At 63.1% G+C, this 56,004-nt stretch carries 53 protein-coding genes, 2 pseudogenes and 1 riboswitch (1 of these 56 only partly in view); of the genes and pseudogenes, 30 read left to right on the forward strand and 25 right to left on the reverse strand.

Annotation, left to right across the window (positions count from 1 at the left end):
- Nucleotides 1-45: 45 nt before the first annotated feature.
- The 5 genes from ACLEJU_RS06910 to benA form a co-directional block, all read right to left on the reverse strand.
- On the reverse strand, nt 46-1,368 hold the full coding sequence (locus ACLEJU_RS06910) for an MFS transporter (RefSeq protein ID WP_435424258.1): 1,323 nt from the start codon (nt 1,366-1,368) through the stop codon (nt 46-48).
- Nucleotides 1,369-1,434: 66 nt separating this feature from the next.
- Nucleotides 1,435-2,196, reverse strand: coding sequence for a 1,6-dihydroxycyclohexa-2,4-diene-1-carboxylate dehydrogenase (locus tag ACLEJU_RS06915; RefSeq protein ID WP_435424257.1), 762 nt, complete (start codon nt 2,194-2,196; stop codon nt 1,435-1,437).
- Between the two features lie 186 nt (nt 2,197-2,382).
- Nucleotides 2,383-3,396: a benzoate 1,2-dioxygenase electron transfer component BenC gene (gene benC, locus ACLEJU_RS06920; protein ID WP_435424256.1), complete on the reverse strand. Its 1,014-nt coding sequence runs from the start codon at nt 3,394-3,396 to the stop codon at nt 2,383-2,385.
- 70 nt (nt 3,397-3,466) lie between these two features.
- Complete coding sequence (benB, locus tag ACLEJU_RS06925) at nt 3,467-3,952, reverse strand: benzoate 1,2-dioxygenase small subunit (RefSeq protein ID WP_435424255.1); 486 nt, start codon at nt 3,950-3,952, stop codon at nt 3,467-3,469.
- Nucleotides 3,949-5,319, reverse strand: a complete 1,371-nt coding sequence (gene benA, locus ACLEJU_RS06930) for a benzoate 1,2-dioxygenase large subunit (RefSeq protein WP_435424254.1) — start codon at nt 5,317-5,319, stop codon at nt 3,949-3,951. The genes benB and benA overlap by 4 nt, the downstream gene beginning before the upstream one ends.
- A gap of 632 nt (nt 5,320-5,951) precedes the next feature.
- Between benA and ACLEJU_RS06935 the strand changes: the two genes are divergently transcribed.
- From ACLEJU_RS06935 to ACLEJU_RS06990, 12 genes are all read left to right on the forward strand, one after another.
- The gene (locus ACLEJU_RS06935; protein ID WP_435424253.1) at nt 5,952-7,013 is read left to right on the forward strand and encodes a 3-deoxy-7-phosphoheptulonate synthase; all 1,062 of its coding nucleotides are present in this window, start codon (nt 5,952-5,954) and stop codon (nt 7,011-7,013) included.
- A gap of 82 nt (nt 7,014-7,095) precedes the next feature.
- Nucleotides 7,096-7,377 carry a peptidylprolyl isomerase gene (locus tag ACLEJU_RS06940; RefSeq protein ID WP_054884552.1) on the forward strand — a complete coding sequence of 94 codons (282 nt, stop codon included), beginning with the start codon at nt 7,096-7,098 and terminating at the stop codon, nt 7,375-7,377.
- 13 nt (nt 7,378-7,390) lie between these two features.
- Nucleotides 7,391-9,316, forward strand: a complete 1,926-nt coding sequence (locus tag ACLEJU_RS06945) for an extracellular solute-binding protein (RefSeq protein WP_435424252.1) — start codon at nt 7,391-7,393, stop codon at nt 9,314-9,316.
- Nucleotides 9,313-10,371, forward strand: a complete 1,059-nt coding sequence (locus tag ACLEJU_RS06950; protein WP_400729105.1) for a microcin C ABC transporter permease YejB — start codon at nt 9,313-9,315, stop codon at nt 10,369-10,371. The genes ACLEJU_RS06945 and ACLEJU_RS06950 overlap by 4 nt, the downstream gene beginning before the upstream one ends.
- A complete protein-coding gene (locus ACLEJU_RS06955) occupies nt 10,371-11,387 on the forward strand; it encodes an ABC transporter permease (protein ID WP_110638020.1) in 1,017 nt (338 codons plus the stop codon). The genes ACLEJU_RS06950 and ACLEJU_RS06955 overlap by 1 nt, the downstream gene beginning before the upstream one ends.
- Nucleotides 11,388-11,404: 17 nt before the next feature.
- Nucleotides 11,405-12,787 carry a sigma-54 interaction domain-containing protein gene (locus ACLEJU_RS06960; RefSeq protein ID WP_435424251.1) on the forward strand — a complete coding sequence of 461 codons (1,383 nt, stop codon included), beginning with the start codon at nt 11,405-11,407 and terminating at the stop codon, nt 12,785-12,787.
- A 270-nt stretch (nt 12,788-13,057) separates the two neighbouring features.
- A complete protein-coding gene (locus tag ACLEJU_RS06965) occupies nt 13,058-14,449 on the forward strand; it encodes a GntP family permease (protein WP_435424250.1) in 1,392 nt (463 codons plus the stop codon).
- Nucleotides 14,450-14,460: 11 nt separating this feature from the next.
- Nucleotides 14,461-15,231, forward strand: coding sequence for a 3-hydroxybutyrate dehydrogenase (hbdH, locus tag ACLEJU_RS06970; protein WP_435424249.1), 771 nt, complete (start codon nt 14,461-14,463; stop codon nt 15,229-15,231).
- A gap of 55 nt (nt 15,232-15,286) precedes the next feature.
- Nucleotides 15,287-15,766, forward strand: coding sequence for a serine protease inhibitor ecotin (gene eco, locus ACLEJU_RS06975; protein ID WP_435424248.1), 480 nt, complete (start codon nt 15,287-15,289; stop codon nt 15,764-15,766).
- A 57-nt stretch (nt 15,767-15,823) separates the two neighbouring features.
- A complete protein-coding gene (locus tag ACLEJU_RS06980; protein WP_435424247.1) occupies nt 15,824-17,782 on the forward strand; it encodes an acetoacetate--CoA ligase in 1,959 nt (652 codons plus the stop codon).
- Between the two features lie 35 nt (nt 17,783-17,817).
- The gene (locus ACLEJU_RS06985) at nt 17,818-18,093 is read left to right on the forward strand and encodes a peptidylprolyl isomerase (protein WP_008095636.1); all 276 of its coding nucleotides are present in this window, start codon (nt 17,818-17,820) and stop codon (nt 18,091-18,093) included.
- 133 nt (nt 18,094-18,226) lie between these two features.
- On the forward strand, nt 18,227-20,584 hold the full coding sequence (locus ACLEJU_RS06990) for an autotransporter outer membrane beta-barrel domain-containing protein (RefSeq protein ID WP_435424246.1): 2,358 nt from the start codon (nt 18,227-18,229) through the stop codon (nt 20,582-20,584).
- On the opposite strand, the gene ACLEJU_RS06995 is transcribed toward ACLEJU_RS06990, so the two are convergent.
- On the reverse strand, nt 20,581-21,204 hold the full coding sequence (locus tag ACLEJU_RS06995; protein WP_435424245.1) for a LysE family translocator: 624 nt from the start codon (nt 21,202-21,204) through the stop codon (nt 20,581-20,583). The two genes, ACLEJU_RS06990 and ACLEJU_RS06995, sit on opposite strands and share 4 nt — an antisense overlap.
- Before the next feature lie 131 nt (nt 21,205-21,335).
- Here ACLEJU_RS06995 and ACLEJU_RS07000 point away from each other — a divergent pair, with 131 nt between their 5' ends.
- Both ACLEJU_RS07000 and ACLEJU_RS07005 read left to right on the forward strand, forming a co-directional pair.
- On the forward strand, nt 21,336-22,154 hold the full coding sequence (locus ACLEJU_RS07000; protein ID WP_435424244.1) for a helix-turn-helix domain-containing protein: 819 nt from the start codon (nt 21,336-21,338) through the stop codon (nt 22,152-22,154).
- A gap of 61 nt (nt 22,155-22,215) precedes the next feature.
- On the forward strand, nt 22,216-22,830 hold the full coding sequence (locus tag ACLEJU_RS07005; protein WP_435424243.1) for a LysE family translocator: 615 nt from the start codon (nt 22,216-22,218) through the stop codon (nt 22,828-22,830).
- Here ACLEJU_RS07005 and ACLEJU_RS07010 read toward each other — a convergent pair.
- Nucleotides 22,778-23,503, reverse strand: coding sequence for a metallophosphoesterase (locus ACLEJU_RS07010; RefSeq protein ID WP_435424242.1), 726 nt, complete (start codon nt 23,501-23,503; stop codon nt 22,778-22,780). The two genes, ACLEJU_RS07005 and ACLEJU_RS07010, sit on opposite strands and share 53 nt — an antisense overlap.
- Before the next feature lie 74 nt (nt 23,504-23,577).
- Between ACLEJU_RS07010 and ACLEJU_RS07015 the strand changes: the two genes are divergently transcribed.
- The 3 genes from ACLEJU_RS07015 (at nt 23,578) to ACLEJU_RS07025 (ending at nt 25,154) form a co-directional block, all read left to right on the forward strand.
- Nucleotides 23,578-24,093, forward strand: coding sequence for a DUF3016 domain-containing protein (locus ACLEJU_RS07015; RefSeq protein WP_435424241.1), 516 nt, complete (start codon nt 23,578-23,580; stop codon nt 24,091-24,093).
- A gap of 78 nt (nt 24,094-24,171) precedes the next feature.
- Nucleotides 24,172-24,915 (forward strand): carbon-nitrogen hydrolase family protein, encoded by a 744-nt coding sequence (locus ACLEJU_RS07020; protein ID WP_435424240.1) that lies wholly within the window; start codon nt 24,172-24,174, stop codon nt 24,913-24,915.
- A complete protein-coding gene (locus tag ACLEJU_RS07025; RefSeq protein WP_435424239.1) occupies nt 24,912-25,154 on the forward strand; it encodes a hypothetical protein in 243 nt (80 codons plus the stop codon). Before ACLEJU_RS07020 ends, ACLEJU_RS07025 begins: the two co-directional genes overlap by 4 nt.
- Before the next feature lie 35 nt (nt 25,155-25,189).
- Here the strand turns inward: ACLEJU_RS07025 and ACLEJU_RS07030 are convergent, their stop codons facing one another.
- From ACLEJU_RS07030 to ACLEJU_RS07065, 8 genes are all read right to left on the reverse strand, one after another.
- On the reverse strand, nt 25,190-25,690 hold the full coding sequence (locus ACLEJU_RS07030) for a methylated-DNA--[protein]-cysteine S-methyltransferase (protein WP_435424238.1): 501 nt from the start codon (nt 25,688-25,690) through the stop codon (nt 25,190-25,192).
- Between the two features lie 78 nt (nt 25,691-25,768).
- Nucleotides 25,769-27,415, reverse strand: coding sequence for a fatty acid--CoA ligase (locus tag ACLEJU_RS07035; RefSeq protein WP_435424237.1), 1,647 nt, complete (start codon nt 27,413-27,415; stop codon nt 25,769-25,771).
- Nucleotides 27,416-27,426: 11 nt separating this feature from the next.
- Complete coding sequence (locus ACLEJU_RS07040) at nt 27,427-29,196, reverse strand: acyl-CoA dehydrogenase C-terminal domain-containing protein (RefSeq protein WP_435424236.1); 1,770 nt, start codon at nt 29,194-29,196, stop codon at nt 27,427-27,429.
- Entirely contained in the window at nt 29,189-31,654 is a 2,466-nt protein-coding gene (locus ACLEJU_RS07045) for an efflux RND transporter permease subunit (protein ID WP_435424235.1), read from the reverse strand. Before ACLEJU_RS07045 ends, ACLEJU_RS07040 begins: the two co-directional genes overlap by 8 nt.
- Entirely contained in the window at nt 31,654-32,631 is a 978-nt protein-coding gene (locus tag ACLEJU_RS07050; protein ID WP_435424234.1) for a WD40/YVTN/BNR-like repeat-containing protein, read from the reverse strand. Before ACLEJU_RS07050 ends, ACLEJU_RS07045 begins: the two co-directional genes overlap by 1 nt.
- A 22-nt stretch (nt 32,632-32,653) precedes the next feature.
- Nucleotides 32,654-34,012: a DUF1329 domain-containing protein gene (locus tag ACLEJU_RS07055; protein ID WP_435424233.1), complete on the reverse strand. Its 1,359-nt coding sequence runs from the start codon at nt 34,010-34,012 to the stop codon at nt 32,654-32,656.
- A gap of 39 nt (nt 34,013-34,051) precedes the next feature.
- A complete protein-coding gene (locus ACLEJU_RS07060; protein ID WP_435424232.1) occupies nt 34,052-36,007 on the reverse strand; it encodes a DUF1302 domain-containing protein in 1,956 nt (651 codons plus the stop codon).
- An 86-nt stretch (nt 36,008-36,093) separates the two neighbouring features.
- Entirely contained in the window at nt 36,094-36,660 is a 567-nt protein-coding gene (locus tag ACLEJU_RS07065; protein WP_435424231.1) for an RBBP9/YdeN family alpha/beta hydrolase, read from the reverse strand.
- 179 nt (nt 36,661-36,839) lie between these two features.
- Between ACLEJU_RS07065 and ACLEJU_RS07070 the strand changes: the two genes are divergently transcribed.
- Nucleotides 36,840-37,850 carry an AraC family transcriptional regulator gene (locus ACLEJU_RS07070; protein WP_435424230.1) on the forward strand — a complete coding sequence of 337 codons (1,011 nt, stop codon included), beginning with the start codon at nt 36,840-36,842 and terminating at the stop codon, nt 37,848-37,850.
- A 7-nt stretch (nt 37,851-37,857) separates the two neighbouring features.
- Here the strand turns inward: ACLEJU_RS07070 and ACLEJU_RS07075 are convergent, their stop codons facing one another.
- The 6 genes from ACLEJU_RS07075 to ACLEJU_RS07100 form a co-directional block, all read right to left on the reverse strand.
- Complete coding sequence (locus tag ACLEJU_RS07075; RefSeq protein WP_435424229.1) at nt 37,858-38,175, reverse strand: Rieske (2Fe-2S) protein; 318 nt, start codon at nt 38,173-38,175, stop codon at nt 37,858-37,860.
- The gene (locus tag ACLEJU_RS07080; protein WP_435424228.1) at nt 38,172-38,825 is read right to left on the reverse strand and encodes a DsbA family protein; all 654 of its coding nucleotides are present in this window, start codon (nt 38,823-38,825) and stop codon (nt 38,172-38,174) included. The genes ACLEJU_RS07075 and ACLEJU_RS07080 overlap by 4 nt, the downstream gene beginning before the upstream one ends.
- On the reverse strand, nt 38,822-40,126 hold the full coding sequence (locus ACLEJU_RS07085) for an MFS transporter (RefSeq protein WP_435424227.1): 1,305 nt from the start codon (nt 40,124-40,126) through the stop codon (nt 38,822-38,824). The genes ACLEJU_RS07080 and ACLEJU_RS07085 overlap by 4 nt, the downstream gene beginning before the upstream one ends.
- A 165-nt stretch (nt 40,127-40,291) precedes the next feature.
- On the reverse strand, nt 40,292-41,344 hold the full coding sequence (locus tag ACLEJU_RS07090) for a 3-keto-5-aminohexanoate cleavage protein (protein ID WP_435421577.1): 1,053 nt from the start codon (nt 41,342-41,344) through the stop codon (nt 40,292-40,294).
- 58 nt (nt 41,345-41,402) lie between these two features.
- Complete coding sequence (locus ACLEJU_RS07095; RefSeq protein ID WP_435421576.1) at nt 41,403-42,251, reverse strand: TauD/TfdA dioxygenase family protein; 849 nt, start codon at nt 42,249-42,251, stop codon at nt 41,403-41,405.
- Between the two features lie 13 nt (nt 42,252-42,264).
- On the reverse strand, nt 42,265-43,245 hold the full coding sequence (locus ACLEJU_RS07100; protein WP_435421575.1) for a quinone oxidoreductase family protein: 981 nt from the start codon (nt 43,243-43,245) through the stop codon (nt 42,265-42,267).
- Nucleotides 43,246-43,464: 219 nt separating this feature from the next.
- Here ACLEJU_RS07100 and ACLEJU_RS07105 point away from each other — a divergent pair, with 219 nt between their 5' ends.
- A complete protein-coding gene (locus tag ACLEJU_RS07105) occupies nt 43,465-43,671 on the forward strand; it encodes a hypothetical protein (RefSeq protein ID WP_435421574.1) in 207 nt (68 codons plus the stop codon).
- Nucleotides 43,672-43,733: 62 nt separating this feature from the next.
- Here ACLEJU_RS07105 and ACLEJU_RS07110 read toward each other — a convergent pair whose 3' ends face one another.
- Nucleotides 43,734-44,159, reverse strand: coding sequence for a MerR family transcriptional regulator (locus tag ACLEJU_RS07110; RefSeq protein ID WP_435421573.1), 426 nt, complete (start codon nt 44,157-44,159; stop codon nt 43,734-43,736).
- Nucleotides 44,160-44,258: 99 nt separating this feature from the next.
- Between ACLEJU_RS07110 and ACLEJU_RS07115 the strand changes: the two are divergent.
- Both ACLEJU_RS07115 and osmE read left to right on the forward strand, forming a co-directional pair.
- Nucleotides 44,259-45,492, forward strand: a pseudogene (locus ACLEJU_RS07115) (NADH:flavin oxidoreductase/NADH oxidase family protein).
- A 39-nt stretch (nt 45,493-45,531) separates the two neighbouring features.
- Complete coding sequence (osmE, locus tag ACLEJU_RS07120; protein ID WP_435421572.1) at nt 45,532-45,897, forward strand: osmotically-inducible lipoprotein OsmE; 366 nt, start codon at nt 45,532-45,534, stop codon at nt 45,895-45,897.
- Between the two features lie 16 nt (nt 45,898-45,913).
- Here osmE and ACLEJU_RS07125 read toward each other — a convergent pair whose 3' ends face one another.
- Together ACLEJU_RS07125 and ACLEJU_RS07130 are read right to left on the reverse strand one after the other, a co-directional pair.
- Nucleotides 45,914-46,243 carry a hypothetical protein gene (locus tag ACLEJU_RS07125; protein WP_435421571.1) on the reverse strand — a complete coding sequence of 110 codons (330 nt, stop codon included), beginning with the start codon at nt 46,241-46,243 and terminating at the stop codon, nt 45,914-45,916.
- Between the two features lie 219 nt (nt 46,244-46,462).
- Nucleotides 46,463-46,831, reverse strand: coding sequence for a hypothetical protein (locus ACLEJU_RS07130; protein WP_435421570.1), 369 nt, complete (start codon nt 46,829-46,831; stop codon nt 46,463-46,465).
- Between the two features lie 248 nt (nt 46,832-47,079).
- Between ACLEJU_RS07130 and ACLEJU_RS07135 the strand changes: the two genes are divergently transcribed.
- Complete coding sequence (locus ACLEJU_RS07135; RefSeq protein WP_435421569.1) at nt 47,080-47,394, forward strand: hypothetical protein; 315 nt, start codon at nt 47,080-47,082, stop codon at nt 47,392-47,394.
- Between the two features lie 63 nt (nt 47,395-47,457).
- Here the strand turns inward: ACLEJU_RS07135 and ACLEJU_RS07140 are convergent, their stop codons facing one another.
- Nucleotides 47,458-47,619 (reverse strand): hypothetical protein, encoded by a 162-nt coding sequence (locus ACLEJU_RS07140; RefSeq protein ID WP_435421568.1) that lies wholly within the window; start codon nt 47,617-47,619, stop codon nt 47,458-47,460.
- A gap of 445 nt (nt 47,620-48,064) precedes the next feature.
- Nucleotides 48,065-48,288: riboswitch (cobalamin riboswitch) on the forward strand.
- A 112-nt stretch (nt 48,289-48,400) separates the two neighbouring features.
- Between ACLEJU_RS07140 and ACLEJU_RS07145 the strand changes: the two genes are divergently transcribed.
- From ACLEJU_RS07145 to ACLEJU_RS07180, 8 genes and pseudogenes are all read left to right on the forward strand, one after another.
- Nucleotides 48,401-48,586: a CbtB domain-containing protein gene (locus tag ACLEJU_RS07145; RefSeq protein WP_435421567.1), complete on the forward strand. Its 186-nt coding sequence runs from the start codon at nt 48,401-48,403 to the stop codon at nt 48,584-48,586.
- A gap of 7 nt (nt 48,587-48,593) precedes the next feature.
- Complete coding sequence (locus ACLEJU_RS07150; RefSeq protein WP_435421566.1) at nt 48,594-49,286, forward strand: CbtA family protein; 693 nt, start codon at nt 48,594-48,596, stop codon at nt 49,284-49,286.
- Between the two features lie 17 nt (nt 49,287-49,303).
- Nucleotides 49,304-49,696 carry a cobalamin biosynthesis protein gene (locus tag ACLEJU_RS07155; RefSeq protein ID WP_435421582.1) on the forward strand — a complete coding sequence of 131 codons (393 nt, stop codon included), beginning with the start codon at nt 49,304-49,306 and terminating at the stop codon, nt 49,694-49,696.
- A 30-nt stretch (nt 49,697-49,726) separates the two neighbouring features.
- Nucleotides 49,727-50,479, forward strand: a complete 753-nt coding sequence (cobM, locus tag ACLEJU_RS07160; protein WP_435421565.1) for a precorrin-4 C(11)-methyltransferase — start codon at nt 49,727-49,729, stop codon at nt 50,477-50,479.
- Between the two features lie 61 nt (nt 50,480-50,540).
- Nucleotides 50,541-50,783 (forward strand): DUF1272 domain-containing protein, encoded by a 243-nt coding sequence (locus ACLEJU_RS07165; protein WP_435421564.1) that lies wholly within the window; start codon nt 50,541-50,543, stop codon nt 50,781-50,783.
- Nucleotides 50,784-50,998: 215 nt separating this feature from the next.
- Complete coding sequence (locus ACLEJU_RS07170) at nt 50,999-51,613, forward strand: response regulator (RefSeq protein ID WP_435421563.1); 615 nt, start codon at nt 50,999-51,001, stop codon at nt 51,611-51,613.
- A 13-nt stretch (nt 51,614-51,626) separates the two neighbouring features.
- A pseudogene (locus ACLEJU_RS07175) lies at nt 51,627-53,606 on the forward strand (transporter substrate-binding domain-containing protein); the annotation flags it as partial.
- A gap of 390 nt (nt 53,607-53,996) precedes the next feature.
- On the forward strand, nt 53,997-56,004 hold the 5' portion of the coding sequence (locus tag ACLEJU_RS07180) for a hypothetical protein (RefSeq protein ID WP_435421562.1). It continues 281 nt past the right edge of the window; 2,008 of the gene's 2,289 nt are visible here — the first part of the coding sequence; its start codon is at nt 53,997-53,999; its stop codon lies off the right edge, out of view.

Below are 56,004 nucleotides of genomic sequence, written 5' to 3' on the forward strand. Positions count from 1 at the left end.
GGTCGGGCTTGTCATGCAAAAAGCTCCAGTTCAGTCAGTCAATGATCAGGCCGTCGCCAGATGGGCCTGCCGCCGGCCGCTGGCCAGGTGCACGGCCATGGCCAGCGCGGCGATCGCACCGGGGATGGCGAAGGCAATGAAATTGAGTTGCAGCGGCAGGTTGATGCCCATCAGCGCACCGCCGAGCAGCGGGCCGACGATGGCGCCGTTGCGGCCGATGCCCGACGCCCAGCCAAGGCCGGTGGAGCGCACCGACAGGCCGTAGAGCTGGGCAGCACCGGCATACAGCAGGATCTGCGTGCCGATGGTGGTGGCGCCGGCGACGAAGATCAGCAGGTACAGCACCGGCATCGGGCTGTTCACGCCAAGCAGGCTGATCGACAGCGCCGCCGCGATGAAAAAGGCCACCTTGACCTTGACCAGGTTGTACCGGTCGCCCAGCCAGCCGCCAAGAATCGCCCCGGCCATGCCGCCGAAGTTCAGGGCCAACAGGAACGACAGGCTCGACCCGAGGCTGTAGCCGGCGTTGGCCATCAGTTTCGGCAGCCACGAGCTCAGCGCGTAGACCATCAGCAGGCAACAGAAGAACGCCAGCCACAGGGCCAGGGTGCGGATGGCCAGGCCGTTGCGGAACAGTTCCAGCACCGAGCTGCCGCCACCTTTGCGGTCCGCCGCCTGCAGCGCGTCATCCGCCTGCACATCGCAATCCGGGTCCAGGCGCTTGAGCAGCTTGCGCGCTTCATCGGTACGCCCCTGCCGCACCAGAAAGCCGATGGACTCCGGCAGGTAATAGAGGATCGCCGGCAACAGCAGCAGCGGCACGGCAGCGGCAAAGAACATCGACTCCCAGCCAAAGCGCGGCAGCATGAAGATGCCGACACCTGCCGAGAGCATGCCGCCCAGCGAGTAGCCACTGAACATGATCGCCACCAGCGTGCTGCGCACGCGCTTGGGCGCGTATTCGTTCATCAGCGCCACGGCATTGGGCATCAGGCCGCCGCAGCCGAGGCCGGCGATGAAGCGATAGATGCCGAACTCGCTGGGGCTGCTGGCGAAGCCGTTGAGGATGGTCGCCCCGGAAAACAAGGCAAAACAGATGGCGATCCCTTTCTTGCGCCCGATGCGGTCGGCCAAGCTGCCGAACGCCAGGGCGCCGAACATCATGCCGAACAGCGCGTAGCTGCCCAGCGCACCGGCCTGCAACGGGGTCAGGCCCCACTCTTTCATGATCACCGGCAGTACCACGCCGTAGATGAACAGATCGTAGCCGTCGAAGATCAGCAGCAGGCCGCACAGGGCCATGACCATCCAGTGGAACGGTGTGAAGCGGGCGTTATCGATGATCGGGTGTACGTCAAGGGTTCGCATGGCATCTGTCTCTCTTGTTGTTGTTTTGGAGGAACGCTTTGCCTCGGGACTATGCATGGAGAGGATTCAGCCGAGATCACCGCCCCCCACCGGCAGGGTCACGCCAGTGATGTAGGAGGCCTCGTCGGAAGCCAGGAAGAGGATCGCGCCGACCTGCTCGTCGATGCTGCCGTAGCGGCGCATCAGGCTGCTGTCGAGGGTCTGGTCGACGATCTGCTGGTACCAGGCCTTGTCCTGCTCGCTCTGTTCGCTGTTGTTACGCGGCACCCGGCGCGGGGGCGCCTCGGTACCGCCGGGGGCGGTGGCGTTGACGCGGATGCCGCGGCCGGCGGTTTCGAAGGCCAGGCACGCGGTGAGCGCGTTGACGCCGCCCTTGGCCGCGCCGTATGGCACGCGGTTGACCCCACGGGTGGCGATCGACGAGACGTTGACGATGGCGCCGCTGCCGCGTTCGAGCATGTACGGCAGCGCCGCGTGGCAGCACCACAGAGTCGGGAACAGCGAGCGGCGTACTTCGGCCTCGATCTGGTCCACTTCATAGTGCTCGAAGGGCTTGGCCCAGATGGTGCCGCCGACGTTGTTGACCAGGATGTCGAGGCGGCCGAAGGTTTCCACCGCCGTGGCCATGACCCGGGCGCAATCGGCATGCAGTTCGAGGTCGGCGGTGAGGGTCAGCATGCCCTCCCCGGCCAGTTCGTGGACCAGCTCGGAACGGTCCACCGCCACCACCTGCGCACCTTCGGCCTTGAGCCGCCAGCACACGCCACGGCCAATGCCTTGGGCGGCGCCGGTGACCAGTGCGACTTTGCCTTGGAATCTTGCATTCATCTGCATCTCTCCAATTCAACGCAGCTCCTGTGGGAGCGGGCGTGCCCGCGAATGCACCCGACCAGACGCAGTTGTTGAACCTGCGAGCCTCTTCGCGGGCATGCCTGCTCCCACAAGGGCGGCGTTTTGCTTCGGAATAAAAGGAGGCCACCGTCACCCGCACGATGGCGGCGGCCCCAAGGAACCTCAGGCCGCGGCCGCCGCGAACTTCTCGTAGTAGAAGTTCGCCGGGTTGATGTCCTGATCGCGCAGGTACTGGCTGACTGCTTCGACCATCGGCGGCGGCCCGCACAGGTACACATCGACGTCACCATCATTGAGGTGCTGCGGCGCGATGTGCTGGGTCACATAGCCCTTCTGCGGGTACTGGCTGTCGGGGTTGGCCACGCAGGCGCTGAAGGTGAAGTTGGCGATGCGTGCGGTCAGCGCCTGCAGGCGGTCCAGCTCGACCAGGTCGTAATCGTTGGTCACCCCGTAAATCAGGTGAAGCGGGTGTTCGCTGCCCTGCTCGGCAATCTTTTCCAGCATCGCCGTGAACGGTGCCAGGCCCGTACCACCGGCCAGCAGCAACAGCGGGCGCTGGATCGGCCGTAGGTAGAAGCTGCCCAGCGGGCCGGCCAGGCTCATGTTGTCGCCGGCCTTGGCCAGGCTGGTAAGGAAGCTGCTCATCAGCCCGCCCGGTACGTTGCGGATGAGGAAGCTGACCTCGCCGTCTTTCTGCAGCGAGCTGAAGGAATAGGCGCGGCTCTGGTCGCTACCCGGCACCTTGAGATTCACGTACTGCCCCGGCAGGAACGCCAGGCGGCTCAGTGCCTCGCCCTTGATCGACAAGGCGATGGTGCTGGCCGAGAGTTGGCGGACATCGCTGATGGCGGCCTCGAAGCTGGCCTGTTCGGTCTTGCACAGCTGCGACGACGCCGGGATGCGCACCACGCAGTCGCTTTCGGCGCGCATCTGGCAGGTCAGTACGTAGCCTTCGGCGATCTCATCGATGCTCAGGGCGTCCTCGATGAAGTTGTCGCCCAAGTCGTAACGCCCGGATTCAGCCTTGCACTTGCAGGTACCGCAGGCGCCGTCGCGGCAGTCCAGCGGGATGTTGATGCCCTGGCGGTAGGCGGCGTCGGCCACGGTTTCATGGCCGCTGGCCTCGATGAAGCGGGTCACCCCGTCTTCGAAATTAAGCGCAATCTGGAAGCTCATGTTGCACCTCGCGGGCGAGCCTGCCCTTAGCGCGCCAAATGGCACACCGGGCGGCTCGCGTTACCTCGGATCAGATGTGGTAGATGTCGATGACCTGACGCACGTAGTCGTTTTTCAGCACCACCTTCTTGGCCTTGATCAGCGGCTGCTCGCCGCGTAGGTCGAGGGTGTAGAAACTGGTGCCGAAGTAGCTGTCGGTGGTCTTGTAGCGGAAGCTCAGGGTGTGCCAGTTGAAGCGCACCAGGCAGCTGCCTTCGCTTTGCTCGACGATCTCGATATTGCTGATGTTGTGCGAGGTGCGGGTGTCCGGCACGGTCGCACTGGAGCGCTCGGTCTTGATGCGGAACACGCGGTCTTCGAGGCCGCCACGGTTGCCGTACCAGATCAGCGAGATTTCGCTCTGCGGATCGATGGTCAGGGTATCGTCATCGTCCCAGGACGGCATCCAGAAGGTCGCGTCGCTGGCGTACAGCTCCAGCCACTGGTCCCATTGGGCATCATCCAGGTAGCGCGCCTCGCGGTAGAGGAAGTCGCGCACGGTGTCATGCAGGCTCATTGCACGGCCTCCACCGGGATCAACTGGGTTTCCTGTTGAAGCTCCTGTTTCAGCGCTTTGATCATGGTGTCCTGCCAGTACTTGTGCTGCAGCACGAACAGGCCTTCGTCCTCGGTGCGCACGCCCGACAGCAGCGGCTTGAGTTCGATTTCCCTGGCGGTCTCATCGGCACCTTCGACCCAGTGCTGCGCGCCACGGGACATGTCGTTCCAGCCCGTACCGCCGCCGTAGCCGGTCTGGCAGGAGCGGAACTCTTCGAGGTCGTCCGGGGTGGCCATGCCGCTGACGTTGAAAAAGTCTTCGTACTGGCGGATGCGCTTGGCCCGGGCATCGGCGCTCTCGCCTTTCGGCGCGATGCAGTAGATGGTGATTTCGGTCTTGTTCACCGAAATCGGCCGGGCGATGCGGATCTGCGAACTGAACTGGTCCATCAGGTAGACGTTGGGGTACAGGCACAGGTTGCGCGAGTTTTCGATCATCCAGTCGGCGCGGGCCTGGCCGAAGTCGGCGGCCAGCTGGTCGCGGCGCTCGAAGGCCGGGCGGTCTTCGGGGTTGGCCCAGCGGGTCCACAGCAGCAGGTGGCCGTGGTCGAAGGAATAGAAGCCACCGCCCTGCTTGGCCCAGGCGCCGGCGCTCATGGTCTTGATCTCGTCGCCCGCTTCGCGCTGCTTGCGCTGGTTCTGGGTGGCGGCGTAGTTCCAGTGCACGGAGCTGACGTGGTAGCCATCAGCGCCATTCTCGGCGGTGAGCTTCCAGTTGCCCTCGTAGATGTACGAGCTGGCACCGCGCAGCACTTCCAGGCCTTCCGGGGACTGGTCGACGATCATGTCGATGATCTTGGCGGACTCGCCGAGGTGCTCGACCAGCGGCTTGACGTCGGCATTCAGGCTGCCGAACAGGAAGCCACGGTACGACTCGAAGCGGGCAACCTTGGTCAGGTCGTGGGAGCCGTCACAGTTGAAGCTGTCGGGGTAGCCGGCGTTGCTCGGGTCTTTGACCTTGAGCAGCTTGCCGCTATTGTTGAAGGTCCAGCCGTGGAACGGGCAGGTGTAGCTTGCGCGGTTGCCGCGCTTGTGCCGGCAGAGCATGGCGCCGCGGTGGCTGCAGGCGTTGAGGAAGGCATTGAGGTCCCCGTCCTTGTTGCGCGCGATGAAGATCGGCTGGCGCCCCATGGTCAGGGTGAGAAAGTCGTTTTTCTCGGGGATCTGGCTTTCATGGGCCAGGTAAATCCAGTTGCCCTCGAAGATCTGCTTCATCTCCAGGTCGAACAGGCGCGGGTCGGTGAACATCTCGCGTTTGCAGCGATAGACGCCGGTTTCACGGTCGTCCTCAAGCATGGCATTGAGGTAGTCGAATCCCAGGGACATGGCCAGGGTCTCCATTGTTATTGTTCAGACCGGGTCAGGTTAGGGTTTGCCCTGGGGTGGCAATATCCATCGTGTGCAGAGTGCTATCCGTTTTGTGCAATTATCGGCGCGATAGCATTTATCCATTGAACAGTGCACATTGCCTGAAGTAAGCTCGGGTTCATTCACTGGAGAGCAACATGCCAAAACACACCCGCAACCACGCCAACCACACCGGTCGCACCCTGCGCCTTGTGCTGGCCGTTGCCGGCTGCCAGGCTGCTGCCAGCTATTACTTTGGGTATTGGTTTAGCCACTAGGCGCCGATACCCACCCGGCGCCCACCTTCGAGGGGCCGCCGAACATGAGAATACTCAAACCCCCGGTCGGCTCCCCGACCGGGGGTTTTGCTTTTCAGGCCATTGCACTTTTACCGATTCGAACTGAGGACAGATTCATGAACTACGCCACTTATTACTACGCAAGCAACTATGCCTGGCGATTTAGCCAATCCCGTTCGGGCCAGCCTGCCGCCTCCGATCGGTCCATCACCGGTGGCAATGCTGCAGACAATCAATCAACGAATAGTCGAACACCTCGATAGGGCCGACCGCGCGGGCCAGAACCCGCCGTCCGCCCAGGGAACATACGCCATGCAAGCCTCGAACCTCGCTCTGCCCCTGACCCAACCGCTCGCTGCCAACACCACCGTCAGCCAGCGCCTGCCCAGCCCGCACCTGCTCAAGCAGCAGATGCCGCTGTCCACCGAACTCGCCCAGCAAGTCCACAGCCACCGCCAGGCCATCCGCGCCATTCTCGAAGGCCGCGATGAGCGCCTGCTGGTGATTGTCGGCCCGTGCTCGATCCACGACCCCCGTTCGGCCCTGGAATACGCCGACCGCCTGGCCGCCCTCAGCCGCGAAGTCGATGACAAGCTGCTGCTGGTGATGCGCGCCTACGTGGAAAAACCCCGCACCACGGTGGGCTGGAAAGGCCTGGCCTACGACCCGCACCTCGATGGCAGTGACGACATGCACGCCGGCATCGCCCTGTCCCGCGGTTTGATGCTGAGCATGATCGAACGCGGCCTGCCGATCGCCACCGAGCTGCTGCAACCGATGGCCGCCGGCTACTTCGATGACCTGCTGGGCTGGGCGGCGATTGGCGCACGCACCACCGAATCGCAGATTCACCGGGAAATGGTCAGCGGTCTGGAGCTCCCGGTCGGTTTCAAGAACGGCACCGACGGCGGCGTCGGCATCGCTTGTGACGCCATGCGCAGCGCAGCGGCCCCGCACCGCCACTTCGGCATGGATGCACAGGGCTACCCGGCGATCATCGAAACCCTGGGCAACCCGGACACCCATCTGGTATTGCGCGGCGGCCACAAGGGCCCGAACTACGATGCCGCCAGCATCGCCTTGGCCCGCCAAGGGCTGGCCAAGGCCGGCTTGCAGGCACGCATCGTGGTCGACTGCAGCCATGCCAACAGCGGCAAGGACCCTGCCCGCCAGCCCGCCGTGTTCAAGGACGTGCTGGCCCAGCGCCTGGCCGGTGACCGCTCGCTGGTCGGCGTGATGTTCGAAGGCCATCTGTTCGATGGCTGCCAGACCCTGGGCAAGGGCGCGCTGAAATACGGCGTGTCGATCACCGATGGCTGCCTGGGCTGGAGCGCGACCGATACCCTGTTGCGCGAGGCCGCAGCCTGTCTGTGAAGTGCCTACAGCAAGCCTGGCGAGACATGAGCCGATCAAGTGCGCTAGGCTTGCCGTTTTCACCCCCCAAGGAGCAGTACCCATGGCACGCGCCACCGCCCGTCACATCCTCGTCGCCACTGAAGACAAGTGCAACGAACTGAAAGCCCAGATCGAAGCCGGTGCCGACTTCGCTGAAATCGCCAAGGCCAACTCCACCTGCCCGTCCAGCCGTCAAGGCGGTGACCTGGGCTCGTTCGGCCCAGGCCAGATGGTCAAGGAATTCGACACCGTGGTGTTCAGCGCGCCGGTCAACACCGTACAGGGCCCGGTGAAGACCCAGTTCGGCTACCACCTGCTGGAAGTGACCAGCCGCCAGGACTAAGTCATCGAATCCGATGACTATCCCTGTGGGAGCGGGCTTGCCCGCGAATAGGCCAGAACAGACCACGAGGTTGCCTGAGCGGACCTATTCGCGGGCAAGCCCGCTCCCACTAGTCATTCTTGGGGTCGTGCTTTTGTGCATGGGCTGGATGGCCCAAGCCGCACCCACCCACGCTCTGACTGTCTACGGCGAAGCCCCCCGCTACAGCGAAACCTTCCGCCATTTCGACTACGCCAACCCCGACGCCCCCAAGGGCGGCCTGATGCGCCGCTCGGCCATCGAGATCGGCCAGTTCGACCATATCCTGCCCTACATCGACAAAGGCATCGGCGTCAGCGAGGTCGATGGCTGGCTGTATGCGCCCCTGGCGCAACGCTCGTTCGATGAACCCTACACCGTTTACGGCCTGATCGCCCGGCGCATGGAACGTGGCCCGGACGACGCCTGGCTGCGCTTCGAGATCGACCCCAAGGCAACCTTCGCCGATGGCAAGCCGGTGCGCGCCGAAGACGTGCGCTTCAGCTTCGACAAACTCATGGCCGAAGGCAGCCTCAAGTACCGCACCCAGTTCGCAGAAGTCACCGGCGTCACGGTCGAAGGCCCGCTGCAGGTGCGCTTCGACTTCAAACAGCCCCATGGCCGCACACTGGCGCTGGACCTGGCCAGCCTGCCAGTACTGCCCGAGCACGACTGGGCCAACCGCGACTTCGCCAACGGCGCCGGCTTCGACAAGCCGGTCGGCAGCGGCCCGTATCGTATCGGGCGCATCGACAACGGACGCAGCATCACCTTCGAACGTGACCCCAACTGGTGGGCCAAGGACCTGCCGGTCAACCGCGGGCGCTACAACTTCGAGCGCATCCGCATCGAGTATTTCGGCGACACCGAAGTGGCGCGCCAAGTGCTCAAGGGTGGCGGATACGACTACAACCGCGAGTTTTCCGCCACCGCTTACACATTGGGCTACAACGGCGCGCAGCTGGACGATGGCCGCCTGCAACGTGCCCACCTGGGGCCAGCCAAGCCGCAGGCGGCCCAGGGTTTCGTGTTCAACCTGGACAAGCCACAGTTCAAGGACCGCCGTGTGCGCCAGGCACTGGCCATGCTCTGGGACTTCGAGTGGAGCAACCGGCAGATGATGCGCAACATGTACATCCGCCAGCAGAGCGTGTTCTCCAATACCCCACTGGCAGCCCGCGAACTGCCGGATGCGGGCGAGCTCAAGCTGCTCGAGCCGCTGCGCGGCCGGGTACCGGACGAAGTCTTCAACCAGGTGTTCACGGCGCCGGACACCGACGGCTCGGGGATCATTCGCCCGCAACAATTGCAGGCGCTGGCCTTGCTGCAACAGGCCGGCTGGCACCCCGACGGTGATCGCCTGGTCAACGCCCAGGGCGAGCCGCTGGAATTCACCTTCCTCAACGGCCAGTCCGGCATGGAGCGCCTGTTGCTGCCGTGGAAGCGCAACCTGGCGCAGATCGGCATCACCTTGAACATCCGCAACGTCGATTCGGCGCAGTACGTGAACCGGCTGATGGCCCGCGACTACGACATGATCGTCACCGGCTATTCGGTGACCCTGTCGCCAGGCGCCGAGCTGTACAACTACTTCGGCTCGGCCGCTGCCAACGACCCGGGCTCGAACAACCTGATGGTGCTCAAGGACCCGGTGGTGGACCAGTTGATCGACGGCCTGGTACGCGCCGACACCCAGGCCGACATGCTGCACCACGCCCATGCCCTGGACCGGGTGCTGCAATGGAACTACTACTGGATCCCCAACTATTACCCGCCCGGCAGCTCGACAGTGTGGTGGAACCGCTTCGGCCTGCCGAAAACCCAGCCCGCCTTTGACGAAGGCCTGGACAGCTGGTGGGAACTCAGCCCGACCGCACTGACCAACGCGCAGATGGCCGAACGGCAGAAGGCCCAGCCATGACCAGCTACATCCTGCGGCGCCTGCTGCTGATCATCCCGACCTTGCTGGCGATCCTGCTGGTCAACTTCGCCATCGTCCAGGCCGCGCCCGGCGGCCCGGTCGAGCAGGCGGTGGCGCGGCTGCAGGGCCTGGGCGGTGGTGCGCCCGGCTCCCGGGCCGAGGTGGTTCACGGCGAGTCCCGTGCCACCCGTGGCCTGGACCCGAAGCTGATCGAGGAGATCAAGCGCCAGTACGGTTTCGACAAGACCGCCCCGGAGCGCCTGTGGCTGATGCTCGGCCAGTACGCCCGGCTGGACTTCGGCCAGAGCTTCTTCCGCGGTGCCAAGGTCACCGACCTGATTCTCGACAAGCTGCCGGTGACCCTGTCGCTGGGCTTCTGGGCCACGCTGATCACCTACCTGGTGTCGATCCCGCTGGGCATCCGCAAGGCGGTACGCCATGGCAGCCGCTTCGATGCCTGGAGCAGCGCGCTGATCGTGGTCGGCTATGCCCTGCCCTCGTTCCTATTCGCGCTGCTGCTGATCGTGCTGTTCGCCGGCGGTACCTCACTGAACTGGTTCCCGGTACGCGGCCTGGTCTCGGATGATTTCGACCAGCTCAGCCTGCTGGGCAAGGTCGCCGATTACTTCTGGCACCTGGTGCTGCCGGTTGGCGCCTTGGTGATCGGTGGCTTTGCCACCCTCACCCTGCTGACCAAGAACGCTTTCCTTGATGAGATCTCCCGCCAGTACGTAGTCACCGCCCGCGCCAAAGGCCTCAGCGAGCGCCGCGTGCTGTATGGGCATGTGCTGCGCAACGCCATGCTGCTGGTGCTGGCCGGCCTGCCCCAGGCGCTGATCACGGTGTTCTTCGCCGGCTCGTTGCTGATCGAGGTGATCTTCTCCCTCGACGGCCTTGGCCGCATGAGCTACGAAGCTGCAGTGTCACGGGACTACCCGGTGGTGTTCGGCACGCTGTTCATCTTCACCCTGGCCGGCCTGCTGTTCCGCCTGATCGGCGACCTGGCCTTCACCGTACTCGACCCCCGCATCGACTTCGACACGAGGGCGCATTGATGCTGTCGCCGGTTTCGCGTCGTCGCCTGCAGCGTTTTCGCCGCAACCGCCTGGGCTGGGTGTCACTGTGGCTGTTCGCAGGCCTATTGGTGCTGAGCCTCTGCGCCGAGCTGGTAGCCAACGACAAGCCGCTGCTGCTGAGTTACAAGGGCGATTTGTACATGCCGGCGCTCAAGCGCTACAGCGAGCAGCAGTTTGGCGGCCAGTTGCCATTCCAACCGGATTACCGCAGCGCCTATGTGCGCCAGCTGATCGAGGGCCAGGGCGGCTGGATGCTGTTCGCCCCCATCCCGTTCAGCGCCGACACACCCAACTACGACCTGCTGGTGCCCACTCCCAGCCCGCCGAGCGCGAGCAACTGGCTGGGCACCGACGACCAGGGCCGCGACGTGCTGGCGCGGGTGCTGTATGGCACCCGCACCTCGCTGTTGTTCGCCTTTGCCCTGACGGTGATCAGCGTGCTCATCGGCGTCGGTGCCGGCGCGCTGCAAGGCTATTACGGTGGCTGGGTGGACCTGTTCGGGCAGCGCTTGCTGGAGGTGTGGTCGGGGTTGCCGGTGCTGTACCTGCTGATCATCCTCAGTGGCTTTGTCGAGCCGGATTTCTGGTGGTTGCTGGGCATCATGGCGCTTTTTTCGTGGCTGGCCCTGGTCGATGTGGTGCGCGCCGAGTTTCTGCGTGGGCGCAACCTCGAGTACGTGAAGGCAGCGCGTGCCCTTGGACTGTCAGACACCCTGGTGATGCTGCGCCATGTGCTGCCCAATGCGATGAACGCGACGTTCACCTATGTACCGTTCATGCTGACCGGGGCGATCACCACGCTGACGGCGCTGGATTTCCTCGGTTTCGGCATGCCCGCCGGCAGTGCTTCGCTGGGTGAACTGGTGACCCAGGGCAAGCAGCACCTGGAAGCGCCGTGGCTGGGCTTTACCGCGTTCTTTGCCTTGGCGGTGATCTTGTCGCTGCTGGTGTTTATCGGCGATGCCTTGCGTGAGGCGTTCGACCCCAGAGGATAGGTTTCAGGATTTTACCCATGCACGACAGCGACAGCCTCAAGGACTACCCCCAGGTACGGCAACTGGCGATCCGTTCTCTGTTCGAGATCATCGAGCAGTCCAGCGAAGGCACGGTGATCGTCGACCGTGATGCACGCATTGTCTGGATGAACGAACGCTACGCTCGGCGCTTTGGCCTGGCCGATGCCGGCAGCGCGATCGGCCAGCCGTGCGAAGCGGTCATCCCGGGCAGCCTGATGCGCCAGGTGGTGAGCGATGGTCGGCCGATCCTGCTGGACATGCTCGATACCCCCAACGAGCCGCTGGTGGTGATGCGCCTGCCGATCCACGATGCCCAGGGCACCCTGATAGGTGCCATAGGCTTTGCTTTGTTCGAGGAGCTGCGCAACCTGTCGCCCTTGCTCAAGCGCTATTCGAGCATGCAGCAGGAACTGGCCAGCACCCGCTCGCAATTGCGCGCACGCCAGGCCAAGTACAGCTTCGCCCAGTTCGTCGGCAGCAGCCCGGCCAGCCTTGAGGCCAAGCGCCGCGCACGGCGCGGTGCGGGCAGCGATTCGCCGGTGTTGCTGCTGGGCGAGACCGGCACCGGCAAAGAGTTGCTGGCCCATGCCATCCACGCCGCTTCCGCGCGGGCACACAAAGCCTTTGTCAGCATCAACAGTGCGGCGATCCCCGAAACCCTGCTGGAAGCCGAGTTCTTCGGCACCGCGCCTGGCGCTTTTACCGGTGCCGACCGCAAGGGCCGCAGTGGCAAGCTGCAACTGGCCGAGGGTGGCACGCTATTCCTCGACGAGATTGGTGATATGCCCCTGGCGCTACAGAGCAAGCTGCTGCGCGTACTGCAGGAGAAGGAGTACGAGCCGGTCGGCTCGAACCAGATGCTGCGCAGCGATGTGCGCATCATTGCCGCTACCTCTATCGACCTGCAGGCGGCCATGGCCCGCGGGGCATTTCGTGCCGATCTGTACTACCGGCTTAATGTGCTGCCGATCGAAGTGCCGCCGTTACGCGAACGAGTCGAGGACCTGCCGGCGCTGTGCGAAGCGATCCTGGCCGAACTGGGCAGCCAGTACGAGCTGGAGCAGGACGCTCAGGCATTGCTGGCGCGACATGCGTGGCCGGGGAATATTCGTGAGCTGCGCAATGTGCTGGAACGGGCGACGTTGCTGGCTGACCAACCGCGCCTTGGTGTCGCCGACCTGGCGGCGGCTCTGGGGCCGCTGAGCCCGGTCGCGGTTCAGGAACAGCGGGTGAGCTATCGTGATGCGTGTGAGCAGTTCGAGCGTAGGCTGATTGCCGAGGCGTTGGCCGAGCATTCGGGGAATGTGCCAGAAGCAGCCAAAGCGCTGGGGTTGGGGCGCTCGACCTTGTACAAGAAGATGGTTGCCTTCGGTCTCTGATTTGAGACTTGTGTTTCTTTTTTGAGATTACTGCGAGGACTTCGCCCTCGATCGCGGATAAATCCGCTCTTACAGGGGTACGCAGTCTCCTGTAGGAGCGGATTTATCCGCGATGGGCCGCACAGCGGCCCCTGCAATCTCAAAATGGAGACGCAATCATTAGTCAATAACACAAAAATCCATTAATTTCATATAGTTACGTAGTTGGCACGATTCCCGCTATCTCCCGGTCACCCATAACAACAAGACTCACCCAGGAGATCCATCCCGATGACCGTGCTCATCGCTCTCGCCGCTCTGGCCCTGCTGATGCTTGCCGCCTACCGTGGTTACAGCGTGATCCTCTTCGCCCCCATCGCCGCCCTCGGCGCCGTCCTGCTTACCGACCCGGCCGCCGTGGCCCCCGCTTTCACCGGGGTGTTCATGGAGAAGATGGTCGGTTTCATCAAGCTGTACTTCCCGGTGTTCCTGCTCGGTGCCGTGTTCGGCAAGCTCATCGAGCTGTCCGGCTTCTCGCGCTCGATCGTCGCCGCCGCCATCCGGCTGCTTGGCACTCGCCAGGCGATGCTGGTGATCGTGCTGGTCTGCGCCCTGCTCACCTACGGCGGCGTGTCGCTGTTCGTGGTGGTGTTCGCGGTTTATCCGTTCGCCGCCGAGATGTTCCGCCAGAGCGACATCCCCAAACGCCTGATCCCGGCGACCATCGCCCTGGGCGCGTTCTCGTTCACCATGGATGCCCTGCCCGGCACCCCGCAGATCCAGAACATCATCCCCAGCACCTTCTTCAACACCACCGCCTGGGCAGCGCCGTGGCTGGGGTTGATCGGCACGCTGTTCGTGTTCTGCACTGGCATGCTCTACCTGCAGCGCCAGCGCAACAAGGCCCAGCATGCGGGTGAAGGCTACGGCAGCAACCTGCGCAACGAGCCTGAAACCGCCGCCGACCTGGCCCTGCCCAACCCCTGGCTGGCACTGTCGCCCCTGGTGCTGGTTGGGGTGATGAACCTGCTGTTCACCCACTGGATCCCGCAGTGGTATGGCCTCAGCCACACCCTGCAACTGCCGGGCATGAGCGCGCCGGTCAACAGCGACGTGGCCAAGCTCACGGCGATCTGGGCGGTGCAGGCAGCCCTGCTGGTGGGCATCCTGATGGTACTGGTGTGTGCCTTCGGGGTGATCCGCGAACGCCTGGCCGAGGGCACCAAGAGTGCAGTCGGTGGCGCCCTGCTGGCGGCCATGAACACTGCATCAGAGTATGGCTTTGGTGCCGTGATCGCTTCGCTGCCGGGCTTTCTGGTGCTGGCCGACGCGCTGCGCGGGATTCCCAACCCGCTGGTCAACGAAGCGATCACCGTGACCTTGCTGGCCGGTATCACCGGCTCCGCCTCGGGCGGCATGAGCATCGCCCTGGCGGCCATGAGCGACAGCTTCATCGCAGCGGCCCATGCCGCCAACATACCCCTCGAAGTGCTGCACCGGGTGGCCGCGATGGCCAGCGGCGGCATGGACACCCTGCCGCACAACGGCGCGGTGATCACCTTGCTGGCCGTGACCGGGCTGACCCACCGCGAAGCTTACAAAGACATTTTCGGTATTACCCTGATCAAGACCCTGGCGGTATTCGTGGTCATTGCCACGTTCTACGCCACTGGCATCGTCTAAGGAGTTTCTGCATGACTTTGAAAGGCAAGACGGCACTCGTCACCGGCTCCACCAGCGGCATCGGCCTGGGCATCGCCCAGGTGCTGGCCCGCGCCGGGGCGAACATTGTGCTCAACGGTTTCGGCGATCCGTCGCCGGCAGTGGCAGAGATCGCCAGCCACGGCGTAAAGGTGGTCCACCACCCGGCGGACCTGTCCGATGTGGCGCACATCGAAGCGCTTTTCGCAACGGCCGAGCGCGAGTCCGGCGGCGTCGACATCCTGGTCAGCAACGCTGGCATCCAGCACGTGGCGCCGGTGGAGCAGTTCCCGCTGGAAAGCTGGGACAAGATCATCGCCCTCAACCTCTCGGCCGTGTTCCACGGCACCCGCCTGGCCCTGCCCGGCATGCGCGCGCGCAACTGGGGGCGCATCATCAACATCGCCTCGGTGCACGGGCTGGTCGGTTCCACCGGCAAGGCGGCCTACGTGGCGGCCAAGCACGGCGTGGTCGGGTTGACCAAAGTGGTGGGGCTGGAAACTGCCACCAGCAACGTCACCTGCAACGCCATCTGCCCAGGGTGGGTGCTAACCCCGCTGGTGCAGAAACAGATCGACGATCGTGCTGCCAACGGCGTCGATCCGCAGCAAGCGCAGCACGATCTGCTGGCGGAGAAGCAACCTTCACTGGCCTTCGTCACCCCCGAACACCTCGGTGAGCTGGTACTATTCCTGTGCAGCGAGGCCGGTAGCCAGGTTCGCGGCGCCGCCTGGAACGTCGATGGTGGCTGGTTGGCCCAGTGACGGGCGGCCTGGGCCTGGCAACGGTCTTGCCCTCGTCTACCTGCAAGGAGGCCCTATGCGCCCAACCCCAATGACCGCGATCTTCGCCCTGACTCTGGCCGCAGCCGCTCCGGCGATGGCCGCCAGCCTCAAGGACGTCGCGCCCTATCCCGAGGCGGAAAAAGGCTTCACCCGGCAGGTCATCCACCTGCCGGCGCAAACCGATGAATCAGCCCACAAGCTGGAAATCCTGGCCGGCAAGACGCTGGAAGTGGACTGCAACCGCCAGCGCCTGGCCGGCAGCCTACAAGAACACACCCTCGAAGGCTGGGGCTACAGCTACTACCGCCTGGACAAGGTCGGTGGGCCAGCCAGCACGCTGATGGCCTGCCCGGATGGCAAGAAGACCCAGGCCTTCGTGCCGGTGGTCGGTGAAGGCTTCATGGTGCGCTACAACAGCAAGCTGCCTGTCGTGGTGTATGTGCCAAAGGGTGTCGAAGTGCGTTATCGCGTGTGGTCGGCATCGGAAGAGGTGCAAAAGGCTAAAGTGGAGTAAGTCACCCCGAGGGCCCTTCACGGGCCCTCAACCCCAAGCAGTCTCTGGAGGTTCGGCATGAACGATGTGCTCTGGCGCCCCTCCACGGCGCAGATCAAAGCCAGCCGGATGGATGCCTTCCGCCGTCGGGTGAACCTGCGCTACAACCTGCAGCTCAATGACTACGCGGCCTTGCACCGCTGGAGCATCGAGCAGCGCCCGGCCTTCTGGCAAACCCTTGCCGACTATTTCCACGTCGCCTGGCATACCCCTGCCAATCAGGTCCTGAGCGAAGGCGTGCAGATGCCTGACGCTCGCTGGTTCAGTGGGGCCACCCTGAATTTCGCCGAACACCTGCTGCGCCGTCGTGACGACCGGCCTGCGGTAGTTTCCGTGCGCGAAGATGGCCAGCGCACGGTGTTCACCCATACCCAACTGGCCGCCGAAGTCGCGGGCCTGCAGAAAGCGTTCAGGGCAGCTGGCATCGAACCCGGTGACCGTATCGCGGCAGTCATGCCCAATACCTGGCAAACCCTGGTGGCAATGCTTGCCTGCACCAGTCTGGGTGCGGTGTGGTCGACGTCTTCGCCGGAGTTCGGACTGCACGGCATCATCGACCGGTTCGGCCAGATCGAACCGAAACTGCTGCTGGTCTGCGCCGGTTATCAATACGCCGGCAAATCGATCGACCAGGTCGACAAGATCAACCAGGTTTGCGCCCAGTTGCCGAGACTGCAGCAGCTGATCGTGGTGCCCTATACCCGCCCGGACACCCAAGCATGTGAATTCACCGCCGCCAAGGTCAGCCTGTGGGATGACTTCTACCAGCCCGGCGGCGAACCTGTGTTTGCCTCGCTGCCGTTCGACCACCCGTTGTACATTCTCTATTCCAGCGGCACTACAGGCGTGCCCAAGTGCATCGTCCACCGTGCCGGTGGCCTGCTGCTGCAACACCTCAAGGAACACGGCCTGCACAACGACCTGAAGGCCGACGACGTGCTGTTCTACTACACCACCTGTGGCTGGATGATGTGGAACTGGCTGGCGAGCGGCCTGGCCGTCGGTGCGACGTTGGTGCTGTACGACGGCTCACCGTTCTACCCTGGCCCCGAGCGTCTGCTCGACCTGATCGACGCCGAACGCATCCAGGCCTTCGGCACCAGTGCCAAGTACCTGGCCGCGCTGGAGCAGCAAGGCCTGGAGCCCGCTCGCAGTCATCGCCTGGACGGCTTGCGGCTGATCCTGTCCACCGGTTCGCCCTTGTCGCCACACAGCTACGATTACGTTTACAGCAAGATCAAGGCCGACCTGTGCCTGGCTTCGATGTCCGGTGGCACCGATATCGTCTCGTGCTTCGTGCTCGGCAACCCGACCCTGCCGGTGCGCCGTGGCGAGATGGCTAGCAAGGGCCTGGGCATGGCCGTGGAGGTGTGGAACGAACAGGGCCAGCCGGTACTCGATGAAAAAGGCGAGCTGGTCTGCATCCGCAACTTTCCGTCGATGCCCCTGGGCTTCTGGAACGACAGCGACGGCAGCCGTTACCACGACGCCTATTTCAGCATGTTCCCCGGGGTCTGGGCGCAGGGCGACTACGCCGAACAGCGCAGCAGCGGCGGCCTGCTGATCCATGGCCGCTCAGACGCCGTGCTCAACCCAGGCGGCGTGCGCATCGGCACGGCAGAGATCTACCGCCAGGTGGAAAAGGTCGAAGAGGTGCTGGAAAGCGTGGCCATCGGCCAGGCCTGGCACGGTGATGTGCGCGTGGTGCTGTTCGTGCGCCTGCGCGATGGCCTGCAACTGGACGACGCCCTGCGCCAACGCATTCGCCAGGTGATCCGCCAGTACACCACGCCGCGCCATGTGCCGGCGGTGATCGCCCAGGTCACCGATATCCCGCGCACCATCAGCGGCAAGCTGGTGGAACTGGCCATCCGCAACGTGGTGCACGGGCTGCCGGTGAAAAATACCGACGCCCTGGCCAACCCGCAGGCGCTGGAGCAGTTTCGTGACCGCACGGAGCTGCGCGATCAGGCATAATGGCGCCTTTTTTGCCCCGAAGCACAGGTGTATCCATGAAAGCTCAAGCCCGCCATATCCTGGTCAAGACCGCTGACGAAGCCGAAAAGCTCAAGCAGCGCATCGCCAACGGCGAGGCCTTCGACGTGCTGGCGAAGAAGTTCTCCACCTGCCCGTCGGGCAAGCGCGGTGGTGACCTGGGCGAAGTGCGCCCTGGCCAGCTGGTGGGCGCGATCGACCAGGTGATCTTCAAGAAACCCCTGCGGGTGGTTCACGGGCCGATCAAGAGCAAGTTCGGCTACCACCTGGTGCAAACCTTCTATCGCGATTGATAGCCACGGGCCACCTAGCATTTTTGCCAGTTGTCCCGTTTTCACGCATTGCATACAACTCCGGCAGGGCCGAAGCGGCACTTAAGATGCCGCTTCAGGTAGTGGTCCCACTAATGGACACGGAGACCTGCCTATGCGCTGCCCTCGCCTGCTGCTGCCTGCTGTCTTTCCCCTCCTTGCCCTACCGCTGATCGTTCACGCGCAAGCCTTGCGGGTTTCGCCTGGCGACAATCTTGGCGCCGTCGTACAGACCCCGGCTATTGATGATTTCAGAATGACCGGCGGAACGATTCAGTCACTCAACCAAGGACAAGGCTACGACACGTTCTACATGTCCGGCGGGAGGATCGTCGGCGCATTCGAGGACGGCGACAGTGCAATCTTCGCCGGCGGACGAATTGGCCGTGTCGACCTCAAGCTGGCCGACAACTACTTTGAAATGTCCCAGGACCTTGGTGTCGACACCTTGATCGATGGCAACCTGGTCAGCGGTTTCGGCAACGACACCATCATCCTTCGTGGCGGCACCATCGGCGGTAACATCAGCACCAGTGGCGGTACCGACGACATCACCATCAGCGGCGGCCTGTTGAAAGGCAATGTACTGGCCAGCGCAGGTGATGACCTCTTCACCTGGACTGGCGGCCGCATAGGCGGCAACGTCGATATGGGCCCAGGTGATGACCACGCAAGCATCGTTGGCCTCGACGCCAGCACGCGGGTCGCTGAACTGGACGGCGGCCGCGGCAACGACAGCCTGGTATTCGAGAACAGTCAGATCAATGGCGGGGCCCGGTATGTAAACTGGGAAGCAATCGGCCTGTTCGAAAACAGCCACCTCACACTGGACGACACCTTGACCCTTGGCGACGGCACCGTTGAGCAACCTGGTAGCGGCACAGGCGTCCTGCTCATCGATGACAGCAGCACACTGGTTTCCCGCCACGGGATCATAATGCCCATCAGCCAAGGGCAAAATGCGACGCTAAACAATGCTGGTACCATTGACCTCAGCAGCGGTAATGATGCACAGGGCAGATTGACGGTGAAAGGCAACTACGTGGGGGAAAATGGCCTGCTGCGCGTAAACAGTGTACTCGCGGGGGACGATGCAGCATCCGACCGGCTGGTGGTCAGCCAGGGCAGCATCAGCGGCAGCACGCGTCTGGAGGTGAACAATCTGGGTGGCGCGGGTGCCACCACGAACCAGAACGGCATCCAGGTCGTTGAAACCCGCAACGGCGCCACCAGCACCGCCACGGCCTTTGTTCAGACCCAGACGCTGTCGGTGGGTGCCTATGACTACCGACTGTTCAAAGGCGGTGTGACGGCTGGCAGCGAAAACAGCTGGTATCTGCGCTCGACGCTGGTCGCGCCGCCCGCTCCGGCCCCTGTAACACAGCCCGGGGAACCGACGCAGCCAACGGAACCGGGCGAGCCACTTGTGATTGCCCCGGCCGTCACCCCGCCTGTCGCGGCGCCAGCTCCCGGCCAGCTCGACCTGCCAGCTCCGGTGCAAGGCGAAAGCCTGCCGCTGTATCGCCCGGAAGTGCCGGTCTATGCCGCAGCCTCAAGGGGCGCCGCCATCATCGCTCGCCTGGCACTGGGCACCTTCCATCAGCGCCAGGGTGACCAGCAATTGCTGAAGGGCGACGGCGCCCTGCCCGCCAGCTGGGGCCAGGTCTACGGCGGCGCGCTGCGCCAGCAATGGAGCGGCACCGTCAGCCCGAGCCTGGACGGTAACCTGTATGGTTTCAAGGTGGGCCAGGACCTGTATGCCAAGGTAAGCGATGAGGGCTATCGCCAGCATCTGGGCCTGTATGTCAGCCACAGTCGGCTGGACGCCGACGTCAAAGGCTTCGCGTTGGCCGTGAAGGACCGCAGCGTGGGTGATCTCAAGCTTTATGGCGACAGTGTCGGCGGCTACTGGACGCTGGTGGGTCCACAAGGCTGGTACCTCGACGGCGTGCTGCAATACACCAGGCTCAATGGCCGCGCCCGCTCCGACCGCGGCGGCAAACTGAACATCGACGGCCATGCCTGGACCGCCTCGCTGGAGTCCGGCTACCCGATCAGCCTGTCCGAGCGCTGGGTTCTGGAGCCACAAGCCCAGCTGATTGCCCAGAAAGTCTCGCTCGACAGCGCCAACGACAGCGTCTCGCACATTAGCCATGATGCCCAGGTCGAGCTGACCGGTCGGCTCGGCGTGCGCCTGGAAGGCGCCTATAAGGCAAGCAGCGTGCGCCTGCTGCAATCCTATGCGCAACTGAACCTGTGGCACGGCAATGGCGGTCGCGACACCTTGACTTTCGATGGGATAGACAAGATCAAGACCGACTACCGCTACACCTCGCTGCAGTTCGAGACCGGCCTGGTCGCCCAGGTCAGCGAGGCACTGAGCCTGCACGGCGGTGTGCAGTACTCAACCAACCTCGACAGCCGCCAGCAGGAGGCCAGCGGGGTGAACCTGGGCGTGCGCTGGCAGTTCTAGCGCCGCGCCGCCAGCAGGCCGAGGCCGGCGCAACCGAGCAGCGAGGCGCTGACCCGGTTGAACAGCCGGCGTGGCCCGGGCTGGCTGAACCAGCGTTGCATATAGGCGCCCAGGCCCGAGTAGATGGCGATCGCCGCCCATTCCAGCAACAGGAACAGCACGCCGAGCCAGAGGAACTGCTCGCTCACCGGCGTGGTGCTGCCAACCGAAACGAACTGCGGCAGAAAGGCGGTGAAGATCAGGATGGCTTTCGGGTTGCCCGCCGCCACCCAGAATTCCTGGCGTGCCAGGCGCCACGTGCCGCGGGGGTGATCGCTGGCCACCACGGCCTCGCCGACCGGGGCGCGCCACAGCTGCCAGGCGATGTAGAACAGATACGCCGCGCCCACCACCTTGATTGCCAGGAACAGGTACTCGCAGGTGTGCAGCACTACCGCCAGGCCCATGGCGGCCAGGGCGATCATGCCGCTGAAGGCGAGAATCCGCCCGCCACCGGCCACGCAGGCAGTGCGCAGGCCGTAGCGGCTGGCGTTGTGCAGCGACAACAGGTTGTTCGGCCCCGGTGCCATGTTCAATGCGAAGCAGGCGGGGATGAATAGCAGCAGGCTCGACAGGTCCATTTTGTTCTCCAGGCAATCAGCCGCTACTGTCGATGCCGTGAAGGGGCCGGGTCAAGGTACAGCCACCGGCAAAAACTGTACGGTCGCTCGCCTGCCGCTGCTAAGCTGCCCGCCTGATCGAGGACCCTGTCATGCCCACTGCCCGCTCCCAGCTCTGGCGCAACCCGGCACTGCCTTGGGTGGAAAGCCGCCGCGCCTGCCATAGCCGCGCCTGCTACAAGGCGCACAGTCACCCGACCTTCTCCATCGGCGCAGTGGATGCCGGCAGCAGCTGCTTCAGCGGGGCTGGCGAAGGGCAGGAGCGCCTGACGCCGGGCACCCTGGTGCTAGTACCGGCGCAGCGGGTACATGCCTGCAACCCCGAACCCGGCCTGGCCTGGAGTTACCAGATGCTGCATGTGGACGCCAGCTGGCTGGCACAGCTGCGTCTGGAATCAGGGCTCGAAGCGGCCAGGCCCGGTGCCCCTGCGCGGATCAGCCGGGAACCGGCGCTGTACCGTGAATTCTGCGCGCTGAACGACCTGCTCTTCTCTGCTGCCTCCCTCAGTGAGAAGGAAGCAGCGCTGGTGGCATTCCTCGGCGATCACGACTTTTCGGCACAACCGGCATCACTGGCGGCCCCCGCACCGGTGCTGGGAATGCCAACCTTGCGAGGGCTGATCGAACACATCGAAGCGCAAGACCTGGCGCAGCTGAGCCTCGAATGCCTGGCCAGGCAGGCGGGCCTTGGCCGCTATCAGTTGATCCGGGCGTTTCGCGCCGCCACCGGACTGACACCCCATGCCTATCTGCTCAACGCACGGGTCAACCGTGGCCGACAGCTACTGCGTGATGGGCTGGCGTTGGCCGAGGTTGCCTACCAGTTAGGCTTTGCCGACCAAAGCCACTTCCAGCGAGTGTTCAAAGCCCATGTTGGGGTCACGCCGGGGCAGTACCGGCAGGCGCAATAATCTTCAATACCTGCGCCAGGGCAGCCTCCAGACTGCGGCTTTGCTACCGAGAAAGCCCACCATGGAGCAGTTCCTGATCGTCGCCCTCGCCCACTTCCTCGCCCTGCTGTCTCCCGGCCCGGACTTTTTCCTGGTGGCCCGCACCTCGGTAGCCTCAGGTTGGCGCGTTGCCAGTGGCGCCTGCCTGGGCATCGCCCTGGCCAATGGCCTGTTCATTGCCATGGCCTTTGCCGGCCTGGCCATCCTGCGCGAAGGCAGTGCACTGTTTATCACCCTGCAACTGGCCGGTGCCGGCTATCTGCTGTACATCGGCCTGCTGTTCGTGCGCCATGCCGGTAAGAGCGAGCTGACAAGCGTTGCTGGCCAAGGCGCGATCAAGGGTTGGTGGCGCGGCACGGGCATGGGTTTTCTGTCTGGGGCGCTGAACCCGAAGAACGCTTTGTTCTACGCCAGCCTTGCCGGCATGGTGGCCAGCAGCAGCGCCGGCTGGAAGTGGCTGTACAGCGCCTGGATGTTCAGCATCGTACTGCTGTGGGACCTGCTGGTGGCCGCAGCCATCGGCAATCAACGCCTGCTGCGGCGTTTCGCCCGCGCCCTGCCGTGGCTGGAACGGGCTTCCGGGGTCATGCTGATGGTGCTGGCGGTGGCGCTGTTGATTCATCTGCTGCCGGGCTGACCAGGCGCAGGCGGGCGAGCTCCATCAGGCTGAAATGGCCACTAGCCCAGCCGCCGGTATCCAGATGCCAGACGTTGCCCAGCTGCTTGGCCCGCAACACGGGTGTATGCCCTACCAGCAAGGCCCGCAGCCCTGCCACACCCTCGGTATTGCCGTCCTTCAGTCGTTGACGCGACCACTGGCAAACCTCGCGAACGCCCGCGTCGTCATCGAACAGCAGGCTATCGCGCAATGCATGCCAGTCGTTAAAGGGGCTGTCGGCATGCAATAGGCCGATCAGGCCGGCTTCCGTTTGCACTTCCATGGCAATCGGCAGCTGCAGGAACTGCTCGACGAAGACCGCCTGCCTGTCCGGGGGCATATCGATGAACCAGCCACCGCCTGCGGCACGGTACATCTCCAGATCCAGGCGCCCGCCACGCAGGCAGGTGATCGCCAGCGACTCGTGATTGCCTTGCACCGCATGGAACCAGGCCTGCTCCAGCCACCACAGGCATTCTTCGCTGTGCGGCCCGCGGTCGACCAGGTCGCCGACGCTGAACAGGCGGTCCACTGCCGGGTCGAAACCTGCTGCGTCCAGGCACTCCTCAAGCCGCCGGAAATGCCCGTGGATATCGCCCACGGCCAGGTCGCGCCCCTTGCTGTTGGCGGCTACCCGCCGAAACCGGCTCATTACAATGTTCCTCTGCTGGCGCGCTGCGTCCGGCGTAAAATGGAGCGACACGCAGCCCGCCCCGGAGGTGCATCATGCGTAACGCTCTCGTGTGTGCCGTGCTCATGGCGCTGTCATTCAACAGCATGGCACAAGGCACCCCGCCTGGGCAGGTCGAGGTGCGTTTCGACCACCCGGAAAAATTTCGCGACGCCAGCCTCGATGGCCCTGGCTATGACCGCGGCGCCGACGCCTACGTGATGAAGAGCCTCACCGAGTACCTGCAGAAACTCGGCCAGCGCTACCTGAAGCCCGACCAGCAGCTGGTCATCGACATACGCGACATCGACCTGGCCGGCCGTTATGAGCCATGGCACAGCCAGGCCTACGATGTGCGCTTCATGCATGACATCACCTGGCCGACCATCGACCTCAGCTACACCCTGCGCCAGCCGGGCAAGCCCGACCAGCAGGCCCAGGAGCGGGTCAGTGACAAGATGTACCTGAGCCGCCCAGGCCGGGCCGCCCACAGCAGTGACCGCCTGTACGCGGAAAAGGCCATGCTCGACGACTGGTTCCGCCAGCGCTTCGGGCCGCATTCGATGTCCTGACGCAACCCTTTGCTGGTGCAGGCGCGGGTGTCGGGGGTATGCTCGGCCATTCGACCTGTACCAGGGAAGGAACGCACCATGAAACTCTGTGCCGTACAACTGGCGTCGCGCAAAGGCGACCTGGCGGGCAACCTCGCCCGCCATATGCGCTGTATCGAGCAAGCCGCGGCATTGGGCGCCGAGCTGGTGGTGTTCCCGGAACTGTCGTTGACCGGTTACGAACCGACCGTGGCGCGCCAGGTGGCCCTGCCGATGACCTCTGCCCGCCTTGAGCCCTTGCAGGTGCTTTGTGACCAGCTGGCAATCAGCGTGGCCGTGGGGCTGCCATTGCCGACCGCCGAGGGCATTCGCATCGGCATGCCCATCCTGCGCCCAGGCCTGCCGCCCCTGGCCTATGCCAAGCAGCGCCTGCATGACGATGAACTGCCGTTCTTCACCCGTGGAGACCAACCCCTGGTGTTTGAATCGGGGACGCTGCAGATCGCCCCGGCCATCTGCTATGAATCGATGTTCATCGAACATGCCGCCCAAGCCCATGCACTGGGTGCCGAGCTGTATCTGGTCAGCGTGGCCAAGACCGCCAAAGGCATACGCGAAGGCAACGAGCATTACCCTGAGGTGGCGCGCACCTTGGGCATTCCGGTGCTGATGGCCAATTGCGTCGGGCCGGCCGACAACTTCATCGGTGCCGGCGGCTCCGCAGCCTGGGACAGCCAGGGCAACCTGCTGGCAGCGCTGGATGACAAGGCCGAAGGCCTGATCTTGCTGGATACCGCCAGCAACATCGCGCTCGGCGTGCCGCTGGACATGCCTGAGGCATGAAATTTCTGCTGTCGACGCTGTTCAGTTATGCCTTCACCTACTACGTGGTCGGGTTGCTGATCCAGGGCCAGCTGGCTGAGATTGCCGAGGGTTTGCGGCACCGGCCCGATGCACCGACGCCAGGGGAGTACCTGCGCGAGGTACGGCCGCATGCACAGCGTGCACGACGCCAGTACACATTGATTGCAGGGTCTGTGCTAGCGCTGGTCCTGTGCCTGCTGGTGAGCTGGGTCAGCTGAGTAGCCTCTCCCGCGAACAGGCCGGTACAGGTATCTCAAAGGTCCAGGGCCAGGCTCTGCCGCCCTTCCAATGCCAGCAGATACTGCTTGGCTGGCAAGCCCCCGGCAAACCCGGTCAGGCTCCCGGACGCGCCGATCACCCGGTGGCAAGGAGCAATGATCGAGATCGGATTGCGCCCGTTGGCTGCACCCACCGCCCGTACGGCACTGGGGTTGCCGATCTGCCGGGCGATGTCGCTGTAGCTGCGGGTCTCGCCAAAGGGAATGGTCAGCAAGGCCGCCCACACCTGGCGCTGGAATTCGGTGCCGGCAAAGTCCAGCGCCAGCTCGAAGCGCTGGCGCGTGCCGGCGAAGTACTCGCCCAGCTGGCGCGCCGTTTCGCGCAGCGTCGGGTGGCGATCATCGCGGTGCAGCTCGCCAAGCCGCACGCGGTTCTCGCGCTCCTCCTCCCACAGCACGGCGGCGAGTCGATCGCCGCGTGCCACCAGGGTCAGGGTGCCGACCGGAGACGGCATCAACGTAAAGGCGCTGGACATGTGAGTTTCCTACGGCAAACCAGTTTCAGCGCACTTTAACGTCGCCCGCCCCGCGCTGCATCCGCTTTCTTGCGCAGGTTATTCGGTGAGCAGCGACTGGCGGATCAGCTTCTTGTCGAGCTTGCCCACGCTGGTTTTCGGGATTTGCTCGACACACCGTATTTGCCGCGGAATAGCCCATTTGTTCAGCTGGCCACTGGCGACAAAAGGCTGCAGATGCTCGGCCAACACCGCCGCATCCAGTTGCCGACCCTCGCGGCAAACCAGCAGTGCCAGAGGCTGCTCGCCCCATTGCGGGTCCGGCACGCCGATCACCGCCACCGCCTCGACCGCCGGGTGCTGGCTGATCAGGCTTTCCAGTTCAACTGAGCTGATCCACTCGCCACCGGTCTTGATCACGTCCTTGATCCGGTCGCGAATACGCACCACTCCCCCGGCATCGACGCAAGCCAGGTCACCGGTGTGCAGCCAGCCACCGCGCCACAATGCGGTGCCCTGCTCCAGCTCCTTCAGGTAGCCCTGGGTCAACCAAGGCGCACGTACCACCACTTCACCCAGGTGTTCGCCATCGTGAGGCACGTCATTGCCTGCGTCATCGACGATACGCAAGTCCACCAGCACGATCGGCACGCCGGCATTGATGCGCAGCGGCACCTGCTCGGCCATGGGCAGCGCCAGGTCCTGCGCACTCAGGCGGGTGACACTGAGCAGCGGGCAGCTTTCCGACATGCCATAACCACAGTACACGTGAATGCCGCGGTGGCTGGCGCGCTGTGCCAGCCCCACAGTCAGCGCACTGCCGCCGAGCAGCATCTTCCAGCCGGCCAGGTCGGTGCGCCGGCCCTCGTCGCTGTCGAGCATCATCTGCAGCACGGTGGGCACACAGTGCGAGAAAGTCACGCCCTCTTCCCGATACAGCCGCACCAGGCGGTTGGGCTCGTAGCGCCCCGGATACACTTGTTTGATGCCCAGCGCCGTGGCCACATAAGGCACGCCCCAGGCATGCACATGGAACATCGGCGTGATCGGCATGTACACATCGCCTTCACGCAACAACGGCTCGCCGCCGCAGGCCGCCAGGGTCGCCTGCTCGGCCAGGGTGTGCAGCACCAGCTGGCGATGGCTGAAATACACACCCTTGGGCAGGCCGGTGGTACCGGTGGTGTAGAACAGCGTGGCCAGCGAGTGTTCGTCGAAGTCGGGGAAGTCGAAGCGGGTAGCCGCCGCGCCGAGCAGCGCTTCGTACTCGCCCAGCGTGGGCAGGGTCGGCTGGTCGCAAGCGCCACCGCTGAGGCGGATGAAGCCTTGCACGGTCGGCAGCTCCTCGCGCAGCTGCTCCATCAGCGGCAGAAAATCATCATGCACCAGCACCAGCCGGTCTTCGGCATGGTTCATGGTGTAGCGGACCTGCTCGGCGGACAACCGCACATTGACGGTGTGCAGCACCGCACCGAGCATCGGCACGGCGAAGAAGCACTCTAGGGCGCGGTGGCTGTCCCAATCAAGCAAGGCGACGGTGTCGCCAGGCCTGACACCGGCCTCGGTGAGCACATTGGCCAAGCGCTGGATGCGTTCGATCAGCGTCGTGTAGCTGTAGCGCAGCTTGTCGGCGTAGACGATTTCCTGGTTCGGCTGGTAGCGCACGCCCGACAACAGCAGGCGCTTGATCAACAGCGGGTAGCCATAGGCCTGTTCGGCGGCCGGCATGATACGGGTGGTGGTCATCGCGGCATCCTTCACAGCAGGTCGGCATCGAGCAGGTAAAGGCTGTGGCTACCCGCCTTGACGCTGGCATTCAGCGAGCGGGTGCGCGGCAGCAGGCGCGCGAAGTAGAAGCGCGCGGTGGCCAGCTTGCTCTGGTGGAACGGCTCGGGTTGCACCGTGTTCAGGGTGGCTTCGGCCATGCGCGCCCACAGGTAGGCATAGAGCGTGTAGCCGAACGCATGCAGGTATTCCACAGACGCAGCGCCAATCTCCTGGGGGTTGCCCTGGCCGCGATCAAGGACCCAGGCCGTCAGGTCATCGAGTTCATTCAGCGCCGCCAGCAGCGGCGTACCGAACTCGGCTGTCTGCGCCTCGGCGAAGGTGCGGATCTCTGTGGACAGCAGGCGATACGCCTGGCCGCCATCGCCCAGCAGCTTGCGCCCCACCAGGTCGAGGGCCTGGATGCCGTTGGCGCCTTCGTAGATCTGGGTAATGCGGCAATCGCGAATCAGCTGTTCCTGGCCCCATTCACGGATGTAACCGTGGCCACCGAATACCTGCTGGCCATGCACGGTGGTTTCCAGGCCCATATCGGTGAGGAAGGCCTTGGCCACCGGGGTCAGCAAGGCCACCCTGGCCTCGGCCAGGCGACGTTCGCCGGCATCCTCGCTGTACTTGGCCAGGTCCAGTTGCAGCGCCACGTAGGTGGAAAATGCCCGCCCGCCTTCGTTCAGGGCCTTCATGGTCAGCAGCATGCGCCGCACATCCGGGTGCACGACGATCGGGTCGGCGGCCTGCCCGGGCGCCTCGGCGCCGGTCGGGGCGTGGCCTTGCTGACGGTCGCGGGCATAGGCGATGGCGTTCTGGTAGGAGCGCTCGCCCAGGGCCAGGCCCTGGATACCCACGCCCAGGCGCTCGTAGTTCATCATGGTGAACATGGCATTGAGGCCATTGTTCGGTTCGCCGACCAGGTAACCGATGGCGCCGTCGAAGTTCATCACGCAGGTGGCCGAGGCCTTGATGCCCATCTTGTGCTCGATCGAGCCACAACTGACGGCATTGGCCTCGCCCAGCGCGCCATCATCGTCGACCAGCACTTTCGGCACCAGAAACAGGGAAATGCCCTTGGCCCCGGCAGGTGCGTCAGGCAAACGGGCCAGCACCAGATGGATGATGTTCTCGGTCAGGTCCTGCTCACCACCGGTGATGAAGATCTTGGTGCCGCTGACCCGGTAACGGCCATCGGCGGACGGTTCGGCACGGGTGCGCAGCAGACCCAGATCAGTACCGCAGTGCGGCTCGGTGAGGCACATCGAGCCCGTCCAGCGGCCTTCATACATCGGTGGCAGGTAACGGGCCTTGAGCGGTTCGCTGGCGTGATTGAGCAGTGACAGGCAGGCCCCTGCAGTGAGCATCGGGTACAGGCCGAACGACAGGTTGGCCGCGTTGAGCATCTCTTCGAGTTGGGCGCCGATCACTTTCGGCATGCCCATGCCGCCATATTCTGGCGCCCCGGCCACACCCACCCAGCCATCTTCGGCGAACGCCCGGTAGGCGTCGGCAAAACCATCCGGGGTGATTACGCGGCCGTTATCCCAACGGCAACCCTGTTCGTCACCACTGCGGTTGAGCGGCGCCACCACGCCGGCAATCAGCTTGCCGGCCTGTTCGAGCACGGCCCGGGCGGTATCGGCGTCGACCTGCTCTACCAGCGCCGGGGTCTGCGCCCACCAGGCCGGGATATCGAACACTTCGTTGAACAGGAAATCCATGTCGCGCAGTGGCGGAAGGTAATCAGACATGAGGCGAACACTCGGTTGCTTGGGTTGACGAACGTGGTGCGACACGGGCCCGGCGTGCCGCCGGGGCGCCTTCGCCACGCAGGAGGAAGTGCGACAGCGCCGGGATCAGCACCAGGGCGCCGAGCATGTTCCAGAGGAACATGAAGGTCAGCAGCAGGCCCATGTCGGCCTGGAACTTGATCGGCGACCAGGCCCAACCGACCACGCCGGCAGCCAGGGTGATGCCCACCAGCCCGACCACGCGCCCGGTAAAGGCCACGGCCCGCTTGTAGGCCTCGGCCAGCGGCAGGCCGGCACGCTGGTGATGCAGCTGCACGCTGAGCAGGTACAACGCATAGTCGACGCCAATGCCCACGCCGAGGGCGATCACCGGCAAGGTGGCGACCTTGACGCCGATGCCCAGGGCCACCATCAGCGCTTCGCACAGCAGCGAAGTGAGCATCAATGGCAGGACGGCCACCACGGTGGCGCGCCAGCTGCGGAAGGTGAACAGGCAGAACAAGGTAACTGCCAGGTACACCAGCAACAGCATGCGGTGGTTGGCCTCGCGCACGACGATATTGGTGGCGGCCTCGATACCGGCACTGCCAGCAGCCAGCAGGAACTGGTGATCCTCGCTACCGTTGGCCTGGGCGAAGCGCTCGGCGCTGGCGGTAACCTGCGCCAGGGTGTCAGCACGATGGTCCTTGAGATAAGCGATCACCGGCATCAGCGAACAATCGCTGTTGAACAGCTCCGGAGTGTTGACCGAGGCCTGCTGGGCCGCGTAGTTGAGCACATCCTGATTGCGCTGCAGGCTGTTGAGGCGCGGGTTGCCCTCGTAGGTACCGGCGGTGATCTGGCGCACCGCATTGGCCAGCGACAGCGTGGTCTGCACCCCGGGCAGTTGTTGCAACTCCCAGGCCAGGCGGTCGGCCAGCACCAGCGTCTGGTAGCGCAGGCAGCCTTCAGGGGGCGTCTTGACCATCACCGCGAAGGTGTCGCTGCTCAGCGCGTAGTGGCTGGTGATAAAGGCGTTGTCGCGGTTGTAGCGCGAGTCGGCGCGCAATTCCGGGGCACCGCTGTCGAGGTCGCCGATCTTCAGCTGCAGGCTGCCCCACACGCCGACGGCGGCAAGAACCACGGCTACCAGCAAGGCGCCCATGGCCCACTTGCGTTCGGTGAAGCGGTCGAGCAGGTCCCACAAGCGGCCAAAGCCACGGTGCTGCGCCGCACGGGCATCGATGTACAAGGCGCGCTCGGCAGCCTTGCGACCCACGCCGACATACGACAGCGCCACCGGCATCAGCAGCAGCGAGGTGAAGATCAGCACCGCCACGCCGATGCTGGCGGTGATGGCCAGGTCCTGGATCACCGGGATATCAATCAGCATCAGCACGGCAAAGCCTACCGCGTCCGCCAGCAGTGCGGTGACCCCGGCCACGAACAGGCGGCGGAAGGTGTAGCGAGCGGCGATCTGCCGGTGGGTGCCGCGGCCGATGTCCTGGAGGATGCCGTTCATCTTCTGCGCGGCGTGGGACACACCGATGGCGAAGATCAGGAACGGCACCAGGATCGAGTATGGGTCGATGGCATAGCCCAGCCAAGCGACGATGCCCAGCTGCCAGACCACTGCGGTCAGCGAACACAGCACCACCAGCAAGGTGCTGCGCACGCAGCGGGTGTACAGGTAGATGATCACCAGGCTGGTGAGCACGGCCAGGGCAAAGAACGCCATCACCTGGATCAACCCGTCGATCAGGTCGCCCATCAGCTTGGCGAAGCCGATCACGTGGATCTGGTACTGGCCGCTGGCCTGGTACTGGTGTCGCAGGTGTTCGAGCTTTTGCGAGAAGGCGTGGTAGTCGATGCCTTTGCCGGTGGCCGAGTCCTGGTCCAGCAGCGGCACGATCAGCATGCTCGACTTGAAGTCGCGGGCCACCAGGCTGCCGACGATGTTGGCGCGTTCGATGTTCTGCCGCAGTTGCTCGATGTCGGCGGCCGCGCCCTGGTAGCCGTCGGGCATCACCGGGCCGCCCTGGAAGCCGTCTTCGGTGACCTCGGTCCAGCGCACGGCCGGGCTCCACAACGATTTCATCCAGGCACGATCGACACCCTCACTGAGGAACAGCTCGTCGTTGATCTGGCGCAGGGTCTGCAGGTAGTCGGGGTCAAAGATGTCGCCGCGGGTGTTCTCCACCACCACCCGTACAGAGTTGCCCAGGCCGCGCAGTGACTGGCGGTTTGCCAGGTAGTTCTGGATGTAGGGGTGGCTCTGCGGCAGCATTTTCTCGAAGCTGGGGCGCAGCTCCAGGCGGGTCAGTGCCATGTAGCCGAGCACCAGAGTGGTCAGCAGCATGCACAGCACAAAGGCCAGGCGGTGGTTGAACACCAGGCGCTCCAGGCCGTTGCCCGAACGCGGGTCGAAGTCGGCGAGGTTTTGGATCACCGGCAGGGGGTCTTGGCGGATATCGGCCATCAGGGTCTTCTCTCGTCGAAGGTGCGCACGCCCCGCTCGCCCACCAGGACCAGGCCGCTACCGGCGTCGTCGGCAAGCGCGGTCACCGGGCCGCGGGTGGCTTGTGGCTGCAGGCTGAAGCTGGCGCCGCCGTCGCGGCTGAGCAGCAGGTCGCCGGCCTGGCTGGCCAGCCAGACATCGTCGCCTGGGCCAAGGCTGGCCGCCGTGAGGCTGGTCTTCACCTCAGTGCTGACCGGTTGCCATTGCTGGCCGCCGTCGCTGCTGCGGTAGGCATTGCCGCGCAAGCCATAGATCAACAGCAGCCCGGGTTTGCCGACGGCACCGAACAGGGTGCCGGCATACGGCGTCGGCACCTGGATGAAGCGTTCGCCTGCGGCATCCAGCTTGAGCAACAGGCCCTGCTCGCCGGTGATGTACAGCGCGTCACCAACCGGCGCCAGGCTGGTCAGGTGCAAACCTTGCGGGTTGTCGCTGTGATCCTGCCACGGCAACCAGTGCTGGCCACCGTCCTCGGTGCGCAGCAGCAAGTTGAACAGGCCCACTGCATAGCCGTGCTGGGCATCGCTGAACCACACATCGAGCAAGGTGCTGTCGGTGCCATCGGCCAGTTCACGGCCATCGAGCTGCTTTTGCCAGTGCTGGCCGCCGTCGCGGCTGTACAACACCACGCCGTCGTTGCCCACCGCCCAGCCATGCTCGGGCGTGGGGAAACTGACGGCATTGAGATCGGCGCTCACCGGCACCTGGGCTTGCTGCCAGTGCGCGCCATGGTCGTCGGAGTACAGGATGTGCCCACGCGGGCCCACCGCGACCAGGCGATCACCGGCCCGGGTCACATCTCGCAGCGCGCTGCTGGCGGCCAGTGCACTGGGCACGGCCGGCAAGTCCAGCACGTCGGTGAAGGGCGCAGCCTGGGCCGCGCCTTGCAGCGCAACACAGACCAGCATCGCCACGCTGCATCGTTTGAAAACAGACATTGCGAACCTCTGCGCGATGCGCTCAACGGATGCCGTTGCCGGCCAGCGATTCAGGCGACCACTGGGCCTTGGACAGCGGGTCGATGTAGCGGATGCCGCCATAGGCACCGACCACGCCGTTGAGGTTGTAGGTGCCGCCGACCAGGTCGTAGATCATGAACGGCGTGGCATCGGGGGTCTGCTTGTCGTAGCTCTGGGTGAGGAAGGCGAACGAGCCACGGTATAGCTGGCCGCGGGCGTCATACTGGTCGGAGGCCAGGGCCACCCAGCTGTCTTCGTCGAGGTAGAAGCGGCGCTTGTGGTAGATGTGCCGCGCACCGTCCTTGAGCTTGCCTTCCACTACCCACACGCGGTGTTTTTCCCAGCGCACGAACTGCGGGGCGAGGTGGTTGGGGGTGGTCAGCTGCTTGACGTCGGTGTTGTAGGTCAGCTGGTAGGTGTTGTACGGCACGTACATTTCCTGCTTGCCGACCAGGGTCCAGTCGTAGCGGTCGAGGGCGCCGTTGAAGACGAACACGTCATCGTAGGTGCCAGATCCCGAGGTCCCCGGGTTGGGCGTGTCATAGGCCAGGTTCGGCGCCAGCTTGACCCGCCGCTGGCCAGGCAGGTACTGCCAGGCGCTGCGTGGCTGCACCAGCGGGTTGGCAGCATCGCGCAGCATCATCGCTTCGCCGGCTCGGCGGGCGGGGCCGGTGTACACCAGTTTCATCTGGTAGTACGTGTCCTTGGCGCCGATCGGCTTGTTCATGTCTTCGTAGATCGGGTAGCTGATGTTGGCCTGGCCGGTGGTCGACAGCGACGGCTTGCCGGCAGCGTCGACGTTCCACGAATCGTACTTGGCGGTCATGCTCACGCCTTGGTAGCGCAGCAGGAAGTTCCACATTGCCTCGGCGCCGTTCTGCGGGATCGGGAACGGGATGCCCGGCAGCACGTTGTCCACCGCGGTGCCGCCTTCCTGGCTCCTGGCGCCGGTGGCGTTCTTCAGGGTGTTGTCCAGCACCGCCTGGGGCAGCGCCACGCTGCGGTGGGTCGGGTAGACATCGACGCGCATGGTCGGGAAGCGCTTGAGCAGTTCAAGGGTGGTGGCCGTCAGCTGGCCCTTGTACTGCTCGGCGTTCTTGCCATCGATGACCAGCAGCGGTTTCTCGCTGGCGAACGGGTCGGGACGCATGCTGGCGCCGCTCTGGAAGCTGGCCGGCGGCGTCTGCAGGCCGCCCTGGTAGGCCGGGATCGAGCCATCGGCATTGGCGGCCTTTTCCGCGCCCAGGGTGGTCAGGCTCTTGCCCAGCCTGGCAGCCTGGTCAGGGGGTACGGCGGCGTGGGCGGCGTTGAGGGCAGCCAGCGACAGGCAGGTGGCCAACAGGGTTTTCACGTGGTTCATGATTGTTGTTTTCCTGTGAAGTCTGTGGGGGGACAGGTCTCAGAACGTGGTCTTGAGGGTCAGGTACAGGGCGCCACGGTCTTCGGTGGTGGCACCACCGCCGGAGAAGGAGGCGTAGCCGCCGCCGTAGCAGGTGTAGTCCTGTTCGCCGTCGAGGGCGTTCGGCGTGCTGCCGTCGGTCTGGCCATCCTTGCAGGACTGGGTCTTGCCGAAGCTGTCGACGTACTTGAGGTCGACGAAGTACTGGTTGTAGATGGCGGCGCTGACGCCGACCGCATAGTTGCCAGTGTCCTTGGCACCGCCGCCCTGCACTGGCGACACGCCGTCGATGCCGACGTTGACCGACAGCGGCATGCTCAGGTCGATACCGGGCATCACCTGGAACCAGGTGGGGGTGAAGTTGACGGCGATGCCCCAGTTGTCGCGGGTCGGCTGGTCGATACCGCGGTAGCTGCTCTTGCCCTTGTACAAGGCCTCGTTGTGGCCATCGAGCTTGAGCAGGTTGCTGTAGAACAGCTCGCCAAGCAGGGTTGCCGAATCGAACAGCGGCGTGTCGCCGATGGTCATCAGGCCGTTGAGGGTCCAATGCAGGGTTTCACCGGTGGCGCTCAGGCTGTCGCCGTCCTTGGGCACGTCGTAGATCACCCCACTGCTGGCCAGGCGTGGCGGCAGCAGGCCGAAGCCACCACCCAGGCCGGCGGTGCCGGGGGCACTGACGATGGCTGGGATGCTCGCCAGGGGCATGTGGTGACGAATGTTGAGGTCGCTGCCGACGCTGATGCCGCCGATGTCCTTGGACAGGCTCAGGCCATAGATGTCGATGTCGTCGGAATAGGCGAACTGGTAGGTGGTGCTCTGCAGCGAGTTGTACAGGTTGCCGACCGCGCCCTGGCGGCTGGCCGGCGGCGCGCCGAACGGGCCACGGGCCACGGTCATGCCGCGTGCGTCGAGCCAGGCCTGGGGCAGGATCTCGGAGGTCTTGCGGTAGTAGAAGCCCAGGGTGCCGCCGAGCCATTCGGGCGACCACTTGGCCATGACGCCCCAGTCGCCGCTGTTGCGGGGGGTCAGGTCGTCGCCACGGCGGATGGTGGTGAGCGCACCGCGCACCGGGATCAGCCCCGGGGTGCCGGTATGGCCGAGCAGGAAGCTCTGGGCGCCCTCGCCCACCACGTCGGAACCGCCGTAGAAGGTGCCGGCTTCCGGCAGGCGCGCGGCATCCCAGTCGAAGAAATACTGTGCCCCCAGGGTCAGCTCAGGGTTGACCATGAACGACGTGGACAGCTGGTTGCGCGGCACGAACAGTTCCTTGGCCTCGGTGCCTGGCGAGGCCGCCAGTTTGGCCAGGTCCAGCCCGGACTGGCCATAGCTCAGCGAGTGCACCGGGTTGAGCAGGGTTTCACCCCAGAACAGGTTGTGCTGGCCGACTTTGGCGCTGATCTGCGACTCCTCGCCAACGTCGCGGCTGAAGAACACGAAGGCATCCAGCACTTCGCCAGAGGGGCCGCTGTAGTAGCGCTGGGCATAGTTGCTCAGGTGCGGGCTGCCCAGCGGTACGCCAGTACCCGGCAGGCCGTTGAGGCTAGGATTGATACCGGACTGGTCACCGTTGCCGTTGACGAACGGGTTACTGTTGGAGCCGGTGTTGTCATAAGCCTTGTCGTACCAGCTGGCGGTGCTGACCCGCAAACCGGTGTTGCCTTGGTAGACCACATCCAGCTCGGTCAACAGGTCGATCCGATTGGTGACCGTGGTGCCGGCCTTGCGGAAGTTGTAGTCACCGTCGTTGCTGTTGGGTGTGCCGAGCATGCGTTTGTCGGCGCTTTCGGTGCGCACGCCGTAGTTGTATTTGACCGTGTTGTCGAAGCGTACGGCCCAATCTTCGCTGCCGGTGGTGACTTCGAAGGCTTGCGCGCCGGGCAGGCTGAGCAGGCTGATGGCGCAGGCGAGCAGGCAGCGCTGTGGTTTCACAGCACGGTGAATGCGGTGTTCTGGCATTGCGATGACTCCACTTATTGTTCTTGTTGTTTTGGGCCGCCCGTCATCTGCGGGCTTGGCCTGGGCATCCGTGCGCGGTTGGCAGATCAGCGGTCCAGGCGACGAATCAGGTTTTCAGCCATCGGCCAGGGGCCAAAACCGGCTGCCGGGTTGAGGTGGCCGACCGGCCCCAAGGCGATCAGCTCGCTGCCCCAGGCCTGCGCCATGACACCAGCGGCGTCGATGCTGGCGAGGTGGTCGTTGCTGCTGGCGGCGACGATGCTGGGGAACGGCAGCGGTGCCATCGGCAACGGCGACCAACCCTGCTCGGCCAGGCTTTGCGGGCTGGGATAGTGAGCCGGCCACTGGGCGTGCAGGTCTGGCGGAGCTGCCAGCAAGGCGCCTTTGATCGGCCGCTGATAGCGCGCCGCCCAGTGGGCGACCATCAGCACGCCAGCGCTGTGCGCCACCAGCACCACTTCGCCGTCGATCTGCTCAAGTTCACGCTGGATCGCTTCGACACGGGCGTTGCAGCTAAGCCCGTCGACCTGCAACGGCGGTACGCTGCGGACCTTGGCCAGGCGCGCTTCGAGCAGGGTTTGCCAGTGCTCGCTGACATGCTCGCGCAGGCCAGGGATGATCAGCACGGTGGCGGTGGTTTGCAGTCTTTCCACGTCAGAACCTCGGCTTGGATCGGGTACGAGGTTCACAGTAAAGAGGGGGCTCGGCGGGTGCTTCACATTGCGCGTCAGCGACTTTTCATTTGATGACAAGCTGATGTTCCGGACTTGTGCTTCTCAATTGATGACACGCAGGCTATAAATCTCCGACCGCCTGACGGAAAACAATAAAAATGCCAGCCCTAGTCCGTGCCGCGAGCCTGACCAATTACCTCGAAGTGTCCCGCCACGTCGGCCTGAACCCCAACGCCCTGCTCGCCCAGGTGGGCCTTAGCGCCACAATGCTCGAAGACCCCAACCGGCGGATTCCGGCTGCCAACGTGATTACCCTGCTGGAAGAGTCGGCCCGTATCAGCGGCTGCGAAACCTTCGGCTTGCGCATGGCCGAATCGCGCCAGCTCTCTGATTTTGGCGAAATCAGCCTGCTGCTCAGCCACCAGCGCAACCTGCGCGATGCCCTGGAAGTGATCGTGCAATATCGTCATCTGCTCAACGATGCACTGGCCATCCACGTCGAGGAAGCCGGCAAGACGGTCATCATTCGTGAGGAAGTGATCAACGAGCGGGCGCCCTGCAGCCGCCAGGCCACAGAGCTTGCCATCGGCGTGATGCTGCGCCTGTGCGCGGCTCTGTTGGGCGCCCAGTGGCACCCGATCAGCGCCAACTTCGCCCATGCAGCGCCTGCCGACCTGGCCATCCATCGGCGCATCTTCGGCTGCAAGCTGGTGTTCGGCAGCGAGTTCAACGGCATCGTCTGCCCCGCCGCCGACCTCGACAGCGCCAGCCCCCAGGCCAACGAGGCCATGGCGCGCCTGGCACGGCGCTACCTGGACAGCCTGCCGGCCGGCGGCACGCCATCACTGGAGCTGGAGTTGCGCAAGACTATCTACCTGCTGCTGCCCATGGGCCGCGCCACCATCGAGCAGGTGGCGCAGACCCAGGGCATGAATGTGCGCACGCTGCAACGGCGCCTGGAAGAAGACGGGCTGACGTTCAAGGACATGATCAACAACGTGCGCCGCGACCTGGTGATGCGTTACCTGGAAAACCCCAGCTATTCGCTGGGGCGCATCGCCGACATGCTCGGTTACTCGATGCCCAGTTCATTCACCCGCTGGTTCATCGCCCAGTTCGGCATGCCGCCCGCCAGCTGGCGGGCCAGGCTCGCCGAGCAGGCACCTTGAAGCGCGATCAGGCTTGGCAAGCGATCACGATGAACACTTCACCCTCCTCGTGTTCGACCGGATAGGTCTGAACCTTGAGCGCTGTCGAGTTCAGCAAGTAGCCGCTGGCCAGGTCGAAGCGCAGGCCATGGGCGCAGCACTGGATCACCCGGCCCTCCAGGCGCCCGCCACACAGCGAGGCGCCCTGGTGCGGGCAACTGTCGTCGATCGCGTAAAGGGTATCGGCGACATTGAACACGGCCAGGCTCTTGCCGTGACTCTCCACCAGCACACGCCCGTTGCGCTCGGGCACCTGGCACGCGGCCAGGGCGATCCTCCAGCTCATGCCGGCACCCGTATCTGCAGTGCTTCACGCATGGCGGCGAACAGCGCTTCTGCAGGTTGCGCGCCGGAGATCAGGCGGCCCTCATTGAAGCGGAAACACGGCACCGCGTTGCCAGCGCGCCCGGTGCCGCCAAGGAATGGGCTGCCATCGTCGCGCAGGCAATCGACCACTTGCGCCGCCTGCAGTCCGCAGGACTGGGCAATGGCGAGCAGTACCCGGTCGTCGCCCAAGTCGCGCCCCTGATGGAAGTAGGCAATGAACAGCTGCGCCAACAGCGTTTCAAAGCGCCTGGCGCTGAGCAGGCCAGATGCACGTTGCAGCAAGCGATGGGCATTCGCGGTATTGGGCATGCGGCGGATACGCGTGAAGTCGATATCTTCACCCACCACGCGGGCCGCGGCACGCACCTGCGCCTGACGCTCGCGAACGGCTTGTTCGCTGCCCAGCCGCTGCTCATAGAACGCGTGGAAAGGCAGGCCACCGGCGGGCAGGCCCGGCAGCAGTTGCACGCCCCGCCACTGCAGGGTCACTTCAACCTGCCGCAGCTCGCGCTGCAGCAGCAACAGGGCGGCCTGCAACTGCCGCTGGCCGATCAGGCACCACGGGCAAATGAAATCGAAGAACACTTCGACGGACAACATCTGTTTCACGAACTCAACTCCTCGGTACGGCTGACCAATGCTTGCAGACGCTCCATGTCGCTGTGGTAATGGCGTTTGGCAATGAAGAACACGGCGGCGGCGGCGATGCTCACCAGCGGCACCAGCTGGAACGCGGCATGCAGGCCGATCAGGTCAGATACCCGGCCGGTAATCAGCGGGCCGGTCGCCAGGCCCAGCAGGTTGTTGGCCAGGGTCAGGGTGGCGAACGCCGTGCCGTGCACGGCGGCGTGGGTCAGGTTGGCGACCATGGCGCTCGACGGGCCGTTGGTGCCGACGGCGATCATCATGCCCAGGCAGATCAGCACCAGTTGCGCGGTACCTGCCGACAGCGCGAAGGCCACCGACAGCAGCAGGCAGCTGCCCAGGCAATAGCCGATGGCCAGGCTGATCTTGCGGTCCGGGCGCTGACGGCCAAAGCGGTCGCAGAGCATCGCGCAGAGGATCGTGCCGATGCCGCTGAACAGCACGATCACTGCGGCGATAGCCCCGGCGCGATCGGTGCCCATGGCGTAGTAACGGTTCAGGTAGCTGGGCATCCAGACGATGACCGTGCCACCAACGAAAAGCTGCAGGCCACTGCCGATGTAGGCACCGATCACCGAACGCGAACCATACAAGGTGCGCAGTGGGTGGCGTGCCTTCACCTGGGCCTGTTGGACACATCGCGGGCGGATGCGGGCTTCCTTGACGATCAGTGGGTACAGCAACGCCAGCATCAGGCCGAACAGCGCCATGCCGGCGAATGCCCAGCGCCAGCCCAGGTGCTGGGCCAGGACACCGCCCAGGGCCATGCCCAACACCGAGCCGAACATGCCACCGGCCATGAAGGCACCGGCCAGGGTCGAGCGCATGTCGCGGGGAAACACCGCCACCACCACGGCAATGCCGACGCTGCCGTAGGCGGCCTCGCCGACGCCTACCAAAAAACGTGCGATGAACATCTGCGGGTAGTTTTCCGCCAAGGCGCAGCCCAGTGTCGCCAGGCTCCACAGCACGGCCATCAGCACCAGGCTGCGAACCCGGCCGAAACGGTCGGCGAGCAATGACAACGGGAAGGTCAGCAGGCCGACCATCAGTGCGACGATGCCGCTGAGCAGGCCCAGCTGGCTGTCGCTCAGGGCCCACTCGCCCTTGAGCAGCGGGAATACGGCATTGAGCACCTGGCGCGACATGTAGTCGGAGATCAACAGGCCGAAGGTCAGGGCGAAGACGACCCAGGCATAGCGCCGGGGGACGCTGTGCGCGGAGTCGGTGCCGTGTGCTTCGGCACTGGCGAGATAGGTGGCCATGGTGCCTCCTCGGAGTATCTGGCGTGGGTGGTGTTCTTGTTGTTATGGGTTACAGCCAAAATCTTTACTGCATGGGCTGGCCTCTTCGCGGGCACGCCCGCTCCCACATGGGAACGCGAAACCCTGTGGGAGCGGGCGTGTCCGCGAAGAGGCCGGTCCTGCTGGTCAGACCCGCTGCGGCACGCCCTTCTGCCCCGCCTGGCGATTGGGCGCCATGCCGTTGGCCTTGAGGGTCTGCTCGATGCTGGTGTACTGCTCGCCGATGCGATAGATGGCCCGGGCCTCTTTGCAGTTGGCCACTTCGCGGCCCAGTTCATGGGCCACACGTACGGTCTGCTGGATCTGCTGCACCGAGCCGAAGCGCTTGCCATGCTGGTCGATGATGGTGTCTTCGTTGCCGCAGCGTGGATGCAGGCCCATGGCCAAGGCCATGGTGTTGAACGGCAGCACGTTCTTCAGCAGCGATTCGGCAGTCAGCGTGCAACCATCCGGCGCGCGGTGGATGAAGTTGAAGAAGTTGAACGGGTTGGGGCCGTCGAAACCGCCACCGATACCGATCCAGGTCAGGTTCAGCGGGCCCATGTAGTCGCCACGGCGGACGATGCGCTCGAGGGTTTCCAGGGCGTGCATGCCGGTCAGCTGGAAGTGCGGCTGGATGCCGCTGGCCTGCAAGCGGCGCAGGTGTTCGCGGACCCAGGCCGGGCCAGCAGGCACGGTCATTTCGCTGTAGGCAGCGTGGATGGCCGGGTGGGCCAGGGAGGTGCCTTCCAGATACTCCGGATACAGCAACTCCATGATGTTCATCTGCGTGGTATTGATCGCCACAGTCACCTGGTCAGGGCGCGGGGTCAACTCGGCGAGCATGTGCCGGGTGTCGTCGGATAGCCACTTGGCCGCCTCGCCTTCGCCCTCGGGGGCAAAGGAAATCGAGCCGCCGACCTGGATGATCATGTCTGGCACGGCTTCGCGCACGCCGGCAATCAGTTCGTTGAACTTGGACAGACGCTTGGAGCCCTTGCCGTCCAGTTCGCGCACATGCAGGTGCAGCACGGTGGCGCCGGCTTCATGGCAATCGACAGCCTTCTGCACCTGCTCGTCCATGGTCAGCGGGATGTCTTCGGGGAAGTCCTCGGGCATCCACTCCGGGCCATACGGGGCCGCGGTGATCACCACCTTTTCCATGTTTTCCGGGTGCAACGAATCGTCGAAGAATTGCATGCAGTAGTCCTCGCTATTGTTATTGTGCTGTGCGCCGCGGGTGAGTGCGGCGGATGACTCAGAAGGTGGGGCTGCCCTTGATCCCCGCACGCTCCATCTTGCGATGACACGGCGGGTAGTCCATGACCGCGTAGTGCTGGGTGCTGCGGTTATCCCAGATGGCCACGCTGTTGGGCTTCCAGCGCCAACGCACCTGGTATTCGGGCAGGTAGGCCTGGCTGAGCAGGTAGCGCAGCAGGTCGGCGGCGCCGGGGTTGGCGTCCTGGCCGAAACGCACACGCTGGGGCGTGTGGTAGTTGCTGAAGTGAGTGGTGAAGGCGTTGACGAACAGCACCTGCTCGCCAGTGTCCGGGTGCGTGCGCACCACGGGGTGTTCGGCATCCGGGAATTGCGCCTTGAGCTCCAGGCGTTTTTCGATTGGCATGGCGGCGCCGAAACTGGCTTCGATGCTGTGGCGTGCGCGCAGGCCTTCAATCTTCGCCTTCACGTCACTTGGCAGGTTTTCATAGGCCAGCACCATGTTTGCCCACATCGTGTCGCCACCCACCGGCGGGCACTCGACGCAGCGCAGCACGCAGCCCATGGGCGGTGCCTCGCGCCAGGTGGCATCGGTGTGCCAGGCGTTTTCATAACGGTCGTTGGGCTGGTCGGGGCGCTTGTAGATCTGAACCAGGCCTGGGTGCTCCGGGTCGCTGCCGGCCACCGGGTGGTCTTCGAGGTCGCCGAAGCGCCGGGCAAAGGCCACGTGTTCGGCACGGCTGAAGTGCTGGTCACGCAGGAACAGCACACGGTGCTTGAGCAACTGCGCGCGCAGTTGCTCGAACAGGTCGTCATCGTCGATCGCGTCAGCCAGGTTGACGCCGCTAATCTCGGCGCCGATCGCACAGGTCAGTTGTTCGATGTGCATGCTGTTGCCCTCTTCAGATGACGAAGATCGACGAGCCGGTGGTCCTGCGCGCTTCCAGATCACGATGGGCCTGGACGGCGTCCTGAAGGGCATAGTGCTGGTTGATTTCGATGCGGATGCGGCCGCTGCTGACGTGGTCGAACAGCTCGCCGGCGAGGTCGGCCTTTTCCGCAGGGTCGGCAATGAAGTCGGCCAGTGCCGGGCGGGTCAGCTGCAGCGAGCCCTTGATAGCCAGCAGCTGCGGGTCGAACGGCGGGATGGTGCCGGAGGCGGTACCGACGCAGACCATCAGGCCACGACGCTTGAGCGAATCGAGCGAACCCATGAAGGTGTTCTTGCCAACGCTGTCGAACACCACGTTGACGCCCACGCCATCGGTGAGCTCACGCACACGGCTGGCCACATCCTCGACGCTGTAGTTGATGATCTGGTTGCAGCCATGGGCGCGAGCGACTTCGGCCTTGGCCTCGGTGGACACCGTGCCGATCACGTTAAGCCCCAGCAGTCGCGCCCACTGCGCGACGATCAGGCCGACGCCACCCGCTGCGGCATGCAGCAGTACGGTATCGCCCTGTTTGAAGGCGTACAGCCGGCGCATCAGGTAGGCCGCCGTCAGGCCGCGCATGGTCATGGCAGCGGCGGTCTCGAAGGCGATGGTTTCCGGCAGCTTGATCAGCGCTGCGGCGGGGATCAGCCGCTCGGTGCAATACGCGCCGAGGGTGTTGAGGAAGCCGGTGTAGGTAACCCGGTCACCCACCGCCACCTGGGTCACGCCCTCACCTACCGCCTGCACCACGCCGGAGGCTTCCACACCGATGCCATTGGGCAGCGGGATCGGGTAGGTGCCATTGCGGAAATAGGTGTCGGCATAGTTCAGGCCAACTGCCACGTGACGCAGGCGCACCTGCCCCGGGCCGGGATCACCGACATCGGCATCCTCGTAGCGCAGCACTTCGGGGCCACCGGCCTGACGGAAACGTACGACTTTTGACATGCTTGTCACTCCAATCATCGATCTGGACGCAGGGCGTCAGTTCTGGGGTCATTGGAATGTAAGCGCTCGGGGTGGGGAGTGCTTCGCATCGGGCGACAGCGGGTTTTCATTTGATGACAGAGGCCGGGGCCAGGGCTGCAATCTTTTCTTCATGAGCTGTCTTGATGGTTAACCAAGCCCCGTCTAATACTTAGATCTCTGCCTGGGGAGGCACGAAACATGCAACCAAGATTCGTTATCGTTCCGGCTGTGCCCATCGAAAAGCAGTCGCTGCGCATCGGCACCGGCTATTGCGCGGCGACCGTATGCGGTGGTTTCGATATCTACGACACTCAGGAAAAGGAGCGGCTCAAACCCAGTTACCCGAGCAGGACAGATGCCGAGGTACAGTGCCGAAACATGAATATGGCAAGGCAACCCAGGTAGTCAGCTACCCTGCCCGCCCTGCGTGAGAGCCGCTAAGCCGGCTCTCACCCAAACCACCGTCATCAACGATGTGACTTGTCCGCCTCGCCTTCCTGCCAACCAGCAATCAGGCGCTGGGCATTCTCGTCGCAGCCCATGCCCTGTGGCTTGCTCTCCATGCCAGCGATCACTGCCAGCAGTTGCGCGCGGTTCTGCGCCAGGCGCAGCTGCATCGCTTCGATCTCGGCCACCTTGCGCTTGAGGCTCGCCAGCAACAGATCATGCCGTGCCGCGCCGTCGCCAGCTGCGCTGGTCAGTTTGCGCATTTCTTCAAGGCTGAACCCCGCCTGCTGCCCGCAGGTGATGACCTCCAGCGACCTTACCACCTGCTCCGGGTAATCCCGATAGCCGTTACCCAGGCGCCGGGCCTCGATCAGCCCGCTGGCTTCATAGAAACGGATACGCGATGCGCTGAGGCCCGTGCGTCGGGCCAGTTCGCCAATTTTCATGTTGGGTGAAATTCTCTGTTGACCTTAAGGTTTACTTTAACCTTAGCCTTCTCCAAAACCCAACCCGCCTGACACCCGGCGCTACTTGGAGAACCCCGCATGACCCCCTTCCAGCCCCTGCACCTGCCCAATGGCAGTGTCATCCCCAATCGCATTGCCAAGGCGGCCATGGAAGAAAACCTCGCCAATCAGGACCAGACCCCTTCCGATCAGTTGCTGCGCCTGTATCAGGCCTGGGCCGAAGGCGGCGCCGGCTTGCTGCTGACCGGCAACGTCATGATCGACCCCGGCGCCATGACCGGCCCAGGGGGCGTGATGCTCGATGACAGCCAGCAGCTGCAACGTTTTCGCCAATGGGCCGAAGCCGGCCGCGCCCAGGGCGCGCAGTTTTGGATGCAGATCAACCACCCCGGGCGGCAGATGCAGGCCAACCTTGGCCAGCCAACCGTGGCACCCTCGGCAGTGGCCCTGGACATGGGCGGATTGTCGAAGCTGTTCCCGCAGCCCAAGGCCCTGGACGAAAGCGAGATCGCCGCGTTGATCCAGCGCTTCGCCCGTACGGCGGCACTGGCCGAACAAGCCGGTTTCAGCGGCGTGCAGATCCACGCCGCACGGCTATTTGCTCAGCCAGTTCCTCTCGCCGCTGACCAACCGGCGCCAGGACCGCTGGGGTGGCAGCCTGGAGAACCGTGCGCGGCTGTTACTGGAGGTGGTCAAGGCGGTGCGCGAGGTGGTGGCCCCCGGCTTCAGCGTGGCGGTCAAGCTCAACTCGGCCGACTTCCAGCGCGGCGGTTTCGAACCGGCAGATGCACGCCAGGTCGTGCTGTGGCTGAACGAACTGTCGGTGGACCTGGTGGAACTGTCAGGCGGCAGCTACGAAGCACCGGCCATGCAAGGCGATGCCCGGGATGGCCGAACCTTGGCGCGGGAGGCCTATTTCCTCGAGTTCGCCCGCGACATTGCCGCGATTGCCCGCATGCCTGTGATGGTCACCGGTGGCATCCGTCGCCTGGCGGTGGTCGAACAGGTGCTCGCCAGCGGCGTGGCCATGGCTGGCATCGCCACCGCACTGGCGGTCGACCCCACCCTGCCCCGGCGCTGGCAAGCCGGCGAGACCAAGGCCCTGGCCGAACTGCCGCCGATCCGCTGGAAGCGCAAGGCATTCGCTGCCCTGGCCTACATGGCGCTGGTGAAGTTGCAGATGCGCCGGCTCGCCGCCGGCGGAAAACCCCAGGCCAAGGCCTCGCCGCTGCGCGCCCTGCTGCTGGAACAGTGGTGCACGCTGCGTCGAGTCAAGCAATACAAGCGTATGATGAATAGCCGACTGGATTGATGCTGTTCCGTAACGCCGTTCTCTGACGGGAGCACTGCCATGAACAAATCAACTTGTGCGCTGATACTGACATTGTCAGCGCTCGCAGGCTGTTCAAATAACGCATCCACTTACCATGACCAGCCACTGGTAGCCAAAGTCGATAATGGCATGAGTAAAGAGCAAGTGCTGCAAATAGGTGGCAAACCGGGCGCTCAGTCCGACCGCACGGTGGTACCTGGAACGTGCTTCGACTACATGCTGAGCAGCCCGGGACAGAAACTACAGCCTTACATGGTCAGCTTCGATCAGGCCGGGACGGTCGACAAAACCAGTTTCATGACCTGCGCCGAATGGAGCAATGCCCAGCAGAAGTCCCGGCAGACATTACCCAGCATGGGCGGTATGGGAGGGTCAGGCTATTGATGCAACCGGCTGCCGGTCACTCAAGGCACTCTCTGGCGGCCATGCGCAACTTGTCACTCGACAGGAAGCTGCCTTTATAGAAAGTTGCCCGGCTGCCATCGCGATACTCGACCACTTCCAGCACCTCGTCAGACGTCACGGCGCTGGGTGCGGTCAGCCGATAACCATGGCTGATGGACTTTTGCGTGGTCTGCGGCGACAGCGCCTGCCACTTTGGCAATACGCAGGCGGCGTAGTCCTGCGGGGATTTCGAGGTCAGCTTACTGGCGGTAGGCTTGCCTGGGTTTGCGCAAGCGGCAAGGTTTGCTGCGAGCGCGGCACATAACAGGATACGAAAGGTTGGCATTTGCAATTAACCAGACAGGAACGTGCGCCATTCTAGCCGGGTTCGCGCCGAAGGAGTAATCCACCAAGGTCGTGAACCGGCTTGATTGCCATTGGCGCAATACTTCCGTCGAATGGGCAAGACGGCACCATCCCTTAGAATGACCCCGCTGATGGATCAGCACCCATCGCAAAAAGCCCGCTCTCATGTGCGGGCTTTTTGCTCTTGCAGATCAACGATTCAGGCTTTTTTACACAACAATGCAGCATCGAGCAGTCTGCCATGGTCATACCAGGCGTCGCGCTGGTAAGCCGTGAACTGACGCTCGGTTCCCGTGCCGCGCAGTTCTACCAAACCAGCGGCCTGGGTAGGGTCAGTACTTTCGACGTACAGTTTTACCGAGTTGTCGCCATCGACCTCATAGGTTTTCACATTGCCTTGAAGTTCGCCTTTGACGCACCCCAGATAAGCGGGCGTGCTTCTATCGGTAGTACCGGACGTATAATCATGGCCATCCCGCACATCCCGATTCTGTGCACACCCGGCCATCAACAGCGTGGCGAAAGTGGTTGATAGTATTGCGCATGCGACCGATCTTGAGCTCTTCACGCGACACGCTCCTGCTGCCCCATCGATAACTGACGAAAGAGTGGCCAAGCCGAACGCCTTTTTTTAGTTCTCGTGTGCCCATGTTACTGCGCAAAGTGCACCGCACAATAGGCTTGTTTGCTATATGGGCAATGGCCCATGATCGGCAACTTTTCGGCTTTCGGATTATTTCTTTAGCCGAGCGGAACGATTTCAATCAGCCATGATTCTCATGCGTATCGACCAGGCGCAACGTTCAGGAGGGGCCCATGGTGTGGTGGATGGAAATACTCGCCCAGTTCGTGATCTCCACAGGACTTGCCGTGTTCAGCATCTTTGTGTTCTGGGCCTACACGCTGGCGTTCGGCAGGGCCTACAGCAAACTGCTGTCAGCCGCGTTGGCGCTGGCCCTTCTGGGCATCGCCGCCTTTCCCCATGGGACCAGCTTCGCCATCAGCCAGCAGGCGCTGCTGGGGGCTGGCAGCGAATTCCTGTTGCTGGTCGCAGACGCATTGGGGGTGATCAGCGCCGTGATGATTGCATCGTTCTTTTTCAGTCCTGGGCGAATGCTCGAAGAATCATGACGGCAGCCAGGCTATCCGCCCAGCCCTTGGCCGGTGAGCGAACAGCCGTCTGCTTCAATACTGTCAGCGTGGGCCGCCACCGTGCCCGCCGCCCATCATGCCCGGGCCGCCATGCCCCCCACCATGCCCGCCACCGCCACCTGGCGGCATGAACATCCAGCAACCTGCCAGCGTGGATAACAATGCAGCCACCACGGCGGCACGCAATACATGCTTCAACTTCATTACAGCGCTCCAAAAGGCGAAAAGCGGTGCCCTGCCTTATGTAAGGCAGGGCAGCGCTGCCAGTGTAAATTCCAAACCGGCCAGCCCGGGCGAGCTTTTACATAACTTTACTATTGCGTGGCACAGGCCTGGTCGCAAGCGCAAGGCATGAAGTCAATGCTGCCTTGCGTCAGTAGCGACGATAGTCCTGGTGCCCCCCACGATCTCCATCGTAGTAATGCCGATGGTGGTGATCTCCGTCGTGCCAGTAAGGCCAGCAGCCACTGAGCAACAACAACCCTGACAACACGACAACCCATGCAGTCTTGCGTTTCATGTGCGTACCTCCGGCCAGGCGAAGCGAGGCCTTGCTTACGTTGGACTGCGCAAAAAAGGGAGGTTCGGGCCGGTCGCCAGCCGCTGATCGTGTTTCATCTGTATTTGACGCCACCCTCGCCGCGTGCTCTCCTTACGCCTTGCGTCAGGTGCCCCCATCGGGGGTGAAACGGGAAATCGGTGCGTCGCAGGCCCTTGCCAGGGCCGGGCTAACCCGGTGCTGCCCCCGCAACGGTAAGCGAGCGAAGCGTCCAGACCACTGTGCCACGCAGTCCGGCATGGGAAGGTGATGCTTTTCAAGGAGCCCTGCTCCTCCTCGCAAGCCCGGAGACCGGCCTGGCGTTCATGAACACCCCGCGGTGGGCGGGCGTTGTCGCATTCCCTCGGGCGCCCCGTGCCCCGGGGCTGCCGCGCTTGTCCCCATTGCCCCATTGCCTACAAAAAGCAAAAAGCAGAGGATCGCGTCATGCCCATCTCCAGCGCCAAACACAGCATCACTACCCCCGTCACCCTCAGCCAGCGTGTGGTCATCGCCGTAGGTGCCAGCTTGCTCGGCCTGTGCCTGGTCTACTTTGCCGGGTTCTCGCATATCGAAGCCGTGCACAACGCCGCGCACGACACCCGCCACAGCGCCGCCTTCCCTTGCCACTGAGGCTGTCATGATCAAGCGTATCGCCCGCACTGCCGGGTTCAGCGGCCTGCTCGCCGCTCTGTTGCTGACCCTGCTGCAAAGCTTCTGGGTCGCACCGCTGATTCTCGAGGCGGAAACCTATGAATCGGCCGCACCCGTGGCCGAGCAACACAGCCACGGCGAAGAGGCAAGCGCAGGCCACACCCACAGCGAGGAAGCCTGGTCGCCAGAAGATGGCTGGCAGCGCATCCTGTCGACCACCGGCGGCAATCTGGTGGTCGCCGTCGGCTTCGCCCTGATCCTTGCCGCCCTGTACAGCCTGCGTGAGCCGGGCCGTACCAGCACGGGCGCGCTGTGGGGTCTGGCCGGTTTTGCCGTGTTCTGCCTGGCCCCAACCCTGGGCTTGCCGCCGGAGCTGCCAGGCACTGCCGCCGCCGACCTCGGTCAGCGCCAGAGCTGGTGGGTCGGCACCGCAGCCGCGACCGCACTGGGCCTGGCCCTGCTGGTGTTTGCACGCCATGGCCTGCTCAAGGCACTGGGCGCCGTCTTGCTGGTGGTGCCGCACGTGATTGGCGCTCCGCAGCCGGAAGTCCACGAAAGCCTGGCTCCGGAAGCCTTGGAGGCTCAGTTCAAAATCGCCTCCTGGCTGACCAACGCAGCTTTCTGGGTCGCCCTGGGCCTGCTCAGCGCCTGGTTGTATCGCCGCTCCAGCCACGCCTGATGGCCATCGACCAGCCATTGCCGGCACTGTACGCTGGCTTCGGCTGCCGCCGGGGTTGCCCGGTGGACGTCCTCGAGGTATTGCTGCATGAAGTGCTGCAGCGTCACGGCCTGACCGCCACAGCACTTCGTGGCTTTGCCAGCATCGCGGGCAAGGCCGACGAGCCAGGTTTGCAACAACTCGCCGCACGCTACGCCCTGCCGTTGGTGGTTTTCACTGCCGAGCAGCTGCGGGCGTACGAACCCCTGCTCAGCCACCGCTCCGCAGTCGCCTATGCCTACTGCGGCTGCTGGGGCGTGGCCGAGAGCACGGCACTGGCCCTGGCTAGCCTCAGTCACGTCGGCCCCGCACTCAGGGTGGCCCGCCAGGTGCGCGGCCCCGCTACCCTGGCACTGGCCTGTGCCGGATAATCGCTTCTTTCATCAATTCAAGGATCCGCCATGACGGTCTATTTCATCGGCGCCGGCCCCGGCGACCCAGAACTGATCACGGTCAAGGGCCAACGCTTGATCCGTCAGTGCCCGGTGATCATCTATGCCGGTTCGCTGGTACCCGCAGCGGTGCTCGAAGGGCATCAGGCCGAGACGGTCATCAACAGTGCCGAACTGCATCTCGAGCAAATCATCGACGCCATCCGCGCCGCACATGCCAATGGCCAGGACGTGGCCCGGGTGCACAGTGGCGACCCCAGCCTGTATGGCGCCATCGGCGAGCAGATCCGCCACCTGCGCGAACTGGGCATCGATTACCAGATCATCCCCGGCGTCACCGCCACCGCCGCCAGCGCGGCGCTGCTCGGCTGCGAACTGACCCTGCCGCAAGTGGCGCAGACGGTCATCCTCACCCGCTACGGCGACAGCTCACCGATGCCCGCAGGCGAGCAACTTGGCGACCTGGCCCGACACGGCAGTACCTTGGCCATTCACCTGGGGGTGAAGCACCTGCCACGTATCGTCGAAGAACTGCTACCCCACTACGGCCCCGACTGCCCGATCGCGGTAATTCATCGTGCTACCTGGCCAGACCAGGACTGGGTGCGCGGCACCCTGGCAGATATCATCGAACAGGTTGCCAGCAAGGGTTTCCGGCGCACTGCCCTGATCCTCGTCGGCCATGTACTCGGCGATGCGCCATTCAGCGAGTCGGCGCTGTACCGCGCCGGCCACGCCCACCTGTACCGCCCCGGCGACTAGCATTGCCAAGCTGACGAGGGGCGGAGCAGACTGCGCATTCCACCAGACCGGAGGGTTACCCATGCTGGAGCTGCGCCCTAACTGTGAATGCTGCGATGCCGACCTGCCGGGCGACAGCCCTGACGCCCTGATCTGCTCGTTCGAATGCACCTTCTGCCGTAACTGTGCTGACCAACGCTTGCAGGGACTTTGCCCGAATTGCGGCGGCCAGTTGCTGGCCCGCCCGACGCGGGTGGGCCAGGCGTTGAGCAACAACCCCGCCTCGACCCAACGGGTCCTCAAGCCTCATCCGACCTGCGCCTGACCCTCCGCCAGCACAGGCACCGCCACTTCTGGCGATGCTTGTGACGGTCGCCGTGTAGGAAATTTCTACAATACCGACTCGCTTGTTCAACACATCTATACTCGCCATTACCATGGATCCGGAATGGTCGTATCGTGCCGCACAGCAGAAAAAGCTTGCAGACGTATTCCTGATTGCCTCAGGAAGCCGACCACATTCCGACAGGAGTAAGTTACATGACCACCGTGCTGATCGTTGATGATCACGCCATCGTCCGTTTTTCCTTGCGCATACTGCTTGAGCGTGAGCGTTTTCGCATCGTCGGCGAAGTCGACAATGGCAGTGAAGTGGCACAGAAGGTGCGTGAATTGCGCCCGGATGTGGTACTGCTGGACATAGGGCTCCCCGGCCTGGATGGCATGGAAGTCATCAAGCGCCTGCAACAACAGGAGCCGGCCCCCAAGATCATGGTGCTGACCGGGCAGGCTACCGACCTTTACGTGCGCCGCTGCCTGGATGCCGGCATTGGTGCATTCGTCACCAAAGGCGAGGATCTGGAGGCCGTGGTGTTCGCCCTCAAGGCCCTGATCAAGGGCTACTCCACCTTCCCCCAGATGTCGGTGAACAGCAATACCCTGGAGAGCGAGCCAGAACGCCTGGGCAGCCTGTCCAACCGCGAGATGGAAGTGCTGCGGCGCCTGAGCCGTGGGGAAAACAACAAGAACATCGGCGCCTGCATGAACCTCAGTGCCAAGACCATCAGTACTTACCGTGGCCGTATCATGGAAAAGCTCAAGACCGAGTCTCTGGTGGAGATGGTTGATCTGGCCAAACGAAACCAAGTCAGCTGAGCGCGCGGGTAGCATGAAACCTGTCCTGGCTGGCCTGACCCTGTTGATCGCCCTGCTCTGTTACCCGTTCATGGCGCTTGCCGATGCTGAGCCCAGGCATTTGCTGGCACGCGCCACCAGCGCCGCACAACCACTACAACTGGATGACGCCGACCGTCAGTGGCTGCAGCGCCGCGGCGTGTTGCTACTGGGGAGTTCACGGCCGGATTACCCACCCTTCGAGATCAACGTCAGCCTGGATGATTACGAAGGCCTGAGCGCCGATTATGCCGGGCTGATCGCCGAGCAGCTTGGCGTACCGATCGAGGTCAGGCGGTTCGCCAGCCGCCATGAAGCGATCGCCGCGCTACGCGCTGGCACCATCGACCTGCTGGGCAGCTCCAATGGCTTTGAAGCGGCCGATGCCCAGCTCAGCCTCAGCCTGCCCTATGCCGACGACCTGCCGGTGATCGTGACACGCGAGGCTCCCCCCCTGAATCATGGCAAGGACCTGGCCGGGTTGCGCCTGGCGATGGTCGACCACTACTTGCCAGGCGAGACCGTCCGCGCCCTCTACCCCAAGGCACAGCTGAGCCTCTACCGCTCGGCCCTGGAAGGCCTCGCGGCGGTCGAACTGGGTGAAGCCGACGCGTATCTGGGCGATGCCATCAGTACCGATTACCTGATAGGCAAAAGTTTCCAGGGCATGGTGAAGATCGATCATTTCTGCCAAGTGGCCCCCGGCTCCTTTGCCTTCGCGCTCGCCCATGACAACCCGCGGCTGCGCCGTCTGGTCGACAGTGCCATGGGAAGGATCACCGAAAGCGAGCGCCTGAACATCCTGCGCCGCTGGAACAGTGGCAATACCAGCCTGTTGCTGGACCGCCACCTGTCCGTACTGACGGAGGAAGAAAACGACTGGATAGCCAGGCATTCAACGGTCAGCGTGCTGGTCAACACCGCCCTGGCCCCGCTCACATTCAACGACGCCGAGCAGCATGTCAGCGGGATCACCATAGACCTGCTCAAGCAGATCACCCTGCGCACCGGCCTGCAGTTCAGGTTCATCGAGCAGGGCACCGTGCAGCAGATGGTTGACAAGGTCGCACGCGGCGAGGCACAGATGATCGGGGCACTGGGCTATGGCACAGAACGCGCAGCCCAGCTGCGCTACACCCGCCCCTATCTGGTCAGCCCCAGGGTGCTAGTGACCCGCGACCAGGCGCCCTCGCCGCTGCACGCCAGGAACCTGGACGGGCAACGCATTGCCCTGCTGCAGGGCTCCCACCTTCGCGCCGAAGTCCTGCAGCGCTTCCCGAAGGCGAAACTGGTCATGGTGAACAACCCCCTCGGCCTGATGGAAGCGGTGGCCAACGGCGATGCCGACGCCGCCTATAGCAGCCATATCAATGCCTCGTACTACATCAACCAGGTCTTCAAGGGGCGCCTGCGTATCGCCGGTGTCGTGGGGGACGAGCCGGCCGTCGCAGCCTTTGCGGTCGCCCCTGGCCTGCCGCAATTGCAAGCCATCCTCGACAAGGCGCTGATGAGCATTCCTCCCGAAGAGCTGGATCAGCTGATAAACCGTAGGCGCACCAGCACCTTGGTCAGTGACAGCCCCTGGCGTGACTACCGCACCCTGGCCTTGCAAGTGCTGGTGTTGTCAGCCCTGCTGCTGGCGGGTGTGGTGTTCTGGAACAGTTACTTGCGCAAGCTGATCCACCAGCGCACTGAAGCCCAGCGCGCCCTGCAGGCGCAACTGGCCTTCAGCAGCGGGCTGCTGGAGCAACTGCGCCAGGCCAAGGATGAAGCAGAACAGGCCAGCAAGACCAAAAGCGCGTTCCTGGCGACCATGAGCCACGAGATCCGTACCCCCATGAACGCGGTGATAGGCCTGCTGGAACTGGCGCTGGAAGACAACCGCGCTGGCCACTGCGACATCCTGGCCCTGCAAACCGCCCACGATTCCGCCATTGGCCTGCTCGGGCTGATCGGCGACATCCTTGATATCGCTCATTTTCCTATTTACGACAGTAATCAAAAACATCCAGAAGGCAGAGGAAACAACGGCTTCGCTTAGATTTTTTCCTTCTAATTTTTTTGACGATCGTCAAGAACGATCTCTTCCGCACAACCAAAATACACATACAAAATCATTGAAATACGAACAAAATAGCGCACCATCGTTAAGTGCAAGTAGTTACAAAATTCACAACATAGACAATTTTACCTTGAAAACAATGAAAAATAAAATCACCCAACAATATGCGCACCTACGCCATATAAACCTATAATAAAACGAAAAGAACAAAAACCATATAAACCCAGGCAACTTTCCTGCCAATACTCCTCCATTGCAGCAAAATTAAATTGTTGACGACGCAGAACTTCTATAGTGAGCTACATGCACCAACGCGATGCATGTGGCGATATGATTGATACCAAATACATCACACGCTTCTCACTCCGCGCGATCACTGGTGAAATCAAAGCCGAGTTGATTAGGGGGAGAATCACGTATCAAGACGTGAGTCGTAATTGGGATCGACTGACTGCGCTCGTGAGTGCGTTCTTTGACATTCGAGATATTACACTCACAGTAGATGACATCAGATCTGAGAATTCAATTTCATCAAAGCTAGTTGGTTTTGAAGGCTTCTTACTAAAACATACGAAACTTAGTCGGCGAGTGGCAGCGTCAAGGTACTCAGAAGTCCTGCGAATGTTCTCGCTGACTTTTTGCTTTCCCTTAACCCCTTCAAGAACTCGCCAGAGCGCATCAAAAGATCGCACCGATGACTCAATCCGATTTTACTCGTCTTGCGAGAAAGACCTTAGCCGGCTGAAGCGCTATGAAGGATGGTTTGTAAAATCGAACACCGGATCGAAGTTTTTCGTAGATTTAAACGAATTCAACGAACTATATGGGCAAGAAGCCACAAGCTATATCTTAAAACGCGCCTCTAGAAAACTGGGAATTTACTCACACCACTCCGTTTCGAATCACAAACAAATCTTTGAATCCATTGTTCGACAGATCTGTCACCAGCATCCATCAATGGCACTCTTAAAGAGATTGAGAGACCCTAATCTTGTAAATGACTTCATGGAAAAATGCTTCACTCAAGATTATCTCTACGCTGTGTCCCAAAAGAACTGTCTCAAGTCCTTCTACCATTACTGGGCCGTAAAAGTTGGAATATTCAATAAGATTTTTGCTGGGTCATATTTTGTGGCCGAGCCCGCCCATCAAATACTTATTCCAACATACAAAAATGCCATCCATGAAAGCAGCGAGGAATACAATAGTACATTTACACCAATCCCACTAACACTAACAACGGACGAAGCTCTAGATGCCCTGAAAAATCAGTTACTCTCAAATAGAGAGGCAATATTGAATGCTTGCCGAAAATCGTGCGCTGAAGAGATCAGGTTACTGAATCGCTACAAGGAGTCCGCGAGTAAAGGTCGAGTATTTGATAGCTTCGAAGGCCTTAAATACAACATAGACTACTTCAGCGCAGACATCGCCGCCACCTGGGCCGCTAGCCCATACTTTTCACTTTCGACACTTCGAACAACGGGGCTCAATTCGGAAGAAATTCAAAAACACATTTACATGTTGAGGCCAACCATACTTAACCCATTCATCTACTTGATCACGACACTTAACACACAAATCACTCCATCATGGCTCCTAAACTTTGAGCTTCACAATAAGTTCGGCGCCAAAACAGGCCTTACCCAAGCTAGCCTATTGAAGGTAGCAAGAAGCATTAAAGCAAGGGCAAAGCGAACAATGTCGGTCCACCTCAACAAGGAGTCGTCTGAACTATTCGATTCGCTGGTAGATCTTACGCAAGAAGCTAGGGAATACTTAAAACACACTAATAATACAGACTGGCGATCCCTCTTATTGTCTTCTAGAAAAGGGCTTAGCCTCCCTCAAAAACTGACAACATTAGCGCCTTTAACTAGAACCCCAGCTTCCGACAAATTTAAGAATATACTCTTAAAGGAATTCAGAAAAACATCTCACTCCGACAGTGAAACGTTGCTTAGAAGGCTTACCCTTCGCTCAATTAGAGCCGACTCTCTGGTGCTAGTATTCCTGGAAACACTTAGCGAAGATCAGGTATCCAAAGCCGCTGGCCACAAAGAGCGAAGCGAAAAGCTTATGAATGCTTACATTCCAGCAGCCGTACGGTACTTCGTGATGGAGCGCTGGGTAAGACAATACCAAAATGCAATTATTTATGAAGTAATGAAGCCCAGCAAGCACTTACTTGAATGCATGGACTTTAATACCATGGAGGAAGTTGAATGGTTCCTACAAAACTCTCGCTCTGATTATGAGTTTGAAATATCTGGACAAAGCATGCGCCGCATTAATCATCAGACGGCCACTC

It is taken from the genome of Pseudomonas sp. SMN11, from assembly GCF_052041945.1.
In the GTDB taxonomy this organism is placed as follows: Bacteria; Pseudomonadota; Gammaproteobacteria; order Pseudomonadales; family Pseudomonadaceae; genus Aquipseudomonas.

Bases quoted from the DNA above. Each gene is read 5' to 3' on its own strand.
- ACLEJU_RS07040 (WP_435424236.1), bottom strand. From the start codon at position 29,196: ATGTCTGATTACCTTCCGCCACTGCGCGACATGGATTTCCTGTTCAAC.
- ACLEJU_RS06915 (WP_435424257.1), bottom strand. From the start codon at position 2,196: ATGAATGCAAGATTCCAAGGCAAAGTCGCACTGGTCACCGGCGCCGCC.
- ACLEJU_RS07045 (WP_435424235.1), bottom strand. From the start codon at position 31,654: ATGGCCGATATCCGCCAAGACCCCCTGCCGGTGATCCAAAACCTCGCC.
- osmE (WP_435421572.1), top strand. From the start codon at position 45,532: ATGAACAAATCAACTTGTGCGCTGATACTGACATTGTCAGCGCTCGCA.
- ACLEJU_RS07135 (WP_435421569.1), top strand. From the start codon at position 47,080: ATGGTGTGGTGGATGGAAATACTCGCCCAGTTCGTGATCTCCACAGGA.
- ACLEJU_RS07125 (WP_435421571.1), bottom strand. From the start codon at position 46,243: ATGCCAACCTTTCGTATCCTGTTATGTGCCGCGCTCGCAGCAAACCTT.
- ACLEJU_RS06940 (WP_054884552.1), top strand. From the start codon at position 7,096: ATGGCACGCGCCACCGCCCGTCACATCCTCGTCGCCACTGAAGACAAG.
- ACLEJU_RS07140 (WP_435421568.1), bottom strand. From the start codon at position 47,619: ATGAAGTTGAAGCATGTATTGCGTGCCGCCGTGGTGGCTGCATTGTTA.
- ACLEJU_RS07075 (WP_435424229.1), bottom strand. From the start codon at position 38,175: ATGAGCTGGAGGATCGCCCTGGCCGCGTGCCAGGTGCCCGAGCGCAAC.
- ACLEJU_RS07035 (WP_435424237.1), bottom strand. From the start codon at position 27,415: ATGACCACCACCCGTATCATGCCGGCCGCCGAACAGGCCTATGGCTAC.
- ACLEJU_RS07010 (WP_435424242.1), bottom strand. From the start codon at position 23,503: ATGAGCCGGTTTCGGCGGGTAGCCGCCAACAGCAAGGGGCGCGACCTG.
- ACLEJU_RS06995 (WP_435424245.1), bottom strand. From the start codon at position 21,204: ATGGACCTGTCGAGCCTGCTGCTATTCATCCCCGCCTGCTTCGCATTG.
- ACLEJU_RS07050 (WP_435424234.1), bottom strand. From the start codon at position 32,631: ATGTCTGTTTTCAAACGATGCAGCGTGGCGATGCTGGTCTGTGTTGCG.
- ACLEJU_RS07005 (WP_435424243.1), top strand. From the start codon at position 22,216: ATGGAGCAGTTCCTGATCGTCGCCCTCGCCCACTTCCTCGCCCTGCTG.
- ACLEJU_RS06960 (WP_435424251.1), top strand. From the start codon at position 11,405: ATGCACGACAGCGACAGCCTCAAGGACTACCCCCAGGTACGGCAACTG.
- ACLEJU_RS06935 (WP_435424253.1), top strand. From the start codon at position 5,952: ATGCAAGCCTCGAACCTCGCTCTGCCCCTGACCCAACCGCTCGCTGCC.
- benA (WP_435424254.1), bottom strand. From the start codon at position 5,319: ATGTCCCTGGGATTCGACTACCTCAATGCCATGCTTGAGGACGACCGT.
- ACLEJU_RS07000 (WP_435424244.1), top strand. From the start codon at position 21,336: ATGCCCACTGCCCGCTCCCAGCTCTGGCGCAACCCGGCACTGCCTTGG.
- ACLEJU_RS07085 (WP_435424227.1), bottom strand. From the start codon at position 40,126: ATGGCCACCTATCTCGCCAGTGCCGAAGCACACGGCACCGACTCCGCG.
- ACLEJU_RS06945 (WP_435424252.1), top strand. From the start codon at position 7,391: ATGACTATCCCTGTGGGAGCGGGCTTGCCCGCGAATAGGCCAGAACAG.
- ACLEJU_RS06950 (WP_400729105.1), top strand. From the start codon at position 9,313: ATGACCAGCTACATCCTGCGGCGCCTGCTGCTGATCATCCCGACCTTG.
- ACLEJU_RS06980 (WP_435424247.1), top strand. From the start codon at position 15,824: ATGAACGATGTGCTCTGGCGCCCCTCCACGGCGCAGATCAAAGCCAGC.
- ACLEJU_RS06910 (WP_435424258.1), bottom strand. From the start codon at position 1,368: ATGCGAACCCTTGACGTACACCCGATCATCGATAACGCCCGCTTCACA.
- ACLEJU_RS07055 (WP_435424233.1), bottom strand. From the start codon at position 34,012: ATGAACCACGTGAAAACCCTGTTGGCCACCTGCCTGTCGCTGGCTGCC.
- eco (WP_435424248.1), top strand. From the start codon at position 15,287: ATGCGCCCAACCCCAATGACCGCGATCTTCGCCCTGACTCTGGCCGCA.
- ACLEJU_RS07070 (WP_435424230.1), top strand. From the start codon at position 36,840: ATGCCAGCCCTAGTCCGTGCCGCGAGCCTGACCAATTACCTCGAAGTG.
- ACLEJU_RS07100 (WP_435421575.1), bottom strand. From the start codon at position 43,245: ATGTCAAAAGTCGTACGTTTCCGTCAGGCCGGTGGCCCCGAAGTGCTG.
- ACLEJU_RS07015 (WP_435424241.1), top strand. From the start codon at position 23,578: ATGCGTAACGCTCTCGTGTGTGCCGTGCTCATGGCGCTGTCATTCAAC.
- ACLEJU_RS07105 (WP_435421574.1), top strand. From the start codon at position 43,465: ATGCAACCAAGATTCGTTATCGTTCCGGCTGTGCCCATCGAAAAGCAG.
- ACLEJU_RS07095 (WP_435421576.1), bottom strand. From the start codon at position 42,251: ATGCACATCGAACAACTGACCTGTGCGATCGGCGCCGAGATTAGCGGC.
- ACLEJU_RS07165 (WP_435421564.1), top strand. From the start codon at position 50,541: ATGCTGGAGCTGCGCCCTAACTGTGAATGCTGCGATGCCGACCTGCCG.
- ACLEJU_RS07030 (WP_435424238.1), bottom strand. From the start codon at position 25,690: ATGTCCAGCGCCTTTACGTTGATGCCGTCTCCGGTCGGCACCCTGACC.
- ACLEJU_RS07090 (WP_435421577.1), bottom strand. From the start codon at position 41,344: ATGCAATTCTTCGACGATTCGTTGCACCCGGAAAACATGGAAAAGGTG.
- benC (WP_435424256.1), bottom strand. From the start codon at position 3,396: ATGAGCTTCCAGATTGCGCTTAATTTCGAAGACGGGGTGACCCGCTTC.
- cobM (WP_435421565.1), top strand. From the start codon at position 49,727: ATGACGGTCTATTTCATCGGCGCCGGCCCCGGCGACCCAGAACTGATC.
- ACLEJU_RS07145 (WP_435421567.1), top strand. From the start codon at position 48,401: ATGCCCATCTCCAGCGCCAAACACAGCATCACTACCCCCGTCACCCTC.
- ACLEJU_RS06965 (WP_435424250.1), top strand. From the start codon at position 13,058: ATGACCGTGCTCATCGCTCTCGCCGCTCTGGCCCTGCTGATGCTTGCC.
- ACLEJU_RS06955 (WP_110638020.1), top strand. From the start codon at position 10,371: ATGCTGTCGCCGGTTTCGCGTCGTCGCCTGCAGCGTTTTCGCCGCAAC.
- ACLEJU_RS06990 (WP_435424246.1), top strand. From the start codon at position 18,227: ATGCGCTGCCCTCGCCTGCTGCTGCCTGCTGTCTTTCCCCTCCTTGCC.
- ACLEJU_RS07150 (WP_435421566.1), top strand. From the start codon at position 48,594: ATGATCAAGCGTATCGCCCGCACTGCCGGGTTCAGCGGCCTGCTCGCC.
- ACLEJU_RS06985 (WP_008095636.1), top strand. From the start codon at position 17,818: ATGAAAGCTCAAGCCCGCCATATCCTGGTCAAGACCGCTGACGAAGCC.
- ACLEJU_RS07170 (WP_435421563.1), top strand. From the start codon at position 50,999: ATGACCACCGTGCTGATCGTTGATGATCACGCCATCGTCCGTTTTTCC.
- ACLEJU_RS07060 (WP_435424232.1), bottom strand. From the start codon at position 36,007: ATGCCAGAACACCGCATTCACCGTGCTGTGAAACCACAGCGCTGCCTG.
- ACLEJU_RS07025 (WP_435424239.1), top strand. From the start codon at position 24,912: ATGAAATTTCTGCTGTCGACGCTGTTCAGTTATGCCTTCACCTACTAC.
- ACLEJU_RS07110 (WP_435421573.1), bottom strand. From the start codon at position 44,159: ATGAAAATTGGCGAACTGGCCCGACGCACGGGCCTCAGCGCATCGCGT.
- hbdH (WP_435424249.1), top strand. From the start codon at position 14,461: ATGACTTTGAAAGGCAAGACGGCACTCGTCACCGGCTCCACCAGCGGC.
- ACLEJU_RS07020 (WP_435424240.1), top strand. From the start codon at position 24,172: ATGAAACTCTGTGCCGTACAACTGGCGTCGCGCAAAGGCGACCTGGCG.
- benB (WP_435424255.1), bottom strand. From the start codon at position 3,952: ATGAGCCTGCATGACACCGTGCGCGACTTCCTCTACCGCGAGGCGCGC.